General features: G+C 40.0%; 53 protein-coding genes (2 of these 53 cut by a window edge). 25 read left to right on the top strand and 28 right to left on the bottom strand.

Annotated elements, in window-relative coordinates; all coding sequences use genetic code 11:
- The 4 genes from P162_RS16375 to P162_RS16390 all read left to right on the top strand — a co-directional run.
- Nucleotides 1–566: the 3' portion of a sugar phosphate isomerase/epimerase family protein gene (locus P162_RS16375; protein WP_031428928.1), read on the top strand. It extends 298 nt beyond the left edge of the window; the window shows 566 of its 864 coding nt (coding positions 299–864); its start codon lies beyond the left edge, outside the window; it ends in the stop codon at nt 564–566.
- 69 nt (nt 567–635) lie between these two features.
- A complete protein-coding gene (locus tag P162_RS16380; protein ID WP_031428930.1) occupies nt 636–1,754 on the top strand; it encodes a Gfo/Idh/MocA family protein in 1,119 nt (372 codons plus the stop codon).
- Between the two features lie 100 nt (nt 1,755–1,854).
- A complete protein-coding gene (locus P162_RS16385; protein ID WP_051908116.1) occupies nt 1,855–2,160 on the top strand; it encodes a Dabb family protein in 306 nt (101 codons plus the stop codon).
- Nucleotides 2,161–2,183: 23 nt separating this feature from the next.
- Nucleotides 2,184–3,464 (top strand): PVC-type heme-binding CxxCH protein, encoded by a 1,281-nt coding sequence (locus tag P162_RS16390; RefSeq protein ID WP_031428934.1) that lies wholly within the window; start codon nt 2,184–2,186, stop codon nt 3,462–3,464.
- A gap of 37 nt (nt 3,465–3,501) precedes the next feature.
- Here P162_RS16390 and P162_RS16395 read toward each other — a convergent pair whose 3' ends face one another.
- Together P162_RS16395 and P162_RS18095 are read right to left on the bottom strand one after the other, a co-directional pair.
- Complete coding sequence (locus tag P162_RS16395; protein ID WP_051908117.1) at nt 3,502–6,579, bottom strand: Tn3 family transposase; 3,078 nt, start codon at nt 6,577–6,579, stop codon at nt 3,502–3,504.
- 48 nt (nt 6,580–6,627) lie between these two features.
- Nucleotides 6,628–6,777: an addiction module protein gene (locus P162_RS18095; protein ID WP_081868482.1), complete on the bottom strand. Its 150-nt coding sequence runs from the start codon at nt 6,775–6,777 to the stop codon at nt 6,628–6,630.
- 232 nt (nt 6,778–7,009) lie between these two features.
- On the opposite strand from P162_RS18095, the gene P162_RS16405 reads away from it, so the two are divergent.
- The 13 genes from P162_RS16405 (at nt 7,010) to P162_RS16465 (ending at nt 20,299) form a co-directional block, all read left to right on the top strand.
- Nucleotides 7,010–7,693, top strand: coding sequence for a response regulator transcription factor (locus tag P162_RS16405; RefSeq protein WP_031428936.1), 684 nt, complete (start codon nt 7,010–7,012; stop codon nt 7,691–7,693).
- Nucleotides 7,690–9,018 (top strand): sensor histidine kinase, encoded by a 1,329-nt coding sequence (locus tag P162_RS16410; RefSeq protein WP_031428937.1) that lies wholly within the window; start codon nt 7,690–7,692, stop codon nt 9,016–9,018. Before P162_RS16405 ends, P162_RS16410 begins: the two co-directional genes overlap by 4 nt.
- Nucleotides 9,019–9,128: 110 nt before the next feature.
- Nucleotides 9,129–9,857, top strand: a complete 729-nt coding sequence (locus tag P162_RS16415) for a superoxide dismutase (protein ID WP_031428938.1) — start codon at nt 9,129–9,131, stop codon at nt 9,855–9,857.
- Nucleotides 9,858–9,897: 40 nt separating this feature from the next.
- Nucleotides 9,898–10,089, top strand: a complete 192-nt coding sequence (locus tag P162_RS16420) for a hypothetical protein (RefSeq protein ID WP_031428940.1) — start codon at nt 9,898–9,900, stop codon at nt 10,087–10,089.
- An 89-nt stretch (nt 10,090–10,178) separates the two neighbouring features.
- Nucleotides 10,179–12,293, top strand: a complete 2,115-nt coding sequence (locus P162_RS16425; RefSeq protein ID WP_164076283.1) for a DUF5916 domain-containing protein — start codon at nt 10,179–10,181, stop codon at nt 12,291–12,293.
- Between the two features lie 11 nt (nt 12,294–12,304).
- Nucleotides 12,305–13,312, top strand: a complete 1,008-nt coding sequence (locus tag P162_RS16430; RefSeq protein WP_031428944.1) for an extracellular solute-binding protein — start codon at nt 12,305–12,307, stop codon at nt 13,310–13,312.
- Nucleotides 13,285–14,850 (top strand): ABC transporter permease, encoded by a 1,566-nt coding sequence (locus tag P162_RS16435; protein ID WP_031428946.1) that lies wholly within the window; start codon nt 13,285–13,287, stop codon nt 14,848–14,850. Before P162_RS16430 ends, P162_RS16435 begins: the two co-directional genes overlap by 28 nt.
- A complete protein-coding gene (locus P162_RS16440) occupies nt 14,843–15,559 on the top strand; it encodes an ABC transporter ATP-binding protein (RefSeq protein ID WP_035917585.1) in 717 nt (238 codons plus the stop codon). Before P162_RS16435 ends, P162_RS16440 begins: the two co-directional genes overlap by 8 nt.
- Before the next feature lie 12 nt (nt 15,560–15,571).
- Complete coding sequence (locus P162_RS16445; protein ID WP_051908119.1) at nt 15,572–16,312, top strand: hypothetical protein; 741 nt, start codon at nt 15,572–15,574, stop codon at nt 16,310–16,312.
- Between the two features lie 26 nt (nt 16,313–16,338).
- Complete coding sequence (locus P162_RS16450; protein WP_035917622.1) at nt 16,339–17,310, top strand: DUF1259 domain-containing protein; 972 nt, start codon at nt 16,339–16,341, stop codon at nt 17,308–17,310.
- Between the two features lie 283 nt (nt 17,311–17,593).
- Nucleotides 17,594–18,160 (top strand): recombinase family protein, encoded by a 567-nt coding sequence (locus P162_RS16455; protein ID WP_031428952.1) that lies wholly within the window; start codon nt 17,594–17,596, stop codon nt 18,158–18,160.
- Complete coding sequence (locus P162_RS16460) at nt 18,157–18,339, top strand: type II toxin-antitoxin system HicB family antitoxin (protein ID WP_031428954.1); 183 nt, start codon at nt 18,157–18,159, stop codon at nt 18,337–18,339. The genes P162_RS16455 and P162_RS16460 overlap by 4 nt, the downstream gene beginning before the upstream one ends.
- Before the next feature lie 154 nt (nt 18,340–18,493).
- Complete coding sequence (locus tag P162_RS16465) at nt 18,494–20,299, top strand: plastocyanin/azurin family copper-binding protein (protein ID WP_051908121.1); 1,806 nt, start codon at nt 18,494–18,496, stop codon at nt 20,297–20,299.
- A 186-nt stretch (nt 20,300–20,485) separates the two neighbouring features.
- Here the strand turns inward: P162_RS16465 and P162_RS16470 are convergent, their stop codons facing one another.
- From P162_RS16470 to P162_RS16500, 8 genes are all read right to left on the bottom strand, one after another.
- Nucleotides 20,486–22,291 (bottom strand): acyl-CoA dehydrogenase family protein, encoded by a 1,806-nt coding sequence (locus P162_RS16470; protein ID WP_031428958.1) that lies wholly within the window; start codon nt 22,289–22,291, stop codon nt 20,486–20,488.
- A 45-nt stretch (nt 22,292–22,336) separates the two neighbouring features.
- Nucleotides 22,337–22,573: a four helix bundle protein gene (locus tag P162_RS16475; RefSeq protein WP_316931620.1), complete on the bottom strand. Its 237-nt coding sequence runs from the start codon at nt 22,571–22,573 to the stop codon at nt 22,337–22,339.
- A gap of 186 nt (nt 22,574–22,759) precedes the next feature.
- Entirely contained in the window at nt 22,760–23,950 is a 1,191-nt protein-coding gene (locus P162_RS16480) for an acetyl-CoA C-acyltransferase (protein ID WP_031428960.1), read from the bottom strand.
- Nucleotides 23,951–23,991: 41 nt separating this feature from the next.
- Nucleotides 23,992–24,108, bottom strand: coding sequence for a hypothetical protein (locus tag P162_RS18030; RefSeq protein WP_316931621.1), 117 nt, complete (start codon nt 24,106–24,108; stop codon nt 23,992–23,994).
- Between the two features lie 29 nt (nt 24,109–24,137).
- Nucleotides 24,138–24,356: a four helix bundle protein gene (locus P162_RS17970; protein ID WP_262493932.1), complete on the bottom strand. Its 219-nt coding sequence runs from the start codon at nt 24,354–24,356 to the stop codon at nt 24,138–24,140.
- 58 nt (nt 24,357–24,414) lie between these two features.
- Nucleotides 24,415–26,823, bottom strand: coding sequence for a 3-hydroxyacyl-CoA dehydrogenase/enoyl-CoA hydratase family protein (locus P162_RS16490; protein ID WP_031428961.1), 2,409 nt, complete (start codon nt 26,821–26,823; stop codon nt 24,415–24,417).
- Nucleotides 26,823–27,284, bottom strand: coding sequence for a MarR family winged helix-turn-helix transcriptional regulator (locus P162_RS16495; protein WP_031428963.1), 462 nt, complete (start codon nt 27,282–27,284; stop codon nt 26,823–26,825). The genes P162_RS16490 and P162_RS16495 overlap by 1 nt, the downstream gene beginning before the upstream one ends.
- 160 nt (nt 27,285–27,444) lie before the next feature.
- On the bottom strand, nt 27,445–29,238 hold the full coding sequence (locus P162_RS16500) for an AMP-dependent synthetase/ligase (RefSeq protein WP_031428964.1): 1,794 nt from the start codon (nt 29,236–29,238) through the stop codon (nt 27,445–27,447).
- A 341-nt stretch (nt 29,239–29,579) separates the two neighbouring features.
- Here P162_RS16500 and P162_RS16505 point away from each other — a divergent pair, with 341 nt between their 5' ends.
- Nucleotides 29,580–30,557, top strand: a complete 978-nt coding sequence (locus P162_RS16505) for a bile acid:sodium symporter family protein (protein WP_262493933.1) — start codon at nt 29,580–29,582, stop codon at nt 30,555–30,557.
- A gap of 180 nt (nt 30,558–30,737) precedes the next feature.
- Here the strand turns inward: P162_RS16505 and P162_RS16510 are convergent, their stop codons facing one another.
- The 7 genes from P162_RS16510 to P162_RS16540 all read right to left on the bottom strand — a co-directional run bounded on the left by P162_RS16510 (nt 30,738) and on the right by P162_RS16540 (nt 39,641).
- Nucleotides 30,738–31,196 (bottom strand): hypothetical protein, encoded by a 459-nt coding sequence (locus tag P162_RS16510; RefSeq protein ID WP_031428966.1) that lies wholly within the window; start codon nt 31,194–31,196, stop codon nt 30,738–30,740.
- 114 nt (nt 31,197–31,310) lie between these two features.
- Nucleotides 31,311–31,952, bottom strand: a complete 642-nt coding sequence (locus tag P162_RS16515; RefSeq protein ID WP_031428967.1) for a hypothetical protein — start codon at nt 31,950–31,952, stop codon at nt 31,311–31,313.
- A 174-nt stretch (nt 31,953–32,126) separates the two neighbouring features.
- Nucleotides 32,127–32,564 carry a hypothetical protein gene (locus P162_RS16520; protein ID WP_164076284.1) on the bottom strand — a complete coding sequence of 146 codons (438 nt, stop codon included), beginning with the start codon at nt 32,562–32,564 and terminating at the stop codon, nt 32,127–32,129.
- A 145-nt stretch (nt 32,565–32,709) separates the two neighbouring features.
- Nucleotides 32,710–33,105: a hypothetical protein gene (locus tag P162_RS16525; RefSeq protein ID WP_031428970.1), complete on the bottom strand. Its 396-nt coding sequence runs from the start codon at nt 33,103–33,105 to the stop codon at nt 32,710–32,712.
- Nucleotides 33,106–33,396: 291 nt separating this feature from the next.
- A complete protein-coding gene (locus P162_RS16530) occupies nt 33,397–34,095 on the bottom strand; it encodes a hypothetical protein (RefSeq protein ID WP_031428972.1) in 699 nt (232 codons plus the stop codon).
- A gap of 312 nt (nt 34,096–34,407) precedes the next feature.
- Nucleotides 34,408–38,100, bottom strand: a complete 3,693-nt coding sequence (gene purL, locus P162_RS16535; RefSeq protein WP_031428973.1) for a phosphoribosylformylglycinamidine synthase — start codon at nt 38,098–38,100, stop codon at nt 34,408–34,410.
- 320 nt (nt 38,101–38,420) lie between these two features.
- Nucleotides 38,421–39,641 carry an RsmB/NOP family class I SAM-dependent RNA methyltransferase gene (locus P162_RS16540; RefSeq protein ID WP_031428976.1) on the bottom strand — a complete coding sequence of 407 codons (1,221 nt, stop codon included), beginning with the start codon at nt 39,639–39,641 and terminating at the stop codon, nt 38,421–38,423.
- A gap of 75 nt (nt 39,642–39,716) precedes the next feature.
- Between P162_RS16540 and P162_RS16545 the strand changes: the two genes are divergently transcribed.
- On the top strand, nt 39,717–40,772 hold the full coding sequence (locus P162_RS16545) for a WD40/YVTN/BNR-like repeat-containing protein (protein WP_031428978.1): 1,056 nt from the start codon (nt 39,717–39,719) through the stop codon (nt 40,770–40,772).
- A 15-nt stretch (nt 40,773–40,787) separates the two neighbouring features.
- Here P162_RS16545 and P162_RS16550 read toward each other — a convergent pair whose 3' ends face one another.
- From P162_RS16550 to P162_RS16575, 5 genes are all read right to left on the bottom strand, one after another.
- Nucleotides 40,788–41,336 carry a hypothetical protein gene (locus P162_RS16550; RefSeq protein WP_051908123.1) on the bottom strand — a complete coding sequence of 183 codons (549 nt, stop codon included), beginning with the start codon at nt 41,334–41,336 and terminating at the stop codon, nt 40,788–40,790.
- A 17-nt stretch (nt 41,337–41,353) separates the two neighbouring features.
- Entirely contained in the window at nt 41,354–41,866 is a 513-nt protein-coding gene (locus tag P162_RS16555; protein WP_051908125.1) for a hypothetical protein, read from the bottom strand.
- A 30-nt stretch (nt 41,867–41,896) separates the two neighbouring features.
- Nucleotides 41,897–42,391, bottom strand: coding sequence for an RNA polymerase sigma factor (locus tag P162_RS16560; protein WP_035917587.1), 495 nt, complete (start codon nt 42,389–42,391; stop codon nt 41,897–41,899).
- A gap of 557 nt (nt 42,392–42,948) precedes the next feature.
- The gene (locus P162_RS16570) at nt 42,949–43,344 is read right to left on the bottom strand and encodes a hypothetical protein (protein WP_031428986.1); all 396 of its coding nucleotides are present in this window, start codon (nt 43,342–43,344) and stop codon (nt 42,949–42,951) included.
- Between the two features lie 130 nt (nt 43,345–43,474).
- Complete coding sequence (locus P162_RS16575) at nt 43,475–43,912, bottom strand: helix-turn-helix domain-containing protein (protein ID WP_031428988.1); 438 nt, start codon at nt 43,910–43,912, stop codon at nt 43,475–43,477.
- Nucleotides 43,913–44,222: 310 nt separating this feature from the next.
- Between P162_RS16575 and P162_RS16580 the strand changes: the two genes are divergently transcribed.
- From P162_RS16580 to P162_RS16600, 4 genes are all read left to right on the top strand, one after another.
- Complete coding sequence (locus P162_RS16580; protein ID WP_031428990.1) at nt 44,223–45,377, top strand: M14 metallopeptidase family protein; 1,155 nt, start codon at nt 44,223–44,225, stop codon at nt 45,375–45,377.
- 70 nt (nt 45,378–45,447) lie between these two features.
- Nucleotides 45,448–45,927: an Lrp/AsnC family transcriptional regulator gene (locus tag P162_RS16585; protein ID WP_031428991.1), complete on the top strand. Its 480-nt coding sequence runs from the start codon at nt 45,448–45,450 to the stop codon at nt 45,925–45,927.
- 163 nt (nt 45,928–46,090) lie between these two features.
- Entirely contained in the window at nt 46,091–48,676 is a 2,586-nt protein-coding gene (locus P162_RS16595) for a phosphoenolpyruvate carboxylase (RefSeq protein ID WP_031428994.1), read from the top strand.
- Between the two features lie 146 nt (nt 48,677–48,822).
- Entirely contained in the window at nt 48,823–49,341 is a 519-nt protein-coding gene (locus P162_RS16600) for a DinB family protein (RefSeq protein WP_031428996.1), read from the top strand.
- Nucleotides 49,342–49,348: 7 nt separating this feature from the next.
- On the opposite strand, the gene P162_RS16605 is transcribed toward P162_RS16600, so the two are convergent.
- The gene (locus P162_RS16605; RefSeq protein WP_031428998.1) at nt 49,349–51,187 is read right to left on the bottom strand and encodes a malectin domain-containing carbohydrate-binding protein; all 1,839 of its coding nucleotides are present in this window, start codon (nt 51,185–51,187) and stop codon (nt 49,349–49,351) included.
- Between the two features lie 280 nt (nt 51,188–51,467).
- Between P162_RS16605 and P162_RS16610 the strand changes: the two genes are divergently transcribed.
- On the top strand, nt 51,468–51,680 hold the full coding sequence (locus tag P162_RS16610; protein WP_031429000.1) for a hypothetical protein: 213 nt from the start codon (nt 51,468–51,470) through the stop codon (nt 51,678–51,680).
- 252 nt (nt 51,681–51,932) lie between these two features.
- Nucleotides 51,933–52,526, top strand: a complete 594-nt coding sequence (locus P162_RS16615) for a DUF4251 domain-containing protein (RefSeq protein WP_081868491.1) — start codon at nt 51,933–51,935, stop codon at nt 52,524–52,526.
- 152 nt (nt 52,527–52,678) lie between these two features.
- On the opposite strand, the gene P162_RS16620 is transcribed toward P162_RS16615, so the two are convergent.
- The 5 genes from P162_RS16620 to P162_RS16640 all read right to left on the bottom strand — a co-directional run.
- Nucleotides 52,679–53,440 (bottom strand): hypothetical protein, encoded by a 762-nt coding sequence (locus tag P162_RS16620; protein ID WP_031429004.1) that lies wholly within the window; start codon nt 53,438–53,440, stop codon nt 52,679–52,681.
- A 418-nt stretch (nt 53,441–53,858) separates the two neighbouring features.
- Complete coding sequence (locus P162_RS16625) at nt 53,859–54,200, bottom strand: hypothetical protein (RefSeq protein ID WP_031429005.1); 342 nt, start codon at nt 54,198–54,200, stop codon at nt 53,859–53,861.
- A 206-nt stretch (nt 54,201–54,406) separates the two neighbouring features.
- On the bottom strand, nt 54,407–56,503 hold the full coding sequence (locus P162_RS16630; protein ID WP_031429007.1) for a hypothetical protein: 2,097 nt from the start codon (nt 56,501–56,503) through the stop codon (nt 54,407–54,409).
- Complete coding sequence (locus tag P162_RS16635) at nt 56,500–56,955, bottom strand: hypothetical protein (protein WP_031429009.1); 456 nt, start codon at nt 56,953–56,955, stop codon at nt 56,500–56,502. Before P162_RS16635 ends, P162_RS16630 begins: the two co-directional genes overlap by 4 nt.
- 1 nt (nt 56,956) lies before the next feature.
- Nucleotides 56,957–57,671, bottom strand: partial view of a hypothetical protein gene (locus tag P162_RS16640; RefSeq protein WP_051908128.1) — the 3' portion only. It continues 206 nt past the right edge of the window; the window shows 715 of its 921 coding nt (coding positions 207–921); its start codon lies beyond the right edge, outside the window; it ends in the stop codon at nt 56,957–56,959.

Consider the following 57,671-nt stretch of genomic DNA (forward strand, 5'->3'; position numbering starts at 1 on the left):
CGTCTTTTTTTGCAGGCCCCATGTATTCTGCCGTGGGCAAAGCCAGACTGGTTTCCGCGGAACAGAAAAAAATAGAATGGGACAGGGCGGTTACCAATCTTCAAAAAGTTTGTAAACTGGCGGCAGCACAGGGACTGGATATAGCATTAGAGCCGCTCAATCGGTTTGAGTCTGATTTAGTAAATACCGCCGAAGATGCGCTGCTATTGATAAAAGATATTAATAACCCGGCAGCTAAAATGCTATTGGACGGTTTTCATATGAATATAGAAGAGCCAGATATTGTAAAGGCAATTACGCTTGCCGGGGATAAACTTATTCATCTACAGGTTTCTGAAAATTACCGGGGCACTCCCGGTACCGGCCAGACGCGATGGGATGATTATAAGCTTGGCCTGGAAGCAATTGATTATAAAGGGGCTGTTTGTATAGAAAGTTTTACCCCTAATGTTAAAGAACTTGCCGGCGCCGTTTGTATATGGAAACCACTTGCGGAAAGTCAGGATCGTTTTGCTCGTGATGGCTTTAAGTTTTTAAAAAAATGGGCCGCAAACACCACTAATTAAAAATTTTTCTACAAAAATTATATGCAGAAAATCCTATAACAATCATTTTCTAATATTAAAGATAGAGCTATGAGTGCAAAAAATATCAATATCGCTATAGTTGGTTTAGGCTTTGGCGCTGAATTCATTCCCATTTATCAAAAATATCCAAATGCAACCATGTACGCCATTTGTCAACGTACGCAAAGTAAAGTAGATGAAGTGGGAGATGCCTTTGGAATCGAAAAAAGATATACCGATTTTAATGAATTGCTGAAAGATCCTGATATCGATGCGGTTCATATCAATACGCCTATCAACAATCATGCGGCTCAATCTTTGGCAGCTTTACGCGCCGGAAAGCATGTCGCCTGTACTGTACCTATGGCCACAACGGTAGAAGAATGCCGTGAAATTGTACAAACAGTTAAAGAAACTGGCTTGACCTATATGATGATGGAAACTGTTATATACAGCCGCGAATTTCTCTTTGTTAAAGAACTCTATGAAAAGGGAGAATTGGGAAGACTACAATTTCTTAGGGCTTCTCACCAACAGGAAATGGCAGGATGGCCGGGTTATTGGGAAGGTTTGCCCCCCATGCATTATGCAACGCATTGTGTTGGGCCGGTGCTTGCCTTATCCAGAGCAGAAGCAGCTTATGTTTCCTGTTATGGTTCGGGAAGAATTGATGAAAAGCTTATACCCAAATACGGTTCTCCATTTGCTATTGAAAGTTGCCATATCAAATTTAAGGATTCTGATCTTTCGGCCGAGGTTACGCGTTCCCTTTTTAATACCGCCCGCCAGTACCGGGAAAGTTTTGATGTGTATGGTTCGAAGAAATCGTTTGAATGGACTCAAATTGAAGGGGAGGATAGTGTAATTCATACAGGTGAGGAACCCTCCAGGATCAAAATCCCGGATTATGCCAAATTATTGCCTGAAGAAATTCAGGCTTTTACCACGGCAGGGGTTTATGATTCAGACGATAACCAGCATTTATCGTTTATTCAGGGAGCAGGACATGGCGGGTCGCATCCTCATTTAGTTCATGAATTTGTAAGTGCCCTTTTAAATAAGCGGCAGCCCTATCCTAACGCCACACAGTCTGCAAATATGACCTGTGTTGGAATTTTAGCACATGATTCTGCTATGAATGATGGTAAAACTATCCAATTACCCGATTTCACTTTTTCTAATCCTTAATTTTCTCCACATGAAAAGAATATTGCAAATAAAGTCAGGCCTAATTCTATTAATCCTATCCCTTTCATTAATGGGATGTCAAAATACTAACAAGGAACAAATGCGACATGTTGTAATTTTTAAGTTTAAGCCCAGTGCTACTACTTCTCAGATAGATAGCGTAACAAATGCCCTGAGAGATTTGAAAAATAAGATACCCGGAATTGTATCTTTTGAAAACGGTACCAATACAAGTCCGGAGAACAAAAATATGGGATTCACTCACGTGTATTTATTCACGTTCGAAAATGCCGATGCACGAGATGCCTACTTACCTCATCCTGAACATAAAAAATTTGGTGAACTGCTCGGTGAATTGGATGTTGTAGATGATGTTTTTGTGGTTGATTATGTTCCCCAAAAATAAACAGTCCTTAAAACCAACTTTCTATGAAATCATTTTTATCAAGATTCGGACTACTACTCTTAATTGTTCTTTTTGCTTCTGCATGTAAAACCTCCAAAGAAAAAAAAGCCGATACAGGCCCCAGGAAGTTGGAAATTCTTTTTCTGGGTCATGCAAGTGAACATCACAACAGCAGAAAATTCGCCCCTATTCTGGCATCGGCATTAGCAACAGATGGAATAAATATCTCCTATACTGAAAATGTTAAGGACTTAAATGAGCAAAATTTAAACCGCTATGATGGACTGATAATTTATGCAAATTATGATACCATCGCCAAAGCGAAAGAAAAAGCCCTTTTAGATTATGTTAAGGCTGGGCATGCTTTTATTCCCATACATTCGGCTAGTTTTTGTTTCAGAAATTCACCCGACTATGTCGATATGGTAGGAGGACAATTCAAGAGCCATGAAACGGGAACCTTTACTGCTAAAATCGTAAACAAAGAACATCCAATAACAAAAAACATTAATGAATTTTCAACCTGGGATGAGACTTATGTACACGATCATTTAAGCGATGACCGTACGGTTCTGGAAGAACGTATAGATGGAGAGCACCATGAACCCTGGACCTGGGTCAAAGATTATGGCGACGGAAAAGTGTTTTACACGGCTTACGGTCACGATGTGCGTACCTGGGAAAACCCTGAATTTCAGAACCATATTAAACAGGGCATTCTATGGGCTGTTGATGATCAGGCGAAGAATAACTGGCAAGATTTTAATAAGAATATGCCAGAACTGGTCTATAACGATATGGCCAATATCCCCAATTATGAAAAACGTGATCCAGCCCCCCAATATCAGGAACCACTTAGCCCAGAAGAATCTAAGAAACTGATTCAGGTTCCTGCCGGATTTGATCTTGAGCTTTTTGCTTCAGAACCGGATATTATTAATCCCATTGCTATGGACTGGGACGAAAAAGGCCGTCTCTGGGTGGTGGAAACGGTAGACTATCCCAATACAGTTCGTAATGACAATGGAGTAGGAGATGACCGTATCAAAATCTGTGAAGATACCGATGGCGATGGTAAAGCAGATAAGTTTACCATTTTTGCAGAAAATTTGAATATTCCAACAAGTTTTACTTTTGCCAATGGCGGAATCATCATTTCCCAGGCACCGGATTTTCTTTTCTTAAAAGATACGGATGGTGATGATAAAGCCGATGTAAAAGAGAAAATAATTAGCGGTTGGGGTACTTTTGATACGCACGCGGGGCCTTCCAACCTGCAAAGGGGGATGGATAATAAAATATAGGCTCTATGCCAAAAATAGGACAAAATGTCCCGTTCAACTATTCCAGCCTTATTTTCACTTCCTTTAATTTTTCCAGATCAAACGAGGATTTGCCCTTATGTGCCAGAAAATCATATTCTCCGAGCATATTGATATGTTGCCAGGTCATTATCGAACTACTCTTTATCGAATTCAACAATTTATCGTACTCTTTTTCGTCTTTTAATACCGATAACTTTTGTGATATTGTCAGGTAGTTCCATAATACTATGGCATTCTGTATCAAGTGCCGACAGGAAACGGCAATTTCCTGTTCCGCTTTGGTGCTATAATTAAGTTCTTGGTTCTTTCCGAAGTACACAGCATTAGCAAACTGGTGGGATTGTTCGATACGGTTCAACTGCTTTTGTATGCCTTGGCGCAAAGGCACTTCATTGATGTACCTAAGAAGAAAAATCGTCTTGAATATTCTGCCCAGATTCTTTAGGGACCTGTGCAAAGGATGTTGTTTCGAATAGGAGCCGAGCCTACGGAGGACTTCCGAGGCCTTGACCTCCTTAAGCTTTATGGAACACAGCAGCCTTAGAATGTTTTCCCATTGCTCGGCCAGAACTGTTTCGTCTATGTAGAGACTTTTTGAGGGCAATATCCTATAATTCAAAGCATCGTACATTTTTCTGGGATTGGCTTTAAAAGTGTAGAGTAATTGGCTTTTAAAGTTCTTTATCCTTGGGGCGAAGAATATACCAAGGGCATTACAAATACCAAAAACGATTTCACTATAACCGTGTGTATCGGTCGAATGGATATCGCTCTCGACGTCCTCGTTGTGCATCAGACCGTCCAGAACGTAGCCCGCCTCCCTTTCTGAAGCACTTATGACCGTACTGTAAAATAGTCTGCTTTTTTCGTCGATAAAACTATATGCGGATACGCCCTTCCCGAATCCGAAGTATTTATAGGAGTATGCCGCATTTAGTGAAGGTACCATCACATTGAACTTTTGCCCATCGCTGGAGGTATGCAACAAATCCTTTTTCTTTTGGAACAAAAGGGGTAACGAAAGTTCGTTCGTAACCGAGATGATACGACGGTTCGCTTCATCGATATTCTCTTTTCCAAAGTGCCATTTTATGGCATAATCCAATTTAGCCACACCGATTCCCTTCGATATCTTTCCCATCTTGCGTATACCGATATTACAACCTAGAGCCATGAGCCCTGCAAGTACAATGTCATCGGGAGGTACCTTATTGGAACTTTTACGGTTATAGTGCGTAAAATTGGATGTTAACCCTGTACATTGCCCAACATCCGATAACAAATCTATCAGCGGCAGAAATCCATCGTCGCCAAGAATGTGCAACAGACCTTCCGCATTACCCGTTTCGAGAGTGGGGGTGTCAACCCTAGGTTTTCCGTCCCTCGTAAATTTCAAGTATCCGTTATCCTTGACTTGCTCGTTGGTTTCCCTGAAACGTTCGTCAAGTTCTTTTTTAATACCTAAAAGAAAATCCTCGAACCGGCCAAGGGAGGAAATATTCGAACGTTCCAAAAGTTTGTCCCTGTCCGTTTCCCAGCGTTTTTTTGAAATCAGGTATTCATCTATCGACCTATACTTGTCCGAGAACTTCAGGTTCACGGAACCGGCCTTGATATGTTGTACCGTTTCACGGAAAAGTAATACGTTGTACAGACGTTGGTCGATTGATCCTTTATCGTTCAACACCCATTTATGGTCCTTTTCGGCCAAGAAGGAAGTAGGCGCCGGTTTACCATTTTTTTCGCTTGCCGATCTGAAATAGGCGATTGCACGCAATATGCCCTCGTCCGATGTTTCCGGATTTAATTCGAGTACCTTGAGTATTCCGCCGACCCGATTATATATTTTTCTATATCCTTTGGCAAGCTGGTCGAAGATCATCCTGTCCCTCAACGGGGTTCCGCCCTTTTCCAATTTGACAAGTTCCGACAAAAGTCTGTCCTGAAAGGATTCTTCCTTGAAGGCCAACAGGTCCTTCAAAAGCGACAGCTTTTTGGAATCTTGGTAATTCGGGGAATAGACTATCCCACGGGCTTTTTCTAGCTGTTTTTTCGAACTTAGTACGATTTCCCTGATCTTGGACAGTTTCTCCTCGGTTTCCCCACCCTTGGAACCAATATCCAAAAAGTTCTTTGCTACCTCTTTTTCCGTATCGTTATGATATTTTTTCACACAGACCAATAGCGTATCGACAAAGAAATCCTGTCGCGTCCTGAACTGATAAACGATAAAGGCCAAGAGGTATATTCTTTTCTTGGGCAAATCCGTAATACTATCGAATTGGACATGTTCCGCCTTTATTACCCAAACGGCATAATAGTTCAATAGTTCGTCCGATATGTCAAGTGATGCGATGAGCCCGATAAAATGGCCGTGAAGGTCGGAGATTATCTTAAAATCATCCAAACTTTCTTTGATTTTTTTCGGCGCCACTTCCTGCGTGGGCTTTTTAAGCTTGGTCAGCAGATAAGGGTTCCTAGCGGATATTTCGTCATGATCGGTGGGAAGCGACATAAGACCGTCCAACATTTCTCTTTGGTCCCGGGAAAGTTCTTTCTCCATCCTGGCGACCAGTTGCTGTTCGTACTCGTTGAGGGAACTACGGATGATATCCGCGAATACGTAGTATTTTGGATGTTCTATTTTTCGCTCTACCAGAAAGTCCCTCAAGGCATGGAACATTTCCCTTGGCCGCAATGCGGTCTTGACCAGTTCCCTAGCCTCATTTTCCATATCCTGTCTGCCCTCATTAAATTGAACGTACCCGTATCGCTCCAATATTATCTTGCGATGTCTGTTGTAGGAGGTTTTTGCATACCCGGAGAGATCAAGCGGGACTTCGCCGGGGAAAAGTTTTGAAACGAACTCGATATCTTCCCGATGGAAACTTACGGGCACGAAGAATTTTTTTTGAAGTATAAAATAACCGCGTTGAATTACGAAGCCCATTTTTGTCATAGGTTTTCTGAGCAGTTTCCCCATTTCCGCGATGCCCTCATCGGTAAATACGACGTTTCTTTGTTCTGGGCTAAGAATACCCGGGGTATCGAACGCTTTTATCTCTTTCTCCCTGAGCAGGTTTATACGTGGCATATGTTCCGTTTTCCATCAAGATAAAAAACAATGCATCGGCCTCGCTATTTATTTTTTATTTCTTTTCTCCGCCAACATTTTCTTGACTTCCTCCCATGAGTAGTATTTGGCACTACCATCAAAGTGTCGTTCCAATCTTCTATCAAGCTCTTCTTTGATAGTATCAGTCAGTTCAATATTTTCTTGGTTCCGGTTCAATTGACAGTTTTGTTGTTTCTAAGTTAGGGAAAAATAAAGTTTGTCCCGAAAAAGGTTCGTTTTTTGGGACTGTTCTTTTTCGTACGTTGCTGCTCCAGCAAGTTGAGGGCAACAAGTTTGGTGCCTTTGAATTTTTAAGTCTCATAAGAGATTTCATTTTCTCAAAATAAGTCATCCTTTATGCAATAAAACCTATTTTTTTACAGAATTTGTTATTTTATTTGTACGAACTATGAAATTACTAATTGTAGAAGACGAGATCCAGTTATTGAAGTCCCTTGAAGATTTTGCTTCGGAGGAATTCTATTTTTATGATTCCGTATCCACCCTTGAGGGCGCATTGGAAAGGGTCGCCCTCTATGATTACGACTGCATCGTGCTGGACATCAACCTACCTGACGGTAGCGGGTTCGAACTCCTGGAAATCCTGTACCAAAAGGAAGAAAGCCACGGTACAATTATACTTTCGGCACGCGGTTCATTGGACGACAAGCTGAAGGGGCTTGGATTGGGCGCGGATGATTATTTGACAAAACCTTTTTATTTTTCGGAACTCAATGCCAGGATAAAGGCCATTATTCGCAGAAAGCAGTTCAAGACCAACAAGTTTGTCAATTTCGCCAATCTGGTTATCGACCCGGATCAACATCTTATCGGATTGAACGATCTTGAAAGTACCATTTCACTTACCAAGAAGGAGTTTGCCATCCTCTCCCACCTTATCAACAACCATAAAAGGGTAATTACCAAAGTGGCCCTGGCGGAGTATATATGGGGGGATTATGTGGACGAGGCCCAAAGTTTCGATTTCCTATTTTCCCAGATCAAGAACCTTAGGCGTAAATTGGCCAATGCCGGTGCAGAAGTCGAAATCAGGAATATATATGGTGTCGGGTATCAAATCGCGATAATATGAAGCTACTTGACTATACCTCCCGTATACAGATGTTCCTGTTCTTCCTGCTTTTCGGGATATTCTCGATACTGTTCTATTTTGTACTGAGTTGGAACGTTTTACGCAACATTGATGAAATACTCTACAACCGTAAGACCCATCTTTTGGCATTTCTGAAGGAAAACCCTCAGATTCCCTTCGAAGAAAATAACCCCCTGGATGATTTTACCTTCTTTCCCATAGAGGGACCGGCATATGAAAAGGGACGGGAAACCTACACGGATACGCTTGTCTTTGAAGATGTAGATGACGAATTCGACGAGTATAGGAAGCTTACTTCCTTTGTAGCGCTGAATGGTAAACCTTATAGGTTGGAAATTGAAAAACCACACCTGGAAGCCACCGAGATCATCGGCACAATATCCATTACATTGGGGGGGCTGTTCCTAGGGATGGCAGTCTGTTTTTATATGTCACAGCGATATATTTCCAAAAAAATATGGAAGCCGTTCCACGAAATGCTGGAGAAACTTCGCCACTTTCGACTTGATGAACGGCAGTTACCGGAGTTATCAAACTCGCGGATAGATGAATTTCAAATGCTCAACGGGGCCGTGAAAGAACTTGCCCGAAAAAACATGGATGTTTTTGAGAGCCAAAAGCAATTTATTGAAAACGCATCACATGAAATGCAGACCCCCCTCTCCATTATACAGTCCCGCCTCGAGGCACTTATAGGACAAGCAGAACTCACGGAGGAACAGGCAGTTATCCTGGAAGGGATCATAAGCTCGACACAGCGTTTGAAAAAGCTCAACAAAACGCTACTGCTCCTGTCCAAGATCGAGAACAGGCAATTTATCCTGACGGAAGAAGTGAACCTCGGTAGGATGGTCGATAGGCTATTGGATTACTACAGTGAACAGAAAAGGGCCATGAACATAGAAGTACAGGTAGATTGCCCGGAAAATTTTATCGTGCGGGGAAACACCATGCTTACGGAGATATTGGTCCAGAACCTTTTGAAGAACGCATTTCTGCACAATATAAAGAACGGGGCGATCGGCATTACCGCGACCGACCATGCCAACGCTTCCCGAAATGGCAGAAAAGGTAAGGGTAAGCTGGTCATAGCCAATACCGGACCTTTTCCCTTAAAGTCCGCTGGGGATGCACAAATGAAGTTGGATACGGAAAGGGTCTTCGAGCGTTTCTATAAAAAATCCGGTAATCCCGACACTTGGGGGCTTGGATTGGCCATTGCAAGCAAAATAACCGATACCTGCAATTGGCATATCAGCTATTCCTACAAAATGAAAAGGCATGTTTTTGAAGTGGATTTTTAGAAACTACCAATTTTCTACAGAATAGGTCGCTACTTTTATATTCGATTTTTTATACGCTTCGTTTATCACGGTAAATCGGGGCTTCAATTTAAACTTTAAGCCAAATAACAATGAACAGAAAAGACTTTATCAGAAACTCGGCAATCATCGGCGGGGCCACTATTCTCCCGGTCAATAACGTTTTCTCCCAGAACGTATCCGAAAACGGTATGGACAAACTTGTGGACGGCAACGGCAACTTTATCCACCGGCCCCTTAACTATAAAAAGAGCTTTTTAGAGCCGTTCATGGACGAGGAGACCCTTCACCTGCACTATGAGTTTCACCACGGCGGTGCAGTGGACGGGGCCAATAAAGATTTGGAAAATATAAAAAAGCACCTGCAATCCGGGGACATGGAGATGGTCGATCTATGGACCAGAAAACTGTCCTATCATTTTTCCAGCCATGTATTGCACTCCATTTTTTGGACGAACCTTACCAATAAAAAAACCGGTCCCAAGGCAGGTTTGCTGAAACAGATCGAGAAAGATTTCGGTTCCTTCGATAAGCTGAAATCATATATAGCAAAGGTTTCCAAAACCGTGGAGGGAAGCGGTTGGGGCATTTTAGGATATCAGCCCTATTCGAGGTCCCTTACCATGCTACAGTGTGAGAACCATCAAAAGTTGACGCAATGGGGCGTTATCCCGCTTCTGGTCATCGATGTATGGGAGCATGCCTATTATCTTAAGCACAAGAATAAAAGGGCCGAATTTGTCGATACCATATTGGAGATAATAAATTGGGACAATGTAGCGGAGCGGTTTGAGGTAGCAAAAAAACTGAACAAAGCCTGATCGGCATACGTTTAAACAAATATACCTGCTAATCGGCCAAGTGAATGAAAGCAATACCATGGGCATAAGGTTGCTACTGCCCGACTGGGACACCCTTGTTCTGGCCGCTCTCATAATCGGACTTATCGCGGCACTGGTCTACTTTGTTTTAAAATGGGACATGCTCAAAACTATATTTATCAGTGTTGTAGGTGGTATCGTTTACTATGCCATCTTCAAGGGCCTGGGATAATGAAGTATGTCTTTTTGCCATATTTCTACAGAATCGGATATTAGATTTGATATATGAAATGGCTAATTACTGTAATGACGCTTTTTATTATGGCCAAAATTAATGCGCAAACTAGTCAACCCAACATTATAGAAGCTCAATATACCAATGAGGCCATAAAACTTGATGGGAAGTTGGATGAACCGGTTTGGGAAACGGCCATCCACATCAGCAATTTTACACAGCGCGAGCTCAACATAGGGAAACCGGCAACGGAAAGAACGGAAGTAGCTATCGTCTATACGGCCAATACCCTTTATATAGGGTTCTGGGGGTACGACGGTGAACCGGACAGGCTGGTCGCCCGTGAAATGAAGAGGGATTTTGAGTTCGACCTCGAAGATAACTTTGAGGTAATCATAGACACCTATAACGATGACCGTAACGGCTTTCTCTTCGTGGTCAACCCCAATGGGGCAAGGGCCGATGTGCAGGTTATCAACAACGGGGAATCGGAAAACGAGTTCTGGAACGGGGTTTGGAACGCCAAGACGACGGTTACGGATCAAGGGTGGTTCGCGGAGATACAAATTCCCTTTTCCACCTTAAAGTTCAAGACCGATTTTGCGAAGCAAAGGTGGGGCATTAATTTTGAACGTAATATCCGAAGAAAGCGGGAGCAGCTGCTTTGGCAGGGGTGGTCGCGTGATTCGGAGCTCGAACTGCTCAACCGGGCCGGCACATTGGTAGGGCTCGACAGCATTATTAACAAAGATTTTATCGAAGTAAAGCCCTATGCCATAGGTGGTGGGCAATTCACACCCGGTGTAGAAGAAGGGGAACTGAATGCCGGAGGGGACATCAATTACCTCATTACCCCCACCCTGAGGATGAACCTGACCTTCAATACGGATTTTGCACAGGTGGAATCGGACAGGCAGCAAATCAACCTTACCCGTTTTCCCTTATTCTTTCCGGAACGCAGGGAATTTTTTCTGGAGGGACAGGATTTTTTCGACATGGGCATGGGCAACAGGATCATTCCTTTTTACAGTCGCAGGATAGGGCTGGCGGAAGATGGTTCCACCGTTCCGATCCTCGCGGGGGCAAGGCTGCTCGGAAAAGTCAACAATTCTACCATAGGGGTATTGTCCATGCAAACTGCGAGAAAGGACAGTATTGCCTCGGCCAACTATTCCGTGCTCAGTTGGCGGCAGGATGTGCTGACACAGTCTTCCGTTGGCATCCTTTCGGCCAATAAATATGAAAACGGCCGTTTGCACAGCACAACAGGGGCATATGGGCTTTACAGCACCTCTAGCCTTTTTGGAGATAAAAACCTGAATATAGGTGCGGCTTTTACCCAGAACTACAATTCCGATGATTTTGACGGGAAAGCCAACGCAAACCGCATCTACCTGAGCTACCCCAATGATAAAGTGGAGTTTGACATGGCGTGGCAAAGAAGTGCCACGTCCTTCAACCCGGAGGTAGGATTTCTGAGGAGGGATAATTTTCAGGAATTTTATGCGGAGCTTGAATGGAAGCCCCGTCCAAAAAATTCACTCAAATGGATCCGTCAGTTCAGCTTCAAAGGACTGGACATGAATTATATTATAAATGACGATACCAAGGAACTACAATCGTTCCTTTATGAAATAAGACCGCTGGGGTTTGAAACCCGAAGCGGGGAGTTTTTTGAATTAAACCTGCAACGAAGGGCGGAAGGCCTGCGCGGACCTTTTGAAATTAGGGAAGGAATCACCATAGCGGAAGGGGATTATTGGTACAACCGAACGGAAATACAGGCCGCTACTTTTGGGGGACGCACCTGGTCGGTTTACACCAGGTTAAATTGGGGAGAATTTTTTACTGGCAACAGTACAGAAAGTACATACGAGGCATCCTGGCGGGCAAGCCGATTTCTCAAAATAGGTGCCAACTACGAAAAGAACTGGGTCGATCTGCCCGAGGGAAAATTTGATACCGACCTGATCGGAAACCGGATCGAGTATGCCGTAAACCCGAACCTTTTCGGTTCTTTGTTTTCGCAATGGAATAGCGAGGACGATAAGGCAATAATCAATTTTAGGCTACAGTGGATTCCCATCATCGGGGCCGATTTCTTTTTTATTGTCAATCAGGTGTACGACACCTCGGGAACAAGTTGGAAACAGGAACGGACAACCATTTTAGGTAAACTGATATGGAGATTTGTAATTTAAAAAATAGAACCATGAAATACTTAATGATCAGCGTAACACTTTTAACGCTTGTATTTACGGCATGTAACCCTTCACAGGACGAAGTCACGGTTTACTCCACGGTAGATCAGGTATTTTCCGAACCCATTTTAAAGGACTTCGAAAGGGACACCGGCATCCGGGTAAATGCCGTATTCGATACCGAGGAAACCAAATCTACCGGGGTTATGAACAGGCTCATTGCCGAGAAAAGCAATCCGCAGTGCGATGTGTTTTGGAGTGGTGACCCGGTGCGTAACGGAGTCTTGAAATCCAAGGGTACTACCCAACCTTTCCAATCCGGCCAAACCCAATTAATTCCCGCTCATTTTAAGGAAAAGGACAACCACTGGATAGGATTTTCGGCCAGGGCAAGGGTATTGATATACAACAAAAGTTCGATAGCTTCCGATTCCCTACCGCAATCGATCATTGATTTCACGGAACCCCGCTTCAAAGGGAAATTTACCATGGCCAACCCGCTCTTCGGGACCACTACCTTTCACGTTGCGGCGATTTTTTCAGAATTGGGCGATAGGAAAGCGAAGCAATGGATGAACGACCTGAAGAAAAACCAGGTGGTCATAGCAGCCAGTAACGGGGACGTAAAAAAGCGGGTGATGAACGGGGAACTGGCTTTTGGCCTTACGGATACCGATGATGCTTTTGAAGCCAAAAAGGAAAGCGATGAAGTGGAATATATCTTTCTGGATCAGCAGGAAGGTGGGATCGGCACCCTGATAATGCCCAACGCGCTTAGCCTTATCAAAGGCGCTCCCCATACCGATAATGGAAAAAAACTAATGGATTATTTGCTGAGCCGCCGGACAGAATCCAAACTCGCCGCCTCCTGTGCGCAGATGCCCCTGATAGAAGGTACCGAGGTTCCCGATAACGTCCCGTCATTGGACAAAATTAAACCGATGAAAATCGATTATGATGAAACTGCCGATAAACTGGAAGAAATACAACCATGGCTAAAGGAATGGACGGAAAATTAGCAAAACATATCATACGTTTTGCGCCTTTGCTACTACTTTTTAGCCTGTTGGGCCTACCATTACCGTTGCTGGTTTTCCAGTGGCTTACCGATGCAAACGGGGCAGGCCCGTTCTCTTTTGTAAATGGGGAAACTTTGGTGTTGATCGCGAAGAGCCTGTTGATTTCTTCAACGGTTGCGGTATTGGCCACTTTTATGGGCACCGTTTGTGGCTTTTGTCTGTACAAGTTCAAATTTGCTTATAGCGGGCTGTACAAACTGCTTCTTCTGCTGCCATTGTTGATTTCCCCTTACATTTTTGCCGTTGCCTGGAAAGACGGATTCTACTGGCTTTTTGGGAATTCCAGCTCCATTTATTCAGCATACGGGGTTATCATGGTGCATACCTTTGCCTTTTTTCCGTTGGCCATGCTTATTACAGGGAGTGCGCTGTCACGGATCCATACCGGTTTTGAGGAAGCCGGATTGATGGTGGTTCCGCTAAAAAGGATGGTCCTTAAAATTATGCTTCCCCTTATCCGTCCGGCACTCACCATCTCGTTTCTGCTTATCCTTATATTCAGCCTGAGCGATTTTTCCGTCCCCGCATTTTTTAATGTTCGCACCTTCACCACCGAGATATTTACCCAGTTCTCCGCGCTCTATAATTTTTCTATGGCAATAGGCCAGTCCATCCTGTTGCTGCTTGTGATCTTTGCGCTATTGTTCATTGAAGCACGTTATTTGTCGGATGCGCCTTTCTTTTCCGTATCGGAAAAAGGAAGCCGTTCCAAAGAATATACCCTGAAGCGTCCATTTGCGGTACATCTTGTCCTCTGTATATTGCTGCTTTTGGTACTGCTTACCCCGGTCTTAATGCTGGTGCTGCAGTCCCTGACCGGGAGGGTATTTTTCTTTGCAAAGGCATGGGAACTTATACGCCCCGCTGCGATTCAATCCCTCAAACTTGCTACGGCAGGGGCTTTACTGGTTACTCTCATAGGGCTATGGTCGGCCTATGGAAAGGAACGAAGGCAATATCGATGGCCGGATCTTATACTTTTATTGACCTTTATCGTTCCACCTACGGTACTTGGGATCGCGTTGATCCGGTATTACAATCTTCCGTCACTAAACTTTATCTATGGTACATCCATGATCATTTTAATAGCCTGGCTGGGGAAGTTTGGTTTTATCGCCTCCCGTATAATCGGCAATGGCATTAAACAAATACCCGTTTCTTTTGAGGAGGCAGCTTCTGTGATCGGCATCCGCCCCATCAACCGGTTTTTGAAGATCGGCCTGCCCTTGTTGATACCTTCCCTATTTGCGGCATTCGTATTGGCCTTCATCCTATGCCTTGGGGAGTTGGGCGCTACGATGATGGTCTATCCGCCGGGGATGGAACTGATGCCGGTCAAGACATTCACGATAGGCGCCAATGCACCACAAGCCCTTACCAGCAGCATGACCTTGATCAACCTGGCCATAACACTATTATCGATCACTTTGTTCTTTATTTTGGGTAAATGGGTGTTCAAAAAATTCCGCTATGCATAAATTGGCCCTCGAACATATAGCCCACTCCTATGGGGACAAGGAAACCTTGAACGACCTTTCATTTTCTTTCGAGCGCGGCAAGACCACTTGTCTGCTCGGGCCTTCGGGCTGTGGAAAAACTACGGTACTTCGCTTGATTGCCGGACTGGAAGAGCCTTCGGACGGAGCGGTGAAAATAGAAGGAACAATAGTAAGCGGAAGGAAGGAAATCATCGTTCCCCCGCACAAACGAAAAATCGGTTTCATTTTTCAGGACCTGGCACTATGGCCCCATTTCAACGTCTATGAGAATATCGCTTTTGGACCAAAAGAAAAAAAACAAAAGAACATAAAATCCAAAGTGGTCGGGTTGCTGGACTTGTTCGGTATAGGTGACAAAATTTCCAAATATCCCCATGAACTCTCCGGGGGGCAGAAACAAATGGTAGCCCTTGCCCGCTCGCTGGCAATGCAGCCGGAAATTCTCCTTATGGACGAACCCCTTGCCAATATTGACACGCATTTAAAAGAAAGTATCCTCCAACACCTTAAGACGGTTCAGCGAGAAAGGCGATTTACATTGCTATATGTTACCCATGACCATCGGGAGGCAATGAAAATAGCCGATTATATCATTGTTATGGAAAAAGGGAAAATAGCCGTAGCCGGAACGAAAGCGGAAATACGGAATTCTTCTACAGAATTTGTAAAATCATTTTTAAACATCTAAAAAAATCATATTATGAACACTAGAACAAAAATCATCACTCTTTGCATCCTTACGGTATTAACAGCGGTTGCATGTAGGGATACTTATTCAAAAAAATCCGAAAAAGAGATACAGGAACTGAGTGCCTTGGCCAAAACCCCGGATTCTATGGAACCGGCCGAGAAGATCAGCTTTGATTTTGAAAAATATACCATTGACCAACTTCCAGGCGAATGGTCGCAATTCTATGCCGGTTCGGGCGGTACCAAGTGGCAGGTCAAAGATGACGAAGGTAATAACGTGATGGCGCAATTGTACGGGGGCAATCCAAACGACCATTTCAATATTGTGGTCTATGATGACCTGACCGCAGAAGACATGGTACTTACGGCCCGTCTGAAAGGCGTTACCGGCGATCATGACCAGGGAGGCGGATTCGTCTGGCGGTTTACGGACAGAAAAAACTATTATGTGGTAAGGGCAAATCCTTTGGAGGATAACGTAGTACTTTACAAAGTGGAAAACGGTAAGCGTACCGATCTTCCCCTGATAGGCAAAGGAAGAACCTACGGGGTCGATGTTCCCCCTATGGGAAATAATTGGCATACCCTCAAGCTCACTGTCAAAGGTGATTTATTTACCGTGTATATGGACGACAAAGAACTCTTCAAAGTACAGGACACTACCTTCGGGAATTCGGGAAAAGTAGGTTTCTGGACCAAAGCGGATGCCGTAACCTACTTTGATGATCTGGAAATCGAAAAATTTAAATGAATATTCAACCTCTAAAAACAAAATTTATGATACGCACGAAAAACAGAACGATCCTACTGATCATTACAAGTGTTTGCCTGATAATTTATTCTTGCGATACCAGGAAAGACCAAAAAACCCCTTCGGGAAAAGGAACGGATACAGCTACACAAAAAGTACAGGATGAAAAAGACCTGCAACCACTGGATATCCAATCAATAAAAAATATCATTGATATAGAGGGCAAAGAAGATAATGGCGAGTACAAGGTGACAATACCCCAAAACGACCTGAACGTAATGGTCGATGGGTTCAGGATTATTCCACCTATGGGGTTGGGGAGCTGGGTGGCCTTCGCGCCAACTTCGGATAAACCTATGATCATGGGGGATATTGTTGTTACCGAAAAAGACTTAAAGCCCGTTCAGCAAGAGGTTATCAAACAAGGTTTGACAATTACCGCAATCCACAACCATTTTGTCCGAAATGAACCGGATGTGATGTATATGCACGTTGGCGGTATGGGGGATGAAAAAGACTTGGCGGCGAGTGTGAAAGCCGTTCTCGACAAGGTCACAGAAATAAGGGGTGGCAACCCATCCGAGACCAAAGCTGCCACCGTAGAAAATACATTGGATACAAAGAAGATCGATAGTATCCTAGGTTTTAGCGGGAGTGCGAACAATGGGGTATATAAAATCGCAATTGGGCGACCTGATGTAGACTTGAAAGAACATGAAGCGCCGGTAAGCAACTTTATGGGCTTCAACACGTGGGCAAGTTGGCAGGGGACACCCGAAAAAGCGGCGGTAGCAGGGGATTTTACAATGCTTGCCGATGAAGTGGCCCCCGTAATAAAAGCTTTGGTAGAAAATGATATCGAAGTGGTTGCCGTTCATAACCATATGGTTCACGAAAACCCGAGAATCTTCTTTTTACATTATTGGGGTGTAGGTCCGGCAGAAAAACTGGCAAAGGGATTGCGTGAAGCTTTGGATAAAACAGGGGTGAAAAAATAAAAAAAGGCCCGAGCAAGCCTTGAACGGATATAATCCAGCCAAAAACCGTTTAATATAATCTTTGAATCTCATTTGCCTTAATATCTGTTTTTTCAAAAGGGAAAGTTTTTATAGTTTCAACTTACCATGAATGTCTTAAATATCGAAGTACCCTCCAATCTTTTAGTGCCATAAAACGGCCGTATTACGGGACAGCTTTGCCAAAGCGGAAAATCTTGGACGGGAGTGTCCCATTTCTGGTCTTTTTTAGTAGTTTCGTTAAATAACGTTTTATGGGACACTTATGGTCGTAGGATATGCCAGGGTCTCGACGAAGGACCAATCGTTGGGCTCACAGAAAAACCTTTTGAAAAATGCAGGGTGCGAACAAATTTATACGGACGTGGCCAGCGGCACAAAAGAAGACCGGAAAGGTTTGAGGAAAATGCTGAAGTACCTTAGAAAAGGGGATACGGTCATAACGTATAAAAATGACAGGATGTTCAGATCCTTAAGGAATATGATAGACCTTATCGATACCTTCAACGAAATGGAGGTGCATTTCAAAAGCCTTAGCGAACCGGAATTCGATACCACTTCCGCCAACGGAAAGTTTCTTCTCCAGATATTCGCCTCCGTTGCCGAATTCGAACGTAACCTGATATCGGAACGCACCAAGGTCGGATTGGTCAATGCACGGAACAGGAAAAAGTTATTGGGCAGACCAAAGGGCACCTCGAACGCCATAAAAGAGAAATACCATTACGCAAAACACCTTTACGACAATATGAACGTTTCGATCAGGGAGGCATGTAATAGGGCCAAAATCAGTAAAAGTTCGTTTTATAGGGTGGAAAAGGAAATCACATGAAACAGTTTGAAATTGTTTGCGAAAAATCCAAGGATGGTTATAGCGCCTATGTGCCGGGTCTCCCAGATTGCACGTCCGCAGGGACTGATCGGAAGGACATCGAAAAGAATATGTTAGAGGCTATCAAACTTCATCTGGAAGTTCTTGCCGACAGCCAAACAGGGACTGGCCATCCCTAATTGTTCCAATTCTATTTTAAGAATAGGCATAACCTTTTGTAATTGAGTGAATTAAAAACATTACTGGAAATTTTGTCCTATTTTTGGAATGGAATAGTTTAATCCTAACGGAACATTTTGTCCTATTTTTGGCATAAGGCCAATATACGGCGTTGTGGGATATTCGGGTTTTGAAGGGGGGATATCCGGGAAACCTTATAAATTTGGTCAGGGAGTGTACCGTTTTTCACCAGACCTTTCTGATTTTGAAGTGGTGACCAACACCAGCAATAATACCTGGGGACTTGGTTTTACCGAAGATAATGACATTTTTGCTTCTACTGCCAACAACACCCATAGTGTTTTTGTTGGTATTCCCAATGCCGATTTAGATGGGGTAAAAGGAATTCCATTAAAAGGAAGCGAAAAAATTGACGGGCATTATGCCATGCACCCCATTACAAGCCATGTTCGGCAAGTAGATGTTTTTGGTGGTTTTACGGCCGCATCCGGGCATCATTTTTATACAGCGCGTGATTATCCTTCATCGTACTGGGATCAGGTTGCTTTTGTATGTGAACCTACGGGGCATTTGGTACACATGGCTAAAATCGCTAAAGAAGGTGCGGGTTATACCGAAAGTGATGGTTGGAATTTATTTGCCAGCGCAGACGAATGGGTATCTCCCGTTGCTGCCCGCGTAGGTCCAGACGGCGCCGTTTGGGTTTTAGACTGGTATAATTTTATTGTACAGCACAACCCCACACCAACGGAAGATAGGGGAGGATACAATGCAGAAACCGGGGAGGGAAATGCCTATGTAAACCCGCTTCGGGACAAATCAAGGGGGCGTGTATGGCGTGTCGTGTGGAAGGGAGCTAAGGAATATGAGCCAATAGCTCTGAGTAAAGATAATCCTGATGCGCTTATAAGAGCACTTTCCAATGATAATATGTTCTGGAGAATGACCGCCCAGCGTCTTCTGGTAGAACGCAATAATAACGACATTCTTAATGAACTCTATGATCTGGTCGATGAAAAAGAGGTGGATAGCCTGGGATTAAATGTAGGTGCACTTCATGCGTTATGGACTATCCAGGGGCTCGGTGCAATTGGCTCTGATGAAAAAGCGACCAAAATTGTAAGGGGAGCTTTGGAACATCCTTCTTACGCGGTTCGCAAAGGAGCCGTAGCAATGCTGCCAAACACTGAAAGTGGCGTGGATGCTTTATTGAAAGCAGATCTGCTACATGATAAGAACCCAACCGTGCAGCTGGCAGCACTTCTTTATTTTACAGAAAGTAACTCATCACAGCAAGTTGGGGAGGCACTTTATGAGCTAAGTAAAGAACAAAGTATAGTTAATGACCCCTGGTTATCAAAAGCGGTTTACATTGCTTCAAGCAAACATGACTATGGTTTTATAACAGCCTATAAAGCTGAAAATCCCAGCCCCCGCAGCACGTATAAAAAAACAGATGCTAACGCGCAGAATAATCTATTTCAAGATGCCTCTATAGCTGAAGTCTTTGCTGCAAATTATAAGGGAGAACGCCCTGCTGAAGAAGGTAGATCTGAAACATCAATTACCACAGCGAAAGAAACCACCATTATTCGTATAAAAACTGTTCAAAACGAAATGAAATACGATATTTCTGAATTTGTGGTAAAGGCAGGACAACCGGTAGAGATTATTTTTGAAAATCCAGATTTTATGCAGCATAACCTGGTAATTACTAAACCGGGAGCAAAAGAAAAAGTAGGTTTAGCCGCTGATAAATTGGCTTCAGATCCTAATGGGGAAGCCTTAAATTATGTGCCAGACATGGAAGAAATATTATTTTCGAGTCCGTTGTTAGATCCAGAGAAAACAGTTAGCATAAAGTTTACCGCACCGAAAAACCCGGATATTTATCCCTTTATATGTACCTTTCCCGGCCACTGGCGCCTTATGCAAGGTCAAATGAAAGTTATAAAATGATCTTTTTTTTTATAAATACATTGTATATTCTTAGTAGTTAGTATTTAGTCTTGTTAATAGTATAGTAAACAGCACTGAATCTTAATAAAAAAATCTGTTTTTTAGATAGAAATATTTAGCTATTTTACACAAAAAACCGCCTAAAAATGATCATTTTTGGGCGGTTTTTACATTATCTACAATATTTTAAAAAGGATATTTATTCTCCGCTATCACTTTATCAGCGATTAGCGTACGCAGCGCAACGACATTGGGCTGATTTTGATATTTTGTAAAACGTTTAAGTCCCATCAGCATCATGCGCTGCTCATCACCTTCGGCAAAGGAAACGATTCCCTCTTTCGCTTTTTGGTTGATAATATCCACAGCGTGATAAAGATATAATTGCGCCATGGCAATTTGTTCTTTTTGAGAACCTGCCCCATTACGTTTTGCATTTTTCTCTGCCCGTAAAATGGTGCTTTCAGCCATATATACCTCAATAAGTATGTCTGATGCAGCAAGCAATAATTGCTGATGTTGTTCCAGATCTGGGCCAAATTTCTGTATGGCGCTGCCTGCGACCATAAGAAATACTTTTTTCAGTTTGGCGACCATCGCTTTTTCTTCGCTTAGGGTTTCGCTGAAATCTGGTGTGTCAAAAGAAGGAATAGAAGTAAGTTCTTCACCTACCGCCATAGCTGGTTTTAAAAGGTCAACATGTCCTTTCATCGCTTTTTTAACCAGCATTCCCACGGCGAGCATCCGGTTGATTTCATTCGTACCTTCGTAGATACGGGGGATACGGGCATCCCTCCAGGCAGATTCCATTGGCGCATCTGCACTAAAGCCCATTCCGCCAAAAATCTGAATTCCTTCATCGGCACAGTGTTGTATATCTTCAGAACAGGCGACTTTAAGAATGGAACATTCAATGGCGTATTCCTCAACGCCTTTCAATTCCGCTTCCTGGTGCGAGTTACCGTCCTGCATGCGCAGGTGGATACGGTCTTCAATATTTTTTGCAGCACGGTAAGATGCGCTTTCACCGGCATACGCCGCTGTAGCCATTTCGGCCAACTTTAATTTGATCGCTCCAAACTGGGCTATGGGTGTTTTAAATTGAATGCGTTCGTTTGCATATTTTACGCCGTACGTTGTCACCCGGCGCTGTGCGTCAAGACAGGCGGCAGCCAACTTTATACGCCCTATATTTAAAGCGTTCATGGCGATTTTAAAACCTTCACCGCGACCGGCAAGCATATTCTCAACAGGCACTACGGTATCGTTAAAAAACACCTGACGGGTAGAGGAGGCGTGAATACCGAGTTTTTTCTCTTCTTCACCCATAGAAATACCGTTATTCTTATCATTTTCTACGATAAAACCGGTAATATTTTTGTCGTCTTCTATACGGGTAAAAACAATAAACAAATTGCAGAAACCGGCGTTTGAAATCCACATTTTCTGTCCGTTGATCTTGTACGATTTACCATCTTCACTTACAACCGCTTTCGTTTTTCCACTATTGGCATCAGAACCTGCGCCTGGTTCGGTCAGTGCATAGGCACCAAACCATTCTCCAGTGGCTAATTTTGGAACATATTTCTTCTTTTGTTCCTCATTTCCGTAAAGGGTAATGGGCATGGTACCAATTCCCGTATGGGCCCCAAAAGCGGTTGCGATAGAACCCGTTGCGCCAGAAATATAATCGCAAACTAACATGGTCGAAACAAATCCCATTCCCAGGCCATCGTATTCTTCAGGGACGGAAACACCGAGGAAACCCAGTTCGCCAGCTTTGCGCATAACCTCTTCGGTAAGGGCGTAATCTTTATGCTCAAATCGTTCTTTATGGGGAACGATCTCCCGGTCAACAAATTCCTGAACCGATTCTTTCATCATTTGCTGCTCCTCGTTGAAATCTTCTGGAGTGAAGACGTCCTCACATGCCGTTTCTTTTACTAAAAATTGTCCGCCACGAAGTATATCTTTTTTATCTAGTGTTTCCATGTTTTGATTTTTTTGAAAAGAGAATAAAGAGAAAAGAGGAAAGATTCAATTACTTAATTTATTTTGAAAACCCATGGTCATTTTCTGCCATTCTGCAATCAGTGATTCTATTTTTTTTAATTGTTCTGTATTAATATATTCTTTGTGCGCTGCGATTAATAATTGAGTACCCAATTCAAAGGAGGATCCAAGAGAATAATTCAGAAAGACTTTAAAGGATTTATTAGAATGTGCTGAACCCTCGGCAATATTACTTGGAATCGAAATTGCATATCTACTTATTTAAGATGTCAAATCGAAACGCTCATGCTTCGGAAAGGTTTTTACAAAATCTGAAATATCATAAGCAATTGCCAATCCCAGAGACCAAATTTTTAAATTCTTATAATTGTGTCTCCGGTTTTCCATTCCTAATTTTTCTTATCTCTTTGTTCTATTCTCTTTTGTCTTATTTTGTTCAAAATAATTTTATGTGAGAAACTCATAAACCCCGGCAGCGCCCTGACCTGTACCTACACACATGGTCACCATACCGTATTTACCCTGCATATTGCGTTTACGCATCTCATCAAATAATTGCACCGAAAGTTTACCGCCGGTACAACCCAATGGATGCCCCAGGGCAATTGCTCCTCCGTTTACATTGACGATATCAGAATTGAGTCCGGCTTCACGGATGACCGCCAGTGACTGACTTGCAAAAGCTTCGTTGAGTTCAAAAAGTTCAATATCTTGCAGTTTTACATCGGCTTGTTTCAGCGCTTTCGGAATCGCTTTAACCGGACCTATACCCATAATCCTTGGTTCTACGCCCACGGGTGCAAAATTTACCAATCGCGCAATAGGTTCCAAATTGAGCTCTTTCATCATTTTCTCGCTCATGATCAGCGTAAACGCTGCTCCATCACTCATTTGCGAGGAATTTCCAGCAGTTACAGTTCCGCCTTCGGCAAAAACGGGACGAAGCTTCCCTAGAACTTCTAAGCTTGTGTCTTTCCGCGGTCCTTCATCTTTATTGACCGTGTAGGTTCTTGTTTCTTTTTTACCGGCACCGTTCACAAACGTTTCATGCACCTCTATGGGAACGATCTGATCCTGAAAGCGATTTTCGGCTTGTGCTTTTAGTGCTTTTTGATGAGAATTGTATGCAAATTCATCCTGATCTTCCCGGCTCACATGAAACTGTTTAGCGACAGCTTCTGCGGTGAGGCCCATATTCCAGTAGTAATCTTCATGACCTTCTTTAGCCAGTTTATAGTCGGGCACGGGTTTATAACCACCCATGGGAATATAACTCATGCTTTCTGCACCACCGGCAATAATACATTCTGCCATACCTGCCTGAATCTTGGCCGAAGCCATTGCGATGGTTTCAATACCAGAGGCGCAATAGCGGTTAACCGTTACTCCTGGAACATCTTCGATCTTAAGTCCCATTAAGGAAATCAACCTACCCATATTAAGTCCTTGTTCCGCTTCTGGCATGGCGTTGCCCACCATAACATCATCAATACGCTTTTTATCCAGTTGTGGAATATCTTTAAGCAAATATTCTATAGTCTCGGCCGCAAGTTCATCAGGACGTTTAAATCTAAATAATCCCCGGGGAGCTTTGCCCACGGCAGTACGGTATGCTTTTACTATATATGCTGTTTTCATGATTATTTTAAATTATGAGTTAGGACGATTTGACGTAGGATTTAAGACTTTTGAAGACTTTCCATGAAACGTGTAATCATCCCTTGAATTAATTGGATTTTATTTTCAAGATTTCCAAAAGTTTCTTTTGAGATATAATCAATTTCATAAGCTATAATTAATTGTGTTTCCCATTAAAAGGCAGAGCCTAAAGCGGTTTCAAAAAAACACAAAAGTGTTTATTTGTATTTTTACTGGTGCCTTCAGCAATATTAGAGGGAACGGATACTGGCAAGCGTTGAATTTGGCTAATTAGTGAATATGTTTCAGATTTCGGGAAACTTTTGGTAATTATATAAGTTTCTTTTACTAAGGACATTCCTTCATGCCAGATATTAAGTTTTCTAAAATTATGCTTGGCAGCCATAGTTTATTTATTTGATCTTATATCTTACGTCTTCGAGCGTAGCGGTCTTAAGTCTTTTTCAATTCCTCAACGGTTTATTCTTCTTGATCATATGCTCTAAACGCTCTAATGTTTTGCGCTCTCCCGTTAAGCTCAGAAAGGCTTCCCGTTCCAGATCGAGCAAATATTGTTCACTTACATAAGACGCTTCAGATAAATCACCTCCGGCCATTACATAAGCCAATTTGTTGGCGATTTTTTTATCGTGATCGCTTATATAATTTCCGGCATTCATCTGGTCTGTACCCACGAGGAAAGCACCCAATGCCTGTTTTCCAAGTACTTTGATATCTTTACGCTGTATGGGTTTTGTGTAGCCTTGTTCCGCTTCAAATTTTGCAATTTCCTTGGCAGTCGCGATCTGGCGGTTTTTATTGACCACTACGATATCCTTGCCCTGTTTCAGAATTCCCAGATCAAAGGCTTCATAAGCCGAAGTAGATACTTTTGCCATACCAATGGTTAGAAAATATTCGCGCAGACGGTTCAGTTCGACATCATCCTTTTGGTAGGTTTCCGAAGCTCTCAATGCCATTTCTTTAGAGCCGCCGCCGCCTGGAATAAGACCAACACCAAATTCTACCAAACCAATATAACTTTCTGCCGCTGCGACCACGCGATCTGCATGTAAGGTCATCTCACAACCACCGCCCAGGGTCATAGCGTGGGGAGCTACGACAGTGGGAATGGAGGAGTAGCGCAGGCGCATGGAAGTATCCTGGAAATATTTTACTGCCGCATTCAGCTCATCATATTCCTGCTCCACCGCCATCATGAATATCATCCCGATGTTTGCTCCCACAGAGAAATTTTTACCCTGATTGGCAATAACGAGTCCGGCGAAATCTTTTTCTGCAATATCAATAGCTTTGTTCAAACCGCCGAGAACATCCCCGCCTATGGAATTCATTTTAGAACGGAATTCCACATTGAGTATTCCATCTCCCAGATCTTCAACCACAACGCCGTTGTTTTTGAAAACCTCTTTACTTTGACGAATGTTATCAAGTATAATAAAGCCTTCCTGACCAGGTTTTTTGGAATATTTCTTCTTGTCAATATCGTAGAAGTAAGTATTCCCGTCTTTAACGGTATAAAAGGACTTGATGCCTGCGGAAAGCATTTCAGTTACCCAGGAAGCAACTTCGTAACCTTCGGCTTTTATAAGTTCTACACCTTTTTCTATACCTACCGCATCCCATATTTGAAATGGTCCATGGCCCCAGCCATAGCCAGCGCGCATGGCGTTATCTATTTTATAAAGCTCATCTGTAATTTCAGGAATTCGGTTTTGTACGTAAGCAAAAAGACCAGCGAAGTTTTTACGGAAAAATTCTCCTGCATTATCCTCACCGTTGATAAGTATAGGGAAACGATCTGCTACAAGATCAACACCTTTTGTTTTCTCCAAAGTGGCAAAAGAAGCCCGTTTTTCATCCCGATAATCCATTTTATCGAGGTCTAGGGTCAATATTTCGCTAGAACCGTCATCTTTCTTGATTTTTTTATAGAAACCCTGTCCGGTCTTGCTTCCCAGCCATTTGTTGTCGTTCATCGTGCTGATGTAGTCGGGAAGTTTAAAAAGCTCCCTGCGCTCATCATTGGGACAGTTCTCATAAATACCATTAGCCACGTGTACAAGCGTGTCAAGTCCCACAACATCAACTGTCCTGAAAGTAGCTGATTTTGGCCTGCCTATTAAAGAACCTGTAAGTTTATCAACCTCCTCGACGGTCATGCCCAACGCTTTCACGGTATGAAATAAGCTCATAATGCTAAAAGTACCGATACGATTACCGATAAAAGCCGGAGTATCTTTGGCTAAAACGGCTGTTTTACCAAGAAATTTCTCACCATAATTGGTCAGAAATTCAAGAACTTCTTGGTCGGTTTTAGGACCAGGGATAATTTCAAAAAGTTCCAGGTAGCGTGCAGGATTGAAAAAATGTGTTCCACAGAAATGTTTCTGAAAATCAGTACTACGACCCTCACTCATATATTGAATGGGTATTCCCGAAGTATTGGATGTTATTAAAGTACCTGGTGTACGGTGCTTGTCCAGGGTTTCAAATACCTGTTTTTTGATGTCAAGACGTTCAATGACCACTTCAATGATCCAATCTACATCTCTTACCTTGGCAATATCATCTGTTGTATTACCTGTAGTGATACGGTTTGCAAAATCTTTGTGATAAATAGGGGAGGGTTTCGATTTCAGGGCATTTTGAAGATGCTCATTAACCAAACGGTTGCGTACGTTTTTATCTTCTAAGGTTAATCCTTTTGCCTTTTCCTTATCAGTAAGTTCACGAGGAACTATGTCCAATAATAGAACTTCAACACCAATATTTGCAAAGTGGCAGGCTATACCACTTCCCATAATTCCAGAACCTATAACAGCTACTTTATTTATTCTTCTCTTGCTCATTATTTTGTAGTGGTTTCGTGTGGATTATATATTTTTTTATTCTGAATCAAATCATTAATGACGTGAATAACATCAAAAAAGTGATCGATTTTTTCACTTGAAATTTGTCCGCGTATGGCGTCGTTAAACTTTAAAACCCGATCCTTGCTAAATGCCCGGTTCTCCCGTCCAAAATCTGTCAGGAAAATCAAAACCCCCCTGCCATCTGCGGGATTCGGCCTGCGTTCTATGAGTCCGCGCTCTTCCATAGATTTTAAGGTTCGGGAAAGACTTGTGGCTTCCATGCCCATTCGTGGTCCCAGGGCCGTGGAAGGCGTACCTTCTTCAGGATCGATACTTAGCAGGGCAAAACCAGTCGCCATACTGCTATCCAATTGTGCTGCCTGCTCATTATACATTTTAATGACCGCTTGCCAGGTCGCCCGAAGGGCGTGATCTATAGTTATTTCTCTTTTCCTCATACGTTTGCGTAAATATAATAAAAATACTATGCACGCATAGTAAATCTATGTAAAATATTACTTAAAAAAATAAAACCCATAGATCTTTAGAACTACAGGCTTTCAATTGAGGGGGTTTCCAGAACTTTTAATTGCTTTTTTATCCTGGAGACATAATTGCTTATTTACTTTTCCCTGCAGAAGGGTGTTCATAGATTTTATTGTAAAGCTCTATATATTTCTCTTTTACAGCGCGGCGCTTTAGTTTCATGGTAGGCGTGAGGTGACCTTCATCTATGCTCCATTCATCAGGAGTCAATTCAAAACGTTTTACACGTTCCCATTTACCAAATTTTTCATTGTACGTGTCCACTTCTTGTTGTATACGCTTATTTACCTCCTCATTTTTAACCAAATCCTCCGGGGAATTACCAATATCTATTTTCTTTCTGCGTGCCCAGTCCGAAACGAAATCAAAACTTGGCTGGATAATAGCGGCAGGCATTTTCTCGCCTTCACCTACGACCATAATGTGTTCGATAAAACGCGACTGTTTAAGTGCATTTTCCAGCAATTGCGGAGATACATATTTGCCACCGCTGGTTTTGAACATTTCTTTTTTTCTGTCTGTAATCGTGAGGAAGCCTTCTGTATCCAACTCTCCAATATCCCCAGTATGAAAATAGCCATTCTCAATAACTTCATCGGTTTTATCCTGTTCTTTAAAATACCCCACCATTACCTGTGGGCCTTTGATCATGATCTCACCGTCTTCGGCAATTTTGACATCTGTTTCTGGAATGGGCCTGCCCACTGTACCAATTTTAAAGCCATTATTGCGCATATCGTTTACTGCTATAACAGGTGAGGTCTCACTCAATCCATAACCTTCCATAACCCCAATGCCAGCCGCGTTATAGATGCGCGCCAGGCGTGGTTGTAGTGCAGCACTCCCCGAAGCGATAACGTTCAGGTTTCCGCCCAGGGCTTCCTGCCATTTGCTAAAGATCAACTTCCGGGCAATACCTAGTTTTTGCTCGTACCACCAGCCGTTTTTTCCGTAGGGTTCGTATTCATTGCCCAATTCTACTGCCCAATAAAAAAGCTTTTTCTTAACGCCACTCAATTCGGCACCTTTTGCAATGATCTTATCATAAACTTTTTCAAGCAGACGTGGGACAGCGGTCATCACGTGGGGTTGAACTTCTTTTAAGTTTTCGCTTATGGTATCAATACTTTCAGCATAATAAATCGTAACCCCTGTATACTGATATAGATAAATCAGCATACGTTCATAAACGTGACACAGCGGCAAGAAACTCAGCGCCCGGTCTTTTCCTTTTCTAATAGGGAATCGGCTTTCGCTATTTATGGCGTTACTCACTATATTTTTATGGCTTAACAAAACCCCTTTAGGTTTTCCCGTAGTACCAGAAGTGTATATTAAAGTTGCAATATCATCTTCTGTTATGGCATCTTTTCTACGTTCCACTTCCTCCTGGTCTGCAATATTATCACCCATGGATAATACTTCGTTCCAGTGTTTGCAATCATCTATTTTCTCAAAGCTATAAACCTCTTTGAGGGCTGGTACATTCTCTTTTATTTTAAGGACTTTTTCCAGCACTTCATCATCAGAGATAAAACAATAGGTAGCTCCACTATGATTGAGTACATATTCATATTCCTCTTCGGAAATGGTAGGGTAGATGGGCACATTCTGAGCGCCCGTCTGCATTATGCCAATATCCATTATATTCCACTCTGTTCTGTTTGTGGAAGAAATAACCGCAACCTTCTCGTTAGGCTGTACGCCAAGTTTTAACAGTCCGCGGCTCATACGGTTTGCCTGATCTATATATTCCTGACTGGATATAGCTTTCCATTGCCCATTATATTTGGTAACCAAAGCTTTCTCAAGATTGTATTTTTCAAGCTGATAATGAGGAAAATCAAAGAGACGTTTAATATCCATAGGGGTAATTTAATGATAATTCTATTGCAAAATAGTCAATTTTAGCGCTATATTTTAACGTTTCATAAAAAATTACAACGTTGTAAAAAGAATGCATTCAGTTAGCGCTGCTCAGTTGGTATTTGTCAATTTACCTCTGTTATCCTGAATAAAATAAATAATTCATCTAATTGTAAATAAAATAGGAGTAATGCTCTTTTATAAAAAATGAATTAATATTATAAATCTTTTCTAAATAGTTGTAATACTTAAATACAGAATGGAACATTCCTGTAAAGAGAACAGTTTTGCTATTTTAAAAAATACCTTTGTGCGGATTTAAATACTTTAATTTGAACACAATTCTAAATAGAATTCGCTTAAAACTAGACAAATTTGTACTGGCGATCATAATTATTATCGCCATCGCTTATATGTTCCCGCAATGGGGCGCTGAAGAAAGTCCAATACCTATTGATACAATAAGTACCATAGGTATAGGGCTTATATTCTTTTTTTATGGAGTAAAATTAAGTCCGTCAAAATTGAAAGCCGGCCTGTCCAACTGGAAATTGCACGTGCTCATACAAGCCACGACATTCCTGGTTTTTCCTATTGTGATTTTGCTTTTCAGACCGTTGATTCAAAATGAGGAGCAGGAATTATTCTGGCTCGCTTTCTTCTTTCTTGCGGCATTACCGTCTACGGTAAGTTCATCTGTGGTGATGGTTTCCATTGCAAAAGGAAATATCCCTGCGGCAATTTTTAATGCGAGTATTTCCGGAATCATAGGTATATTGATTACACCGTTGTGGCTGGGTTTATTTGTTCAAAGTTCACAAACGGATTTTGACTTTACGGAAATCTACCTCAAACTTATCCTACAGATCATCGTTCCTGTGGTTATAGGCATGGGGTTACAGCGTTTTTTGGCGCAATTTGTACAAAAGCACAACAGCAAACTTACGCTGTTTGATAAAAGCATAATTTTATTGATTATCTATAAAAGCTTTGCGGAATCCTTTTCTAAAAATCTCTTCAGTTCGGTCTCAATTTTAGATCTATTGACGCTGTTTATTGGTGTTTTGGGCCTATTTGGGCTTATTTTCTTATTCACTGCATTTATTGCCAATAGGCTGAATTTCTCCACAGAAGACCGAATTACCGCGCAGTTTTGCGGTACAAAAAAGTCCCTGGTACATGGTACGGTTTTTTCAAAAATCCTCTTTGGGAATATGGCTTCGCTGGGATTGATCTTGTTACCGCTTATGCTCTTTCACGCCTCCCAGATATTGATTATCAGTGTAGTGGCATCGCGGTATCAGAAGAGGAAAGTATAAACTCAAATCATAATCAGAATAAGACCCCATTACTCTAATAATGTTCAAATTTAAGGGCCTTTTTTGAGAAATTACATAATATTAAGCATTATCTTCTAAATGATCGTTCTAGACCAAAAAATGCCTTATTTAGTAGGTAATTCAGAAGATTATTTATTCAAAAACTACGGGTCTTACCATTCACATTAGATATTTGCCTTTTTGATTTGGCAACCTTTCAATAAAATAATAATTATTTCCAGAAAGATCGTACAAGCCATTGTCAATAGTTAAGAATTTTCGCCTGTCTTTTATTATATTCAGTGTCTTCAGACAATTTTTATCAATAAGTGTATCATTTTTTTCATCGTAAGTAAAAGAAGGTCCATTAGCGTGAAAATCATCTTCGTTTTCTGGCACCCATATTTTTCCCTTTTTAACAGGCGTTTTATGTAATTCTTTAATACGATTCTCATCTACAATTAAGTAGCCATTATAAGAATTTTTTCCTGTAGCTAATTGTTTCTGTATTAAAGAATCTGTAGGATTAATTAAAAAATATATATTTCCGTTTGACTGTGCCACTAGCTTAGATCCAAGCAGCACCATTATAAATATCAAGAATAAAAAACAATTCTTATTGACAATTTTTGTTTCCATTTGCCTCTAAATAAATAGTTTAATTAATATGAAAATCGTAAAATATTAGAGTTTGAAGTTTCTGGTTAAACAGATTTTTCTGTTTTTATTACTTAATTCTAGTATAAAAGTATTTTAGCTTAAAGTAATTACCTGGCGAGCTAAAATTTTCCACTCGTCATTAATTTTTTCAAAAAGAAAAATTGAACTTTCCCCACTAATTTTACCAGAACCAATACTTACAATCACCACGGCCCTAGTATTTTTTTTATTAAATATTACTTTAGATATACTAACTAAAAAATCAAAATTTCCCCAAGTTTCGGTCTGGGTTAATTCATTATTTTCCGGTGCTTTAATTAAAGAGATGTTATTTTTAGACTTGATTTTAGAAGTATTTATTGGAGCTTCAATCTTTGTAGAAAGTAAACTATCTAGGAGTACCTGGTAATTTTTTTTGTATTCATTCTCTAATGATATTTGCTTGTAACCAATTTTAAACTCTGGCTCAATGGCAACAACTATATTTTCACCTTTAAAACTGATTGCGGAATACTGCTCAATAATCGAATCTCGAAAATCTGCACTTTCCTGATATGAGGCATCTATAGGCGGAGGAGGTGGTGTCGGTATGTCTAAAATATTTATGATTAAACCTATCACTTTATAGATATCATTATTTTCAGACAGTTCTTGTTTTTTTTGACAACTAAAAACAAGAAGTAACGTACAGAATATAATTACTAACCTGAAGGGGCTTCTAATTGCAGGATACATTATTTGAACTTTCTTTTGGGAGTAGAAATCTTTTTGGGCTTTAGATGATAGGTTTTTAAATTTATAAGTACTCTCTAAACCTTCCCATGCAAAACCCTTATAGTTTTCTATAGGAAACCTATTACCATCTGATTTTTTCTGCTTGCTACAAGAGGATATAAAATTTGAAATTTTCTACTCTATACTAAGTCTGCGATCTTTAATCATTTTCCAGCGTCCATCGCTCAGCTCAAAAAGATGAATCCCCGTTTCCTTACTATTTTCTAATCCTCTCGCATACCAAATTATGGTATATTTTTGATCTTTTGAAATTATTGGAGAAGAAAGATATATATGGTTAATTGTATTCCATTCAATAGAGAGAGATCCATCGGTACCAATTTCATTTTCTAATTTTTTTAAGTCAACAACCTTATTCATAAATTTCTTAGGTACAATCTCTTCAAGAGGAAGAGCTGGCTTTTTCAACTGATTCAATAAATAGTCTGCATTAGACTGTTTAAAAAGTGACTCCGTTTCTGTTAATGATAAAAATTGATGTGAGTACTTAAATTTTGCAGAATCTCCATAAATCTTACTTTCTACAAATTGTATAAACTCTTCGCTTTCCAAAAAATTCTTATTTATCAAAAAGTTGTTAATGCCGTCCTCCTGCGTTTGTAAGAATAACTCTAAAGCTATTACTTCCTTATAACTTTTTTTAAGACTATTACTATAATTGGAGTTAGACCCACAGCTAAACTGAAGCAGTAGAAAACTAATTGCAAGAATTTGAATTACCAACTTGCCTACCTTTGGGGTTTGATGTATATGTAGTACCATTTGGAAAAGTATATATTAGTTTAGAATTATTCTGCTCGGATGCAATGACATTATTTACTCTTATAAAATTTGGATTACGGTTTTGAGGATTATTCGTTGCATCTGTAGAGTTTAAATATTGGGGATAAAGAAATTTAAAAGTTGGAGTACCTAGCAACCCTGCCCATGATAAATCTTTATAGTATGTAAAAGGTATACTGTAACCATTACTGCTTCCATACTCAGAAAGTGAACTAGCCATGTCCCCAATAAAAGCAGTCATCACTTCATGATGTGTTTTACCATAATTGTTAGGTTTGTTTCTATTAAATTTGATAAAAGCCTCAACCAAATCTTCCTAGCCTGGATTTGGAGTGCCAGTAACAGAAGTAAGCTTTCCCTCCTCTAACATGTACACTAGCATTGCATGAACAGATTCATGAATAGCAGTCCGAGCTATAAACAAATCTGTCGCGGTTTTAACATAAGTTTCTTTTAAACTAATAACAACTTCCATTTTGTGAGTAGATGGATTATAATTATAGCTTTGGGAGATCCGTCCATTTCCAGGTATTGAAGAGGAAACTTTATATATAAGATCCACTTTATCGTTATTTCCGAAAATATTGAAAATAAGCTTGGTTTATGGAGTGAATTTTGCGTAGGCTGTTGAAACAACTTTCTCAACAAATGGAAAAGCTTTAAGACTAGGATCAATTTTTATAATATCCTCCCTCGGGTGATTTACATTATTATTAGAAGGGCCTTGACCACCACCACCCCCACCATTATTATGATGTGAGTGAACTACAGATCCTGAACTGGCATTCCCACCCCTGTCCTGATAAACCCAAACACTATTAGTACTTGTGTGGCGTGAATAGATATAAATGGTAGAGTTTGTCATGCTATAATTATCTGCATAACCCATATCTTGTATACGAACGTATCCATTGTCATCTTCTGGTACATTATATTCAACTGTACCCGGTGAAAGCATAGCCGATTTGGGCAGTGTACTGGTTAGTAACCCTCTTTTATAACCATCTATTTTTTCTAGGTCACCATTTAAATTATAATAAGCAATACTACCATTAAATCCTTCTAAACCTTTGAGATTCATTGGTTGGATCAGACTAGAAATATTCTCCGTGCTTTGAAATTGAACAATAGTATAGCCACTTTTAATCCCTATTGTTGTCTTCAGTACTTTATAAATAATTGTGAGCTTATAATTGCTCTCTATTTTTTCAGGAGATAATATTTTAATGAGATTGGTACTAAACTCTTCAACTAATGCCTTATCATCTTTCTGTATGACCACGGGATGTTCCCAATCCACAATTAAATTATCTCTTACCCATTCATCCTTATAATTAGAAATTGTAAAACCCTGATGATCTTTATTAACAGTAAGATCACTTGTCTCTAAATAATTTTCAGAAACATCTTCTGGCTGACAATTATAGAAAATAGAAAATGAATGAGTTAATAAAAGTTGGTAGAAAAATCTGGAATTCTGGTACTATTTTTCCATGGTTATTTTTACAAGTTATAACCAAATGTAGATTTTACTTACGTTAATAAATCACTAATATTTCGCTGATTATTTATCAACAAAAATTCACGAAAATTTGAATGATTATGGCATTAATCAATAATTCTCCACCCACTCCCGTGCATTTACAAAAGCTTCCAGCCACGGACTCACTTCATCTTTTCTTCCTTTGGGATAATTAGCCCAGTTCCATTGAAATGTTGAACGTTCTATGTGCGGCATGGTAACTAAATGTCTGCCTGTTTTATCGGTCATCATGGCGGTGTTGTAGTCGCTGTTGTTTGGATTTGCGGGATAGGAATCATAACCATATTTAGCCACGATTTTATAGTTTTCTTCCGTAAGCGGAAGGTGAAATTTCCCTTCCCCATGGGAGATCCATACGCCCAGCGTGGTACCTGCCAATGATTTTAGCATTACAGAATCATTTTCTGCAATTTTTACGCTTGTAAATCCGCTTTCGTGTTTGTTGGAATCATTATGCTGCAGTTTGATCTTCTCGCCGTGATCGGGGTTGATCAGGTCGAGTTCGGCAAAAAGTTGGCAGCCGTTGCAGATCCCTACAGAAAGTGTATCCTCACGCGCAAAGAAGTTTTTGATCACCGCATTCGCCTTATCATTGTAGCGTATCGCACCTGCCCAACCTTTAGCCGAGCCCAAAACATCAGAATTTGAGAATCCGCCCACAGCACCAAGAAACTGTATATCTTCCAGCGTTTCGCGGCCTTCAATAATATCGGTCATGTGAACGTCTTTTACATCAAAACCGGCGAGATACATGGCGTTTGCCATTTCCCGTTCTGAATTACTGCCTTTTTCACGTAAAATAGCTGCTTTTGGACGTGATTTTGAGGTGTTTAGGAAAGGTTTTTTACCAGTGAAATGCGCCGGAAACTCATATTTCAGTTCCTGTTTGTCAAAATTTTGAAAACGGTCTTCTGCAAGGTTATTGGCGGTTTGCTTTTGATCTAATAAATAGGAGGTTTTGAACCATTTTCGTCGTAAAGAGGGAATATTTAGGCCTATCTCTACTGAATTCTGCTTTATTGTTACTTTTTCGCTGGTATTTACGCTTCCAATTTTATGGAAATCAATGTTTTGTTTGTTTAAAAACACTTCTAATTGTGCGTCGTTTGCCGCCTGGAATACGATCCCGGCATTTTCTGCGAAAAGGATTTTGATCAGGTCTTTTTCAGCAAAGGCTGAAAAATCATAGGCTGCACCCAGATTATTTTCTGCAAAGCACAATTCTAATATCGTGGTGATCAATCCGCCAGAAGCCACATCGTGACCGGCAACAATCAAATTATTTTTGATCAGATTTTGTACCGCGTCGAAAGTTTTTGCGAACGCTTTATTATCTAAAATACCTGGCGCTTCGCTACCTATTTTAGATTGTGTTTGCGCAAAAGAAGAACCGCCCAACTTAAAGTCGCCCTGTGAGAGATTGATGTAATAAATACTTCCACCATCGGCCTGTAAAACAGGTTCGATCACGTTGTTGATGTCTGAACATTCACCCGCCGCGGAAATGATAACCGTGCCCGGTGCAAGCACATCGCCATCAGTATATTTTTGTTTCATGCTTAGGGAATCCTTTCCCGTAGGAATGTTGATTCCCAGGTCTATCGCAAATTCAGAAACAGCCTGTACCGCTGCATACAAGCGCGCATCTTCGCCGGCATTATTACAAGGCCACATCCAGTTTGCTGAAAGGGAAATGGATTTCAACCCATTTTCAAGCGGTGCCCAGATAATATTGGTTAGCGCCTCGGCGATGCTGTTTTTACTTCCGGCAGCGGGATCTATTAAACCGCTCACGGGAGCGTGGCCAATGGAAGTCGCGATGCCCAGATTTGATTTAAAATCAAGCGCCATGACGCCCAGATTGTTTAATGGTAATTGCAGGCTGCCCACGCATTGCTGCTTGGCAACGCGCCCACCCACGCAACGGTCTACTTTGTTGGTTAGCCAGTCTTTACAGGCCACAGCTTCAAGTGTTAGTAGCGCATCAATATAATCATGAAAATCTGCCAAATCATAGTCAAAATCGGTGTATTTTCGGTCTATTTTAGTATCGTTCATGACTGTTTTTGGCGAACTTCCAAACATATCATGCAGGTCAAGATCCATGGGGGAATCCTGTGTGGTTTTCGATTTAAAGGTGAAACGATGATCGCCGGTCACATCACCTACGGTGTACATGGGCGAGCGTTCGCGATCTGCAATGCGCTTAAGGGTCTTGATTTGTTCTGCATCAATCACAAGGCCCATACGTTCCTGGGATTCATTGCCTATAATTTCTTTCGCAGAAAGGGTGGGATCACCCACTGGCAGTTGATCAAGATCAATTTTTCCGCCGGTTTCCTCAACAAGTTCACTAAGACAGTTTAAATGGCCACCCGCGCCGTGATCGTGAATGGAAACAATGGGATTGTGATCACTTTCCACCATGCCACGAATGGCATTGGCTGCACGTTTTTGCATTTCTGGGTTGGAACGCTGTATGGCATTCAGCTCAATCCCTGTGCTAAAAGCACCTGTATCTGCCGATGAAACCGCGGCACCGCCCATACCAATGCGGTAATTATCACCTCCTAAAATGACAATTTTATCTCCTTTTTGAGGCGTATCCTTCAAGGCCTGGTCCTTTTTGCCATAACCGATACCACCGGCCTGCATGATCACTTTATCATAGCCCAGTTTTCGGACTTCTGTATTCGTAGAAGAGCGGTCACTGAGATCCGTCGAAGTGTCATGCTCAAAAGTAAGTACCGAACCGGCAATGAGCGGTTGACCAAATTTATTTCCAAAATCTGAAGCCCCGTTGGAAGCTTTGATCAGGATATCAATAGGGGACTGGTACAGCCATTTACGGGCCGGCATGGATTTCTCCCAGGGTTTCTCTTCTTCAAGTCGGGAATACGCGGTCATATAAACGGCCGTACCAGCCAGTGGCAACGAACCTTTACCGCCTGCGAGCCTATCGCGAATCTCACCGCCGGCACCGGTTGCCGCACCGTTGAACGGTTCTACGGTAGTGGGGAAATTGTGGGTTTCCGCTTTGAGCGAAAGCACACTTTCAAATTCTTTTTCGGTATAAAAATCGGGTTTATCGGCTGTTTTTGGGGCAAATTGGGTGATTTTTGGACCTTCCACAAAAGCCACGTTATCTTTATAGGCGGAGACAATTCCATTTGGATTTTCTTCCGAAGTCTTTTTGATCATTTTAAATAGGGAAGAGGGCATTTCTTCACCATCTATAACAAAAGTTCCATTGAAAATTTTATGCCTGCAGTGCTCGGAATTTACCTGACTAAAGCCAAAAACTTCAGAATCTGTCAATTTACGCTCTATACGCAGGGCAACGCCTTCAAGATATCCTATTTCGTCCGGGCTCAGCGCCAGGCCTTCCTGCTCGTTGTATGCCGAGATATCCTCTACGTGAATAATCTCTTCAGGAACAACGGCGACCTGAAAAATCGCTTGGTCCAGTTTTGCATATTCCTGCGAAATCATGGGATCAAATGCTGCCTTGCCAGCTACAAATTCTTCGATCCTGATAATATCGGCAATCCCCATGTTCTGGGTGATTTCAACCGCATTGGTGCTCCAGGGGGTGATCATCGCAGCGCGCGGACCAATAAAAAAAGCGTCAATTTGAGACGCTTGTATTTTGGGCTGGTTGCCAAAAAGCCAGATAAGCTTTTCGATGGTTTCCTGTTGAAGTTCGTTCCTGGTTTGAACCGCGTAAACCTTAATGTCCTGAGAACCGAAAAAATGAATCATAAGTAAGTCGTGCTAAAGAAGCGGCAAATTTATGATTTTATGCTGAAAAAGAGAGGAAGTTCTTTGCGGAAAAATGATTTTGGGAAAGCTGTAAATTGTAGGATGTATACTGTAAATTGTTATATTGGATGCTGAGTTTTATATTTTGAATTATTTATTTCCGAAAGTAATATCATCCTGAATTTATTTCAGAATTTCACTTAAAGAATTTCTTATGCAATGCGGAACTAAATCCAGCATTACGAAATCAAAACAGTTTAAATTTTTTAATAACTGATTATCTCCAATAACTTTCAACTCGCAACCTGCAACAAAGAACCCTATTCTTTTTTATCCTTTTTTACCATAAGGCACATATAAAAGCCGTCATAGCCGCTTTCACTGGAAAGTACCGTTTTTTGTTTCTCGATACTGAAATCACTTCCTTCTTCGGTTTTAAGGAATTTCTTGATTTGTTCCTGATTTTCTGCTGGGAGGATAGAACAGGTGGCGTACACCATTTTTCCGCCGGCTTTAACCATTTTTGAATAGTCAATTAGCAAACTTTGCTGGGTTTTCTGAATTTTCTCGACAAAATCTGGCTGCAATTTCCATTTGGCATCTGGATTTCTGCTTAAAACACCCAGACCGGTACATGGTGCGTCAATAAGCAAGCGATCTGCTGAATTATGTAGTTTCTTGATGACCTTGGTACTGTCTATCGTTCGGGTTTCAATATTATGAACACCGGCACGGCGGGCGCGGCGTTTTAGTTCTTTAAGTTTATTGCCATAAATATCAAGTGCGATTATTTGACCTTTATTATCCATTTGGGCGGCTAAATGCAGCGTTTTTCCACCGGCACCAGCGCAGGCATCTACTACACGCATCCCCGGTTCTATACCTAAATAAGGCGCCACAAGTTGGGACGATGCATCCTGAACTTCAAAAAGTCCGTCCTTAAAGGCTTTTGTAGAAAACACATTTCCGCGTTCTATGAGTTGGAGCGCATCTTTATAGGCCTTCAGATTTTCTGTATCGTGACCTTCTTCCAACAGCAGGTCTTTAAGGGTTTTAGGATCTGTTTTTAGCTGATTGACCCTTAAAACCACCGGCGCTTGTTGATTGAGAGCGGCAATTTCTGCATCCCATTTAGAGCCAAGTGCTTTCTCGCCCAATTCATCCAGCCAGTCTGGAATGGATTCCCTGTATTTCCTGATCTGTGAAAGTTCGTCAAAGCGGCCTTTTATCCTTCGGGTAGGGGTATCCTCGATTTGTGGCCAGTCTGGCAATTTTATTCCGCGAAGCGTACACCACACGGCAAACATACGCCACAGGTCTTTTCGCTGCAGGGGTTCGTTCACCTCCGCGATTTCTGCATACAGGCGCTTCCAACGTACAATGTCGTAAATGGTCTCTGCAATAAAACCACGATCGCGTGCGCCCCAACGTTTATCACGTTTGAGCTGTTTCTGAACAGATTTATCAGCGTAAACGCCTTCGTTGAAAATTTCCAGAAGACCGTCGATAACGGCAAAAACAAGGTTGCGGTGTAGGCGCATGATTATGGTTTTAAAATGGCCGCAAAGGTACAGTTTTGTTAAGGAATAGTTTTAACTTCCCAGAAAATTTAAAGTATGCGAGTTCTACTTGGGTTATTGACCTTTTTACTAGTTGCGGGGTGTGCAGAGAATAATGAAACCGATACTGGTAAAACGCATGATTTTCAAAGTGTTGCTGTAGATGTTATCTATGAAGATTCGGTGAGTATCAGGACGCTTGAAATTCTTGATGATGGGAGTTTGGCATTTGCTGGTTCTGACGGTAAATATGGCCTTTACGACCCTAAAACAGAACAGTGGAATACTAATACGATCCTGGGGGACACCGTTAACCCTTCCTTCAGGGCGACTGCCCATACATCCACAGATTTTTTTATGTTGAGCATCGGCAACCCGGCCTTGCTTTATAAGACCGGTGATGATGGACGTATGCAATTGGTTTATGCGGAAGAAAATCCGGCGGTTTTTTACGATTCCATGAAATTCTGGAACGATGAGGAAGGTATTGCCATGGGCGATCCTACAGACTCCTGTTTATCCATTATCATAACCCGGGATGGCGGAAAAAGCTGGAATAAAATAACTTGCGATAAGTTACCTGAAGTTAAAAGCGGTGAAGCGGCATTTGCGGCGAGCAATACAAATATTGCCACGGTAGGGAACAAAACCTGGATTATCACCGGCGGACTTAAATCCCGCGTTTTTTATAGTCCTGATAAAGGAGAAACCTGGGAAGTTTATTCCACACCCATTGTGCAGGGTACGCCCACACAAGGCGGTTATTCCATTGACTTTTATGATGAAAATACAGGTTTTGTAATTGGTGGGGATTATACCCAGGTCGAAGAAAATAAAGCCAATAAAATGAGTACGCAGGACGGAGGAAAAACATGGCAATTAGTTGCAGAAAACAAATCACCGGGATATACGAGTTGTGTACAGTTTGTACCACAAGGCGGAGGCAATGAACTCGTAGCCATAGGGTCTACAGGAATCAGCTTTAGCGCAGATCAAGGTGAATCCTGGAAACAGCTGAGTGATGAGGGTTTTCACACTTTTCGGTTTATTAGCGATTCTACAGCCTATGCAGCAGGCGATAACCGTATAGCGCATATCACCTTTCAAAATTAGAAGGAGACCTTCAGTTTATGGTTCTTCGTTTTTATTCCTTTTTTTGTATTCTTCAAAAAGCATCCTGCTGAAAGCATCTTCCACTTCTGGAAGAAATACGATTTTTGAAGGAGGAAGTTTTTTAATAAGGTCATACATCATTTGCTTTTCCAGTAAATGACGTTTGTCCCGGGTATCATTGTAATTCTTGATCAGCTTTTCAGATTCTACTTCGTTCAATTTTTTTCTATTGCCTTCACTGTTGTATTTTTCCTTAAAAAGTTCTTTTTCTTTGTGCCGCAGTGTATGGATCTTATCATCGTACGTATTGTAAATAGGCCAGAATTTTTCGGCTTCCGCGGGGGTTAATTCCATTTTTTCAGTAATAAAGGACACTTTTAAAGCTTTTATGCGTTCATGTTTATCATTATCCTGCGCATAAGCCTGAGAGAAAAAAGAACAAAAAAGCGCTAAAAATAGAACTTGGGAAAAGCTCGATGTAATGAATGATCTACTCATTCTTTCCAGACATGAAAAAATAGTATCGATTTTACTTTTTACTAAAATGATCTTCTTAGTGCTCATAACTGTATTTTTTATGTCTATTGACCAGACAAGTTTTGTGCAAATTCAGCATCATACAACTGCTCATCGATCATTTCAAAAAGCAGGTCATCGCTCATGGTAAAAGATTGAAAAAGAGTACTATTGTCTTCTATCGTACTCAAATCCTCTTCAGAGAGAAGTTCCTGTATCCCTTCGTGAATAAGATAATCGCTTAGCGCGGTCGAACTTAAATTATCAAGCGTGTTTTCTTTTTCAGGGTTCCATAGAAACAAAAACGCGATAAATACAGCAGCTACTGCAGATAAGAAACAAGCCGCTGCCCGTCTATCCTGATACCATAATTTGACAACCTTTTTATCTTCAAGTTTATCTTCTAAACGAACATCGAAATTTTCAAAATAAGCTGGCGGCACTTTAAAACCGTTCTCTTTAGTACTACTAATTCCTGAAAGCATTTGGTTTTGCATCAAACGCTCTTCAAAAGTATTAAAGTAGCCTTGCGGTATTTTAAAGCCCCCGTTTTTAATATCTTTTTCCTGTTTGTTCATTTTTTTTAGACGTCCTGTAAGCGTTAAGGTTTAATGTTCTACAACGTATTTTGATATTTTTTTTACTGCGTGATGATAACTGGCCTTAAGCGAACCCACAGAAGTTTCTAAGATTTCCGAAATTTCAGAATAGGGCAGTTCATCATAATATTTCAGTAAAAAAACCTGTTTTTGCCGCTGCGGAAGCATATTTATGGCATTTTGTAACTTTTCTTCGGCAGCATTCCCATCAAAATAGGGATCACTCTTAAGATTTTCGGTAAGTCGGTTTTGCAACTGTTCATCGCTCAACTGCAATCTGCGTGCCTTTTTTTTTAAAAAGGTGAGGCTTTCATTAGTAGCGATTCTGTAAAGCCAGGTATATAGCTGACTTTCACCTTTGAAATTATGGAGGTTTTTAAAAACTTTTATAAAGGTATTCTGAAGTACATCATCTGCGTCATCGTGGGAGACAACCATTCGTCGTATATGCCAATAAAGCCTTTCTTTATATTCACTAACCAGGATGTTAAATTGATCTTGCAAATGTCTTGTTTTATGAAAGCAACATTATCGAACTAAGGGGCATCTATATACTATAATGTAGGACAAAGTTCGGTATCATCAATGGAATTTTCAAACAGAAATGAATATCGAAAGATATAAGCTTTATGTATAAAAATAATTTAAAATGCGAATTAAAATTAATAAGAATTTTGAATGAAAAACCTGCGGAAAATTACCAAATTCGATATAATTTGTATAGTTGAACAGTATTTTCGGCACCTCAAATTAAAATGTTCGATCCTATTTTAAAATTAACAATTTTTGAAAATTATACTAATGAAAAAAGCGCATTCTCTTTATCCAGAATTTCTCTAGATGGAATATAAATATCAGCCTCAATGATCATTGACCTTATAAATCGAAAAATCTGAGTTTTAAGATCTATCATAACGCGTGTTATAACAATACCGTAACTGGGCGACAGTGCAAAATTTGAACAGATTTCATTCAATTTTGGAAATAACGCGATCAAATTTACATATAAATGAAATAGATAAACTAGGACATCAATCAATGCTAAGACCTGCATTAGAAGTTTATCTGCCCACTCTAGAACTTATCTTTCTGGCAGTGCCACGTTGTTTATTTACTTTTCCCACTATAGCGTATTCAAAAGTATAAGAATCGCTTGAAGTAGAAAGTATTTTGAAATGGAGCGCTTGACGCTCACTTCTGTTTGTTGGATTGATCTTATTTGCGATATACTCACAGTCGTTGATCCACCGTATGCTTGAAGAATCTGCTTTCCCCTGATAATAATCAATTTCCAGAGTATCGCTGCGTGTAAATGTAGTTTTACTGACCTCCCCGTTTAAATAGGTTTCAAATTCAAAAGTGCCAGTCTTGAAGGAGTCGCAATTTCGCTCTGGTGCGTAACAGCCAACGCTTAAAATGGCTATAAAAATACCTACAATGCTTTTTCTAACGTTCATCGCCTCAAAATTACGATTATTCTGATTCTTGCAGAAAGCCTTATGGTTCGTTTTTAGAAGAAAAAGGAAAGCGAAATCCCAAAAAAAAATGTGCTGGTAATATAATTCTGCCTGAGAATAACCCAGGGCGCTAGAACCGGTTCAATTCCTTATAATTTTCAAAGGTACCGTCAGAATAAAACACCACAATCCTATCTATTTGTTTGTCCGCAATATGATGTATGCGTTTAATTTCACTTTTTTCTCCTAAAAAAGAAGATTCATTGTTTGTATCATCCTCTTCAGTATTAAAAAGATCGGGATTTTTTTGATGTGAAGCTTCTTTAATGACAGCCTTGCTTTTTTTCGGAAAACTACCTTTTCCATTAAGGAGCCAGTAAAGCTCAACTTCAGGAAAATTTTCAATGATCCGCATCACAAAATCCAGGCTCGGTTTGTTACGTCCTGATAAAATATGCGATATGGAAGAACGTCCTACATCAATACGATCTGCAAATGCAGATGCCGTCATCTCGTGGAAATCCATGATTTTTTCCAGACGTACACCAAATTCCTCGCTGTTTACCATTGTAAATTCTTATTCAATTTCAACTGTTACAAATGTAACGAATAAAAGGCAATTAACTATTTTACATTTGTGAACAACACCTGCACATCTAAATAAAACCGAACTATAAGCCTAAATAAAAGCTTTATGTAAATTTATTTAATAAACTAATTCATAGTGAATTATCTTAAAAAATAGTGCTTAAAGGAATATTTCCTAACGGAAGGTTTATAGCGTTGAACAGTTTGTTTATTTATGTAAACAGCCCTGAATTAATCTGTCGTTTACAAATGTGAAATAAAGAATATTTACATTTGTAAATAAATTTTATATGGATTTTCATAGCCTAGAACACTGGCACCAGAACAATAAAGAACAAGCCTTAGCGGGGCGCTATATCACCCATGAACATATTCAACGGGTTCTTGACACGTACAAAACCAATTTTGTCATAAGGGAGATTGGATTTTCTGTTGAGGGAAGGAATATTCAGAGTATCCAGTTGGGCTCTGGCCAGCTTAAAGTACTTGCCTGGTCACAAATGCACGGTAATGAGAGTACAACTACCAAAGCCGTATTTGATCTCCTCAAATTTTTCAGTTCGGAAAGCGCCGAGGCAGCTACTATTCTGAAACAAATTACCTTATATATCATACCCATGCTGAATCCAGATGGTGCCGAGCGCTTCACCCGTGTAAATGCCAATGGAGTGGATCTTAACCGTGATGCCCAACAGCTAAGCCAACCAGAAAGTAGGATTTTTAAGGAGCTTTATGAGGAAATACAGCCTGATCTGGCCCTAAACCTGCATGGACAGCGTACCATTTTTGGTGTAGGCAATCCGTCACGGTCTGCAACAGTTTCTTTACTGTCACCTGCCCAGGATGAAGAACGAACCGTAACACCGTCAAGAAAGCGCGCTATGGCGATCATAGCAAGTATAAATACGATGCTCCAGGAATTTATTCCGGCAGGGGTGGGGCGTTATGATGATTCCTATAATATAAATTGTGTGGGGGATACGCTACAGTGCCTCAACATACCTACCATTCTCTTTGAGGCAGGTCATTTTCCGGGGGATTACCACAGGGAAAAAACACGTTGCCTTATCTTTCTGTCTTTAATAAAGACGCTGGAAAATTTTATAGATAGTCCTGAAAGCCTTGATACTGATTCTGAGCGTTATTTTACCATTCCGGAAAATAAAAAATGCTTTTACGACTTTATATTTCGCAATGTCCAGTTGCCTGAACAGGGAATATGCGATATAGCGGTGCATTTTGAAGAAAAACTGGTCAATAAATGTCTTGATTTCATCCCTAAAATCGAAAAAATAGGCGATTTATCGGACTTTTATGGTCATAAAGAATATAATTTAAATGGACAAAAACCGCTTTTAAAGCCCCATAATCAGTGGTTTGAAGGGGCTGTGGTAGAACAAATCTCATGGAATAGTGAAAAGACTATAACGTTTTCGGTAAATTAGACTAAAACCTTGTGAATTATTCATTGTAATTATAGTATTTTTGCATTATACATAATTAAACGATTAAATAATGGCAAAATTTAAATTAGACGAGGTCGACCATCAGATTCTCGATATGCTGATTGAAAATACCAGAACCCCATTCACTGATATTGCAAAGAAATTGCTTATTTCTGCAGGTACCGTCCACGTACGTGTAAAAAAAATGGAAGAAGCGGGAATCATCATAGGTTCTTCACTTACCCTTGATTATGGTAAGCTGGGATATTCATTCATAGCCTATGTGGGGATCTATATCAACAAAACGAGTCAGACCACCTTTGTGCTTGAACGCATCAATGAGATTCCTCATGTAACCGTTGCACACGTCACCACTGGAAAGTTCAATATTTTCTGTAAAGTGCGCGCGAAGAATACAGAGCACGCTAAAAATATCATCTTTAAATTAGATGACATTGAAGGTGTTTACCGTACCGAAACCATGATCTCCCTTGAAGAGAGTATCAACGATAAAAAACGACTTATGCACTCTATATTTCAGGATTTATAGTGCATTTTTATTATTTTAAAAAAACCCTTTGGCTTTTCAGCCAGAGGGTTTTTTTTTATTCTTATATTAACCTTCGTACAGAGGCTTGCCTCAACCAAAAAAACGAATTACTTTTAAGCAAGATCCTTATGGGGTCTTTTTTAAAGTTACCAAAAACCACTTTATGTCAAGACAACCCAAACTAGAACGTTTCAATAATCAGGTAAAGGCCAAGTATCAGGTCTATAATAGCCTTTTCCTAACATTGCCCTTTCATGGAATAACAGATACAGGGGTTTTACTTCCCTTATTTGACAGCATTTGTACACGCGGCTACGATAAGCATTACGATCCCACACAAATAGTAAACTACTTTTTTGAAAAATATCAGCGGGACGTCGCTACAGAGGATCGCTATGATCTTTTATTCCGTTTTATTCAATATATAGAACGCCAGGTGGTTCTTTTTGATGCCATTGAGGATGCTTCGTACCGGGAGGTGAACAATATGGATGGTCGCGGTACCCTGCGCAATATAAAAGAGGAGGCTATCGCCCAGAATAAAACACACGAACTAAAGGAATATCTTTCCCATTTTAAGATCAGACCGGTGCTCACAGCGCATCCTACCCAGTTTTATCCCGGGGCTGTTTTAGGTATCATCAATGATCTGAGCGCGGCGATCAATGCCAATGATCTTGAAATGATCAAAAAGTTACTTTCTCAATTGGGTAAAACCCCATTCTTCAAAAAAGAAAAACCTACCCCATATGATGAAGCGGTAAGCCTGATATGGTACCTTGAGAATGTCTTTTATAAAGCATCAAGTTATATATTCAATTACCTACAGCAGAATTTGTTTACGGATGGGGAAATTGATAACGAAATCATAGACTTGGGCTTCTGGCCCGGTGGTGACCGTGATGGCAATCCTTTTGTGACCACAGATACCACGCTGCGCGTTGCTTCCAGGTTGCGTAAAACGATCATCAAAAATTATTATCGCGATGTACGGGAAATACGCCGGCGTATTACGTTTGTAGGTACTGAAAAGCCCCTGGAAGATATTGAACATCGGCTTTACGGAAGTATATACCATCCTGAAGAAAAACTTCAAATTACCAAAGAAGAACTGATCAATACCCTCAAGGAAGTCAGGGAGCTCGTTGTTGCCAGACATGAGAGCCTTTATGTTGAAAAGCTGGACGATCTTATCAATAAAGTGCATATGTTCGGTTTTCACTTTGCGACTTTAGACATTCGTCAGGATAGCAGTATCCACCAGCATGCCATGGAGGAGATCGTGAAGCATACAAGGGCAAACGGTCAGCATCTTTTTCCTGAAAATTATACAGAGCTTGGTGAGGACGCTAAAATTGAAGTGCTACAAAACGTTCACGGCAAACTGGATGCTGCTGCCATTGAAGATGATATTACCAGAAAAACCATTGAGTCTATTTACGCCATGCAGACCATTCAGAGTCGTAATGGCGAACAAGGATGTAACCGCTACATTATCAGCCATAACGAGACCAAAATGGATATGATGGAAGCCTTCGCCATGATTCACCTAACGGGGTGGGAACAACCTCCCGTTGATATTGTGCCTCTTTTTGAGACCGTGCCAGATCTTAAAGTCGCCCACGAAGTCATGGAAGGACTTTATAAAAATCCGGAATATGCCAAACACCTTGAAGCGCGGGGTAATAGACAGACCATAATGCTAGGGTTTAGTGACGGTACTAAAGATGGTGGTTATTTAATGGCCAACTGGAGTATTTTCAAAGCCAAAGAAATGCTTACCCAGGTTTCGCGTGAACACGGTATAAAGGTTATTTTCTTTGATGGTAGGGGAGGACCACCGGCGCGTGGTGGTGGTAAAACACATCAATTTTACGCGTCTCTGGGCAACACGATAGAAGATCAGGAAATACAGCTTACCGTACAGGGACAGACGATTAGCTCGAATTTTGGTACGCCAGATTCCTGCCAGTATAACCTGGAGCAATTGCTGAGTTCCGGTATATTCAACGGTATTTTTGCCGAAAAACAAAAGGCTTTTCCAGATCAGGAGCGTAAAACGATGGAAGAGTTGGCCGAAGTAAGCTATAAAACCTATTCTGACTTTAAAGCCCATCCTAAATTTCTTAGCTATCTGGAGCGCATGAGCACGTTGAAGTATTATGCGAAAACAAATATAGGCAGCCGCCCAAGCAAACGCGGTACGAGCGATAAACTTGATTTTTCTGACTTACGTGCCATTCCATTTGTGGGATCGTGGAGCCAATTGAAACAAAACGTACCTGGTTTTTACGGTGTGGGTACCGCTATTGAGCATTTTGAGAAAAACGGTAATTTTGATAAAGTTCAGGCTTTATATGATAATAGTTTGTTTTTCAGAACCTTGCTTGAGAACAGCATGATGAGCCTTACCAAATCCTTTTTTGAATTGACCGCCTACATGCAAAAAGATGAGGAATTCGGGGAATTCTGGACGCTTATACATGATGAATTTGAGCGTACAAAACGCGTACTCCTTAAACTTACTGGTTTTGAGACCCTAATGCAGGAAGAGCCTGCCGGTAGGGCTTCCATTCAGGAACGAGAACGCATTGTGCTGCCCTTATTAACCATACAGCAATTTGCCCTTAAGCAGATTCAGCAGCTTGAAAAAGATCCTGATGCCGATCAGAAAAAACTGGAGATGTTTGAAAAAATGGTTACCCGCTCCTTGTTCGGAAATATTAATGCAAGCCGAAATTCTGCATAAGGCAGGATGGGCAAATTTATATCCGGCAATATGACTATTGGTATGCATATCCTGAATTTTGTCCGGAATATAAAATGTAACTGAATTAAAACGAATCCCGTTCATAGACCATGAACGGGATTTTTTATTGAAATAAAAGTAAGATTATGACCAGAAAAGAGTTGGGTGCCAATGAATTTAATCCGTTTTACGGAACGTATATCGATCAGGTTGATGAAAATTTGTCGCTTGTAGAAGCATTGACCGCCGGTAAAAAAAACACGATCAAATTCCTTAAAAAAATACCCGAAAACAAGCTAAAATCGGCTTATGCGGAAGGAAAATGGACCATTTTAGAGGTAATTCTGCATATTATTGATACCGAACGTATTTTTAACTATCGTGCGCTTTGTATAGCCCGTGGCGATAAAACAGCGTTTCCTGGTTTTGAGCAGGACGATTATATCGCTCCTTCCAAAGCGAATGAAAGAAGTTTCGAATCTTTGCTGGAAGAATATGAAGCTGTGCGCAACGCCAGTATGGTTCTTTTTAAAAATTTGCCTCCAGCAGCACTTACAGCAATAGGTGAAGCCAGTAAAAGTAAATTGTCTGCACGTGCCGCTGGTTTTATTATGGCAGGTCATGAAAAGCACCACTGCAACATCATCACTGAACGTTATTTATAATAAGAACCTACTTCTTGATAAGTTTAAAACTGTTTTCTTTTGCTCCCTGAAGCACGGTAATGAAGTAAACACCATTTTTCAAAGTACTGAAATCAATGGACTGTTCTTCATCCAAACGCATTTGCTCAACAGTTTTTGCCATGACTTTTTGACCCAATATGTTGTGCACTTCAATTCTCAGCGCTTCGGCCGGTACATCTTCAAGCAATTGGACGTAAAGGGTCGTATTGACTGGATTGGGATAAACGGAAACAAAGGCCGACTTTTTCTCCATATTTTCTATGGATAAAGTCGGTTTTTTGAGTTCAAAGGAAGTGGACCATGTTTTATCGGTTGGGTTCCAGTCCCCGTTAAGTCCACCATTGGTAATTACCAGTTGGTCATCAAATATCTTTGAGGACGGACCCACGATTTCAGCCGGTAAGGTTCCAATTTCCCGCCAGGTATTCGTTTCCGGGTCATATGCGGTAATACGGTTATAGAAATAGTGTTTGCCCCTGCGGCCACCCACAATGATAATCTGATCATCATAAACGATAGTGCCAGGCTCAAAGTGGGAACGTGCATAGGGGAGTGCCTGCTTTTCAGACCAGGTTTTCGTGTTTGGGTTGTACGCGTGCACCGCTTTTTGATCTACGATTTCCCTGTCATGCCCATGCTGACCACCTATGGCATAAAGCATTCCGTTTACGAGGGCCGCACTAAAATGGCCCCGGGGATTTGGCATGGACGGTGCCGACTTCCAGTTTTTTTCCGCGGCAGCGACATTGAGTACAAAATGATCACCAGAATCGGTTTGCCGGTCAGGATAAAAACCACCATAATAATGTAAAAGTCCGTTATAAAATACCGCTCCGCCACCAGCACGTTTTTTGGGTAGGGAAGGGCCTTCGCGCCAGGTATCTGTTGCAACATTATAAATCTGAACTTTGTTTGTGCCTTCTCCCGGGTTATCATCTATAAAACCGCCTACGATCCAGAGTTCGCCATTGATCAATGCAGTCGCGCCATGCGTTACGGCAACGGGAATGGGCCTGCCGGTAGACCAGCTGTTTGTCGCCGGCGTGTAAATTTCGGTGTCATTAAGGATCGTGTAGCCTTTTGTAAAACCAGCGATCAATACCAGCTGATCACCCACCTGTACGCACTGCGGTTCAATTTTTTTAGAAGGGGAAGGCGCTTTGTTTTTCCATTCATAGGAATAAGGAGCACCATCCCGAGCATCAACCGGGCGCTTGTAAAAAAGCTCAATTGCAGAAATTTTTGGATGATCCGTGTTGCCGTAAAGGTCAAGGTCCAGGACACCGTCGTGCACCGCTACGGAATATTTTTTGATCACCGCGGTCATGGAACCTACTTCTTTAATAATATCAAAGTTAGAAAGCAACCATTGCTCTTCAAGCGCTACGCTAAAGTTACGCTTACCATTTCCCCCGGAAGCGCCTCCCGTGGCCCCCCAGAAAATCTCGGCAAAGTGAAGCCTGACTTCATAAATACCATTAGGGACATCTATCGCATAACCAAAACCATCTGCACCTGCCTGCGCGCTGCGCTCCGTCTTATACAGCGCATCCCTGGTTGTATTCTTTATATCCTTAATGGAATTGTTTTGATATCTTTTACTTTCACCGGAATAGTTTTGATCTGCCTTAAAAACAGTCCCGTCGTAGGTCAGCTGACCTCCACCGCAGTTGATATGCAATTCAAATACTTCATTTACTGAAGGTTGTTCAACAGCCGAAGTGGGGTCTGGGACATTTTTAAATGAGGGATGGGCATGGACTGTATTATAAGTACAGATCCATATACCTAAAATCAGAACGATTCTGGTGTATTGATAATTCATGTGAAGTTGGGTCTTTAAAAATCAACCGTTATGGTTTATTTTCAACTCAAAAATAAATGTTTCAGGAACCCTTTCTATTAAAATAGACTTAATTATTTCCGATAATGTGCGTAATTCTTACGCTATTTTACACTGAAAATCTCCTGAATTTCTCGTATTTCAGGTCGAAAATGACCGATTTTAGCCTAAAAAGTAGCCCTGTATGATAATATTCTGCTAAATGTGAGGGTAGGGGATTTGCTGAAAAGAATTATCCATTAACTTTAATAAAAATCAACTTATGAAAAAGCAGGAAAACACAAAAAAACATGCGGACTTTCAAGATAGCTACAGGCAGTCCTCAAATTTCAATAGTTCCGTTAAAGATGAAGATTTTAAGATCAAAAAGAACGGAAAGCTAAAACTTGAAAAGGAAGAGGAAAAGGATTCTTTAGAAGGCACTGATAAAGAACGTATCAATGATGCCCTGGAAGGTGTGAAAAAGCATAAATAATCAGGACAGCTTTTAGAAGCAACTTAAAGTCATTTGAGTATTTTACTTGTGGCTTTGGGCGTTTCCCTGCAGGTCGGGCTTTACGTTATAATCTTTTTGCTCGTACCTCACAAAAAGGCCTATTTCCGGAAGGGATAAACCAATTTGCTTCAATCCCTAACGCAAACCTCGATCCCAGCGTATAGAATTTACAAAAGGCCATTGCGCATTGCGTTTATGGCTCTTTTTTTGCATACTTCTTATAAAAAAGTTATGAAAAAAATTCATTTTTTTACCACAGTGTTACTGATCTGTTTTGGAATTTCCCTTATAAGCTGCGGAATTTCTAAAAACAAAAGTACAGCAGAGGGAACAAAAAGCGAAAAAGCGAAAAACGTGCAGCAATGGCTTGATGCCCAATCGTATGAGGTTAACTCGGATTTTGCCATGCCTATGAACACCGCTGCGGTAAGTGCGGTTTTAAACAGCAATATTTTGGGACCGGGGAATAATTCAGCACAGATCAACCTTATAGGCAATCCCAATTTTGTAAAGATCAAGGGGGACAGTATTTATGCAGGACTTCCTTATTTTGGCGAACGCCGAATGGGAGGGGGGTACAACAGCCGGGAAATGGGCATCACCGTAAAAGGACTGATACAGGATTATAAAACCAATACTAAAAACGAAGCTACCATCGTAACTTTTAACGCTGATGATACGCAGGGCAACGAGAATTATAACTTTATACTCAACATTTTTCCCAATCAAAATGTAAGTATGTCTGTAAACAGTACGCAGCGCACAACCATTCAATATCGTGGGACGATTCGCGCTATAGAAGAAAAACCTGAAACCAAAAAATAGCATCGTAAACACTAATAAAAGAGTAAAATAGCCAATTATTATGTAAAATAGAACGATTTAATTTTGCTGGTATATGAAAAAACGGAGCATACCTTTATAAAAGATATGCTCCGTTTTACTTTTAACTTATACAAGCGCTTTACCCGCGAATACTAGTCATTGTTATAGGTAAATGTATAAGTAGTTATCTCGCCTTCCCTGTTTTCGGTCATGGTTCTTGGGAAATTAGAATCGGTGTAGGTGTAGGTATATATAGCGTTTTCCTTAAAAAATCCTGTTGGACGATCTTCACTTAATATATTATTCAAAGAGAATTGTGCTGGATAATTATTTTCAGAGTCGATCGTTACTAATATTTCGCGCTGCTCAATATTTTGAAAAAACCCCTTATTATTATCATAGGTATATGTGGTAATGTATGAACTTCCTTGATCAGCCTTTACCATATTACCATTGCGAAGCGTATTAATACTGTCTTCGTAAAGATCATCATCATTTATAAGTGAATTGGTAATTTCAGAATTATCTTCATTATAACTTAATGCATACGTATTGGTACTTGCGTTTGCTATATCTGTGACAATCGTATCCACACGGCCTTGTGCGTCGTAGGTATACGATTCTAAAATTTCTACCTCGCCATCAGCATCATAAACATTGTTTTCTATTATAAGGCCATCTTCATAAATGTAATCCCGATAGCCATCTATAAATTCTGTTTTTATAAGCTTCATACCGTCATAGCTAAAGCGTACAACTTCTATCTCGCCGTCTGGGTTAACGACATCAACCTGAACAGGAAGAATATTTGAGGTATCTGTGATCGTGGGGGCGTCGTCAGAATTGCTCTCGCAAGATGTTAACGATGTAAATGCCATTGCCAAAACGGCAACCGTGTAAAGTACTTTTTTCATTTGGGGTCTATTTGATTAGTAGCCGGCAAAACTAGTTTTTTCCTTTTTAAGCCTTGTTATTTTGGGTTTTCGACTAGATAAACGGCAGTATCATACATTAGAAAGCCTGGGCTTAATTGTTTTACAAAATATGATACAGGTAGCTCGACGTAGTATTTTCAGGGATTTGCAAATACCACTAGAATATTTTGAGAAACTTTTTTGCCGAAATGTGCGGGTGCCGTTAATCGAAGGTAGTATGGAAGAAAATGAGGATAATGGATATTCTAAACTATTCTATTTTACATAATATAAGTTATAGAACAAAAGTAGTTATTCATTATTGTGGTGCGAATCTTCTTTTGTAACCAAATTAAAGAGATTGTAAACTACTAAATAACTGCTTCAAAATAAATTGAAACTTCGAATTTGGAATATACTATTGATCTGTAGCAGATAGAATATAAACTGCACCGTATCCTGGTCCTAATAATGTGCAAGCAAAATATTCGCTCTTTTTCAATTCTCTAATATGTACTTGAATATCTTTTCCTTTCACTTTAAATTCATTTGGTAAGTTTACCGCATAAAAAGTATTGTCAAATGTACTGGGCAATCTTGTAGAATTCTCAGTAAGTTTTATAAGAAATTTATCCCTACAGTCTACGCCAGTACCTAGTACTACAGCATTTAGTAGCTCATCCTTTGAATTATCATCATCTCCACTACATGAAATTAGTAAAAATATAAAACTAATAAACAGAACATTAAATTTTCTCATACTATCATTTCTTGAGCGTTCCTAAAATGCTGACTTATAAATAGTAACCTAAACTAAGCGAATATTTTGGAATAAACAAGAGGGAAATTTTGAATTTCAGATTAATATGACTTTTTGTACTACTTTAAAATTTGCGTATTCTGTACTAAGAGCAATAAATTTTCAAATACGCGATTGTCAGAGATTTTAAAAATCATGATTTGAGTCTATAAAGAACTTTGAAATTTAAAAATCTTTGTGAGTTTACTTAAATCAATTAGATTGAAATTACCAATACCTTTAGTTTCCTCTTCAAAATTTTCATCTCTTTCTCCAAATGACGCAAAGACTATAGACTGACCATTAATATAGCTTGATAATTCCTTTAAAAAGTTATTCATATCTCTGTTAGCCATATCGTGTTGAGAAGGTTCATCAAACACTAATAAACTTGGATGATTCGAATTGAATTTAACAGAAGTTTTATACAAAGCAGACGTATATGCCCATATAGCTCTAACAAAATCACTTGCAGAAGAATTATGTTTTAGCTTTCCTTCGATTTTCTTTTCCTCTTGTCTATCATCAAAATTTTTAACCAAATTTAGACCTTGAACTGTTGGAAAATATCCGTCATAAGGTATAGAAATTTCATCTACCTCATAACTTCGATAATTAAACTTACTCAATAATTGCTTGAATTCTATATTGAAATATTTCATTTTCTGAAAATCTAATGGAGAATAAAAACTACCAGGTAAATCCTTAATCTCTCCTAATATTTTAGTGTACTTTTTTGAGAGAGTTCTAAAATCGTTTATTATAGAATCTGTTTTAATTTGTAGTCTTTTATAATGTTTGAATTGAGTTTCCAATCTAATTCTTCTTTCTATTTCAAATTGTGATGGAATTCTATCATCTGATACTAATTCTCTATTAATAGATTTTAAAGTTGAGCGACTCTTTCTGACATAATCTTCTAATCGTTCTAATTTTGCCTTTAATTTTATCAAACTATCTTCCTGTCCCGAAATGAATGTTGTATACATTTCTTTCTGAGCCTTTAGATGTTCTATATTCTCGTCTAATCTCATGTAATCTTGGTCGATTTCTTGCGGTAAGAGTGTGTCTTTAATACTTTGACTACATGTCGGACAATTTTCTGTAGGTAAAGTCAAATTTACTTGACTTGCAAAATCATTTACTTTTTTCAAAGCAATATAATTTTCTAAATCCTTAATGGTATTTGAATAATCTCTTTTATATTCTTTTAGCTCTCTTGATAAAATAACAATATCATTATTAGTATTTTGCTTTTCAACATTAGCATAAGATATCTGTTCACTTATTTTCTTGGAACGAAGACTTAATTTCTCTGTATTCTCTCCAGTAGTTGGTACATCTTTCCTGTTAGATGCATCTAATTCACTTTTTACTATGCTTAAATATTCATTTATATTTTTATATTCACCATCTTCAACTAACCTTCTGATATATATATTATCTTCTGGTTTTATAATGAATGCATCAGAATCGATACCCTGTATCTGAAAAGATTCACTACTTAATAAATCTTTAAAGTCAAGAAATTTTTGTTCCCATTGATGTTCAATTATCTTCTTATTAAAATTTAGTTTCGTTTTCTTTTTTTGGTTTTCTAAAACATCTAAATTTAAAATAAACTCAATAACTTTTGATTTTGGGTCTCTTATTTTATAATAAGGTATGGTGGATAAAAAGTCTGACCAACCATTTTTTTGTTCAATAGTAAATGATGGAAAAAGTGCTTGTAAATAAAGCTTTCTTTCTGATCCATCTGTATAATTGACTTTAGGTAATGATATACCTAAAAACTTTTCTAAATATGCATGAAAACCAAACTCTTGATTCTGAGCTGCATTCTTATCGTGTAAATACATTTCCAAATAATCTATATCGGACTTTACATTATTATTAGTTATGAGGCTACCATTATAAACCTTAATATATCTTGGATCAAACTTTTCATTTACGATGTATCTCAGTATCGTAATAATTTCACCTTTTGAATTTTCTATTTCAAGAAGAACGTTTGATTCTATAATTGGGATAGTTTCATGACCAACAATAATTTTTTCTTTAAGGACATATTGTAAAGCTGCTGTGTTTTTACCACCAATAAGTTCTTCCATCCCTAAGCCATAAAGTAGACTTTGAAAAATAGTACTCTTACCAGAAGAATTATTTCCTCTTATAATATTTAAACCTTTTTTAAAAATAAATTTGTTTCCAAAAAGACCTTCCTTATTAATAATATTTATTCTTAACCCATTGATCTTTATCATTTCCAGTCTTTTGCTAATTTGTCAATTTTTGAGTCTGAAACTATTTTGCCATATCTATTTAAAATCATTTTTTCATTTGAATATGCTTCCTCAATTGAATCTATTTTTGTCAAGTATTGTTTTCCTTTTAAAGTAAGGGTATATTTTCCTTTCTCCTCTTTTAATAATTTTTCACCTATAGCAAATGCAATTGCTCTATTAACATGTGGAGACAAAGTCCAAATACTCATTTCTGATTCAAAATCACTAGATATCCATTTCATTAATTTTTTTTTGTTTTTATAACTTTGAAAAACCCAAGAAAAAAGATGTAATTTCAATAACGAACATCCTGCAGTCGAAGCACCATCTCTAATAACTAATAACAATTGACCAATTTTCCATATTGGACGATAATCAGCTGTTTGAGCTATTGGTCTTCTTTTGAAAAATACTTCATCTTTTTCTCTCATTTTATATAAAATTTAATGAGCACTCCAATAACCAACGAGACACAACTTGATTAGCTAAATCGCGTAACATAATTGTGTCGAATCCATTAAGTTGTATTAGTAATTTTTGTTCTACGTTATTTATCTGCTCTTTAATGAAGAGTTTTTTATCTGGAATAGAACCAAGTGAATCAAATGTAACTTCTTCTTCTAGTTGTGCAATAATTCTTTTAAAACGTTCATAGTCTCTTGGATGTTTGACTCTAAGAAAATCTAAAGTTTTCTTTCCTTTTAAATATCTATCTATTGAAATATTAGTAGCAGTTAAAACACTTTTCTCTAATTCTGTAATATCCGAAAAATCTTTTTGATAAACCTTTGTGTATTTACGTTTAGCGTTATCTACATATTTATTTTTGCTGGAAATCAATTCTTTTTTTTCTTTGGTATCAATGGAAGGGTCGAATCGAATCCCATCATTTGTGAATTTAAAATATTGAACGTAATCCTCTGCATCGTGGATAATTATTTTAAAATCATTATCTACAATCTCAAGATTTTTATTTAAAACTTCCTTTTCTTTTGTTCTACAATGAGAGAATATATTCTTATCAGCATTTTTAGGAGTAACTAAATACCATTCCTTGATTTTCGTATCACCCAATACTTTCTTTAGTTCGGAGCAATTTTTATCAAGTTTCTTTATATCATTTGTTATTTTTCCTCTTAGTGCTTTA

The sequence above is a fragment of the Flavimarina sp. Hel_I_48 genome, from assembly GCF_000733945.1.
In the GTDB taxonomy this organism is placed as follows: Bacteria; Bacteroidota; Bacteroidia; order Flavobacteriales; family Flavobacteriaceae; genus Leeuwenhoekiella.

Coding starts and splice junctions, on each gene's coding strand:
- P162_RS16380 (WP_031428930.1), top strand. CDS start 636: ATGAGTGCAAAAAATATCAATATCGCTATAGTTGGTTTAGGCTTTGGC.
- P162_RS16385 (WP_051908116.1), top strand. CDS start 1,855: ATGCGACATGTTGTAATTTTTAAGTTTAAGCCCAGTGCTACTACTTCT.
- P162_RS16390 (WP_031428934.1), top strand. CDS start 2,184: ATGAAATCATTTTTATCAAGATTCGGACTACTACTCTTAATTGTTCTT.
- P162_RS16395 (WP_051908117.1), bottom strand. CDS start 6,579: ATGCCACGTATAAACCTGCTCAGGGAGAAAGAGATAAAAGCGTTCGAT.
- P162_RS16405 (WP_031428936.1), top strand. CDS start 7,010: ATGAAATTACTAATTGTAGAAGACGAGATCCAGTTATTGAAGTCCCTT.
- P162_RS16410 (WP_031428937.1), top strand. CDS start 7,690: ATGAAGCTACTTGACTATACCTCCCGTATACAGATGTTCCTGTTCTTC.
- P162_RS16415 (WP_031428938.1), top strand. CDS start 9,129: ATGAACAGAAAAGACTTTATCAGAAACTCGGCAATCATCGGCGGGGCC.
- P162_RS16425 (WP_164076283.1), top strand. CDS start 10,179: ATGGCCAAAATTAATGCGCAAACTAGTCAACCCAACATTATAGAAGCT.
- P162_RS16430 (WP_031428944.1), top strand. CDS start 12,305: ATGAAATACTTAATGATCAGCGTAACACTTTTAACGCTTGTATTTACG.
- P162_RS16435 (WP_031428946.1), top strand. CDS start 13,285: ATGGCTAAAGGAATGGACGGAAAATTAGCAAAACATATCATACGTTTT.
- P162_RS16440 (WP_035917585.1), top strand. CDS start 14,843: ATGCATAAATTGGCCCTCGAACATATAGCCCACTCCTATGGGGACAAG.
- P162_RS16445 (WP_051908119.1), top strand. CDS start 15,572: ATGAACACTAGAACAAAAATCATCACTCTTTGCATCCTTACGGTATTA.
- P162_RS16450 (WP_035917622.1), top strand. CDS start 16,339: ATGATACGCACGAAAAACAGAACGATCCTACTGATCATTACAAGTGTT.
- P162_RS16455 (WP_031428952.1), top strand. CDS start 17,594: ATGGTCGTAGGATATGCCAGGGTCTCGACGAAGGACCAATCGTTGGGC.
- P162_RS16460 (WP_031428954.1), top strand. CDS start 18,157: ATGAAACAGTTTGAAATTGTTTGCGAAAAATCCAAGGATGGTTATAGC.
- P162_RS16470 (WP_031428958.1), bottom strand. CDS start 22,291: ATGGAAACACTAGATAAAAAAGATATACTTCGTGGCGGACAATTTTTA.
- P162_RS16480 (WP_031428960.1), bottom strand. CDS start 23,950: ATGAAAACAGCATATATAGTAAAAGCATACCGTACTGCCGTGGGCAAA.
- P162_RS17970 (WP_262493932.1), bottom strand. CDS start 24,356: ATGGCTGCCAAGCATAATTTTAGAAAACTTAATATCTGGCATGAAGGA.
- P162_RS16490 (WP_031428961.1), bottom strand. CDS start 26,823: ATGAGCAAGAGAAGAATAAATAAAGTAGCTGTTATAGGTTCTGGAATT.
- P162_RS16495 (WP_031428963.1), bottom strand. CDS start 27,284: ATGAGGAAAAGAGAAATAACTATAGATCACGCCCTTCGGGCGACCTGG.
- P162_RS16500 (WP_031428964.1), bottom strand. CDS start 29,238: ATGGATATTAAACGTCTCTTTGATTTTCCTCATTATCAGCTTGAAAAA.
- P162_RS16510 (WP_031428966.1), bottom strand. CDS start 31,196: ATGGAAACAAAAATTGTCAATAAGAATTGTTTTTTATTCTTGATATTT.
- P162_RS16515 (WP_031428967.1), bottom strand. CDS start 31,952: ATGTATCCTGCAATTAGAAGCCCCTTCAGGTTAGTAATTATATTCTGT.
- purL (WP_031428973.1), bottom strand. CDS start 38,100: ATGATTCATTTTTTCGGTTCTCAGGACATTAAGGTTTACGCGGTTCAA.
- P162_RS16540 (WP_031428976.1), bottom strand. CDS start 39,641: ATGCGCCTACACCGCAACCTTGTTTTTGCCGTTATCGACGGTCTTCTG.
- P162_RS16545 (WP_031428978.1), top strand. CDS start 39,717: ATGCGAGTTCTACTTGGGTTATTGACCTTTTTACTAGTTGCGGGGTGT.
- P162_RS16550 (WP_051908123.1), bottom strand. CDS start 41,336: ATGAGCACTAAGAAGATCATTTTAGTAAAAAGTAAAATCGATACTATT.
- P162_RS16555 (WP_051908125.1), bottom strand. CDS start 41,866: ATGAACAAACAGGAAAAAGATATTAAAAACGGGGGCTTTAAAATACCG.
- P162_RS16570 (WP_031428986.1), bottom strand. CDS start 43,344: ATGAACGTTAGAAAAAGCATTGTAGGTATTTTTATAGCCATTTTAAGC.
- P162_RS16575 (WP_031428988.1), bottom strand. CDS start 43,912: ATGGTAAACAGCGAGGAATTTGGTGTACGTCTGGAAAAAATCATGGAT.
- P162_RS16580 (WP_031428990.1), top strand. CDS start 44,223: ATGGATTTTCATAGCCTAGAACACTGGCACCAGAACAATAAAGAACAA.
- P162_RS16585 (WP_031428991.1), top strand. CDS start 45,448: ATGGCAAAATTTAAATTAGACGAGGTCGACCATCAGATTCTCGATATG.
- P162_RS16595 (WP_031428994.1), top strand. CDS start 46,091: ATGTCAAGACAACCCAAACTAGAACGTTTCAATAATCAGGTAAAGGCC.
- P162_RS16600 (WP_031428996.1), top strand. CDS start 48,823: ATGACCAGAAAAGAGTTGGGTGCCAATGAATTTAATCCGTTTTACGGA.
- P162_RS16605 (WP_031428998.1), bottom strand. CDS start 51,187: ATGAATTATCAATACACCAGAATCGTTCTGATTTTAGGTATATGGATC.
- P162_RS16610 (WP_031429000.1), top strand. CDS start 51,468: ATGAAAAAGCAGGAAAACACAAAAAAACATGCGGACTTTCAAGATAGC.
- P162_RS16615 (WP_081868491.1), top strand. CDS start 51,933: ATGAAAAAAATTCATTTTTTTACCACAGTGTTACTGATCTGTTTTGGA.
- P162_RS16620 (WP_031429004.1), bottom strand. CDS start 53,440: ATGAAAAAAGTACTTTACACGGTTGCCGTTTTGGCAATGGCATTTACA.
- P162_RS16625 (WP_031429005.1), bottom strand. CDS start 54,200: ATGAGAAAATTTAATGTTCTGTTTATTAGTTTTATATTTTTACTAATT.
- P162_RS16630 (WP_031429007.1), bottom strand. CDS start 56,503: ATGATAAAGATCAATGGGTTAAGAATAAATATTATTAATAAGGAAGGT.
- P162_RS16635 (WP_031429009.1), bottom strand. CDS start 56,955: ATGAGAGAAAAAGATGAAGTATTTTTCAAAAGAAGACCAATAGCTCAA.